Source organism: Desulfosporosinus sp. OT (assembly GCF_000224515.1).
In the GTDB taxonomy this organism is placed as follows: domain Bacteria; phylum Bacillota; class Desulfitobacteriia; order Desulfitobacteriales; family Desulfitobacteriaceae; genus Desulfosporosinus.
On the sequence record NZ_AGAF01000021.1, the window covers coordinates 1 to 42875 of the forward strand.

Genomic DNA, 42875 nt, shown 5'->3' on the forward strand with positions numbered 1-42875 from the left:
GGGATATCAAAACGTAAATCAAATAGCAAATAAGCAACAACTAACAACCTCAATACATATCATAAGTTGTTGGATGGTAATTGTCAACCCAAATTCTTGGAATTATGGCTTTCGCTTAGCAATAGTTTCTGAAAACCCTAATTCTATTGAGAGAGTTTACTGTTTTTCCCTAAGCTTATCAGAAGGGTATGGCGAGAATATCAAGATACAGAATTGACCTTATGTTATAAAATATGGTATAGTTCTATATGTAACAACTTAATATATAACTATAAGTTGTCAGATACATAGTGTTTGTTTTCGTTACATTCACTCATCGGGAGGTGGTTTAATTGTTTGTTATGGAGTCTTCAAGTTATGTAGTGTAAAAATACTTTTAGGTTCAGAGGAGGTAGAAAAGGTTAATGAAAAAGTTTAATGTACTTATCCTTGTCACCATAATTTTGCTGGTAGCGACCGGCTGTAGTGCATCAAAGAGTAATTCTGTCACAGCAACAACAAATAGTAATTCTAACGCCACAACAACCTTGGACCAGATTAAAGCTGATGGAAAGTTGACCTATGCCATGAGTGGACAGTACCCACCCTTTAATTATTTTAATGAGCAGAACCAACTTACTGGATTTGATGTGGAAATAGGTCAGGAGATTGCCAAGAGAATTGGTGTGAAACCAGCACCCATCGCTACCGAATGGGATGGACTCATCGCTGGGTTAAAAGCTAGCAAATTTGATCTGATCTTAGGAAGTATGGCTATTACGGATGAGAGACTGAAGGAAGTCTATTTTAGTACCCCTTATTATCGCTCGGGAGCCCAAGTAATTGTTTCCACTGACTCGAACATCAGCGGAGGGGATGATCTTAAAGACAAAACGGTTGGGGTTGTTCTGGGTACAACATTTGAAACGAAAGCACGAGAATTGGGGGCAACTGTAAAGACGTATAAAGGTGACCCTGATGCCTTTAATGATATGGTCAATGGCCGACTTGATGCCGTGGTTACTGATAAAATTGTCGGTTTAAATGCAATTAAGAAGAATAATTACCCCTTTAAACTGGCTGGTAATTTGCTTTATGAGGAGAAGATGGGGATCGCCATTCGTAAAGACAGTCCAAAATTACTGGAAGCCGTGAACAACGCTTTAGCCAAAATGATGGAAGACGGAACCTATAAAAAAATTAGCGAAAAATATTTCAGTGCAGATATTCGTTAACCAAAACAAATTAGCAAAGGGGTGTAGCTCTGATCAGACTGGAGGAGAATTACTTTGAATCTTGACTTTAGTAAAATCATTAAATATCTGCCTTATCTGTTGCAGGGGGCAGGTTTAACCATAGAACTTGCCATACTAGGAATTGCATTGGGCATCTTTATAGGTCTGGTCGCAGCTCTCCTGAAGATATCTCACACACCTCTACGGTTTATTGCTCATTTTTACATTTGGCTGGTCCGGGGAACTCCTTTGCTTGTTCAGCTATTTCTTATCTATTTCGGTTTACCACAGCTGGGCATTACCTTGGATGCTTTTCCTTCTTCTGTACTGGGACTGGGAATTAACAGCGGGGCGTATCTCGCCGAAGTATTTAGGGGAGGAATTGAAGCTATTCCCGTAGGGCAAACCGAAGCTTCTCTATCTCTTGGTATGGGGAAGTTCTTATCCATGCGTAGGATTATTTTCCCTCAAGCTTTGCGGATTTCGTTGCCGGCATTAGGCAATCAGTTTATCATCACTCTGAAAGATTCCTCGCTTTGTTCCGTCATAACAATGTCGGAGCTCCTGCAAACTTCTCAACGCTTTGCCAGTGTGACATTTGCCTCTATGGAATTCTACACGGCCGCCGCTGCATTTTATTTACTGATGACTACTGTGTTATCCGCTGTTTTAAGCAGTCTTGAATGGCGATTATCCACAGAAAATCGGACAAAGGGGTGCTGATCATGGAATTAGCTTACAAACCGGAAAAATCGATGATCGATGTCAATGGTCTAATCAAAGACTTTGGCAAGACACGTGTAATTGACGGGATCAATGCGACAGTATCCTCAGGCGAGGTCGTAGTACTGATCGGAGCAAGTGGTTCCGGAAAGAGCACTTTTTTGCGCTGTTTAAATGGACTGGAGACTATGACCGCTGGCGAAATCCTGATAGACAGAATGCCACTGGAAAGGAACTCAAGCAGTCTTAAGCAGATTCGGCGCCAGGTGGGAATGGTATTCCAGCAGTTCAATCTTTTCCCACACTTGACCGTGTTGGAGAATATTATCGAAGCCCCGATTCATGTACTTAAACAGGAAAAGGGCGCAGCAATTAAAGTTGCCCAGGATTTGCTCTCCAAGGTTGGCCTTTCCAATAAACAGGACTGCTATCCAGCAACGTTATCGGGAGGTCAAGGGCAAAGAGTAGCCATTGCTAGGGCGCTGGCAATGCAACCTAAAATCATGCTCTTTGATGAGCCAACATCAGCGCTTGATCCTGAGCTGGTTGGGGAAGTTCTCACTGTTATGAAACAGTTGGCTGAAGACGGTATGACCATGATTGTAGTAACCCATGAAATGGGCTTCGCCAGGGAAGTTGCTGATAGGGTGATCTTCATGGACAAAGGCCGTATTGTCGAAGAAGGCTCACCTTTTCAGATTTTTGGTAAACCACAGGAAAAACGAACCAAGGCCTTCCTCAGCAGGTTAAGTCATTAATTAGCTGTTAGAAACAGCTAATATTGCCCAGTAGAATGTTCGTAAAAAGCCGGAATTGTAGAGCAGTGTTTTTGCTTATGGCCAACTTTCCTTTAATGTTCTTGTGGAATATATTACCATTATGAACACACTAAAGGAGTTGCTGAAATGAGCGAGAAAAAATGCGAGTGCAAATGCAAAAGTAAATCTAGCTCTAAAGAATTGCCCGTCCTGATCGGGGGCATTGTGGTATACGAATTGGCGATCATCATTGGTTTATTAGTGCTAATCTTCCTTGATTGTGATGCTCCATGTGAAAAACCGCAGACCAGTACTTTTGAATCTGAGGAAACTTTTCCAACCGAAGAGTAGTAAAATGAACCCCCGCATCACGGTCTATGTGATGCGGGGGTTCATTTAGAGTTTAGTTTAACAGGTAAGAGTTGTTGCTCAAATTGTGGAAGTAGTTGTAGTGCTTTCTGCAGGAATATTCAAATCAGTGCTAATTTGCTGAAGGTCAGTCAATACTTTTTGCATAGCGGTAATTTTGGCTTGGATGTCAGTTTGGAGTTTCTGCAAATCCGCGGTGATTCCTTCGACATTGTTTGCCTGGCGATCAGTATAATATTGCTGCCAATCAGTTAGACATATTTTCTTAGCATTTGTAATCGCTGTGATGTCATCTTGCATTGAAATCATATCGTTAAGAGCTGCAGAAAGAGCGGTATAGTTTTTGGCCTGTTTGTCAGATTTCACTTGTTGTCGAACTTGGCTTTTTATAGAACGGAGCTGTTCGCGGATCTGGACCTCTTGTTTTTGAAGTTCGCGAATAGGTTCCATATATTGCTGGTACTGCTGTCGATTTTGATGACGCTCTTGAGCTTTCGTTGCCTTGTCTGTGGCGGAAGATTGAGTGGTCGGTGCTTGACTTGTATTCAAATCAGACGTGTTGTCGTCAGCAAGTACTGGAATGCTTAAACTAAGTACCAAAGTTAATGTCGCTGCCAAAGTTAATAATTTTTTCAAGGTAAACCCTCCTCGTAATTCAGGTTAATTTAGAGCTGTCGTAAGGCGTTGACGAGAGAATATAAAGCATTGTCCAAGATAGGTACTATTACCGGGTTGCTTAGCTTTAAGTCTGTAAATTAGGTTATAATAATAATTTTTCTCCTTTCATTTTCGTTTGCGATTTATTTTGTCTGACCATGGTTTGATTATAAGATTTCTCTGTAAAACAAAAACAGCTTTATTGTGAACGGAATGTAAACATTTATTGTTCCTTTGACTGTTATTGTTTAAAGGAACTTACGCCTAGCCAAAAAGGAAGAACAAGATATGCTTGCCGAATTTGGCAAAGAGTATGGAGAGTACATGAAATCGACAAAAATGCTAATCTCTTTGATTGTGTGATAAGAGAATTTCAACGCCCCCAATGCTGTCGGTGCGTTGGGGGCGTTTTATTACAAATTTCCTAAACTGTTGTCAAGTGAATCTAAAGTTTTGTCCAAAGAATTAAGTTGTTGGTCAATCTTCTGGTCGATTTCGGCTTGACCTTGAGCTGACCTACTGTTAATAATTGGAGCTTGCGCTTGTTTCTGTGCAGTACTGCTATTCGAGGACGGCAGTTTTGAGGTGCCTTGCTGATTAGAAGACTGGGCAACGGATGGATTCATAGTTTGGTTTGAGTTGGAAACGTTACCTTTAGTTCCACAGCCCGCAAGTATAACAACGAGGAACACAACCATTCCTACATAAATTAGACGTTTGATTCTAATCACTCCCTTACGTATTGTTGTTACAACGCTGCTGCCTCATTTAAATCCGCAATTATCCCTTGAAGGTCTTTAATTCTTGAATTTTGAATAGCGATAATACTGTTTAAAGAATTTTTGACTTCATCAAAATTCTTTTCCCGCTTAGCAACTCTTAAGTCGAGTGTTTCCTTTTGAATTTCGCCTATAGTACCTGCCAGAGATTGTTTATCTTGTTGGATAACTTTCAATTCCTCTTTAAGCGATTCGATTTGTTCTGGAGTCAAGTTGTCCTTGTTTTTAATATATTGTTTAATGTTGCTCTTGGCCTTATTATAGGCCTCTCTAGCTTCCGCTTTTAGGCTGAGAATTTGGGTGCGGTTAGTGCGTATCTCTTCCTGTAAAGGGGCTATTTCTGCAAGTTTAGCTCTATTTTCCGTCACAGTCTGTGAAACCCTACTTTTGACATTAGAAAGTGTTGATGCCTGAGCGAAGGCAATATTTCCGGTAAGTAATACCGTGGATAATAAAATGACCGAAACAATTTTCTTCACAATGAACCCTCCTTATTATTGATTCAAATCAAGATCCGCATCTTGAGCATCTTCAAGTTTATTAATGTTGCTGAACAGGGAGTCTAATTCTTTGTCAACTTGGTTAAGTAATTCTGCTTTTTCAGTGCTGGACATAATGTTTTCGGATTTGGCAACGATTGCGCCACTCCCGGGTGTTTGAGTTGAAGTTGAGGTATCAGTGGATTTTGCAGTCGAATCTTTAGCATTCTTACCAGCTTGTGATGCAGTATTTTGACTCGTTTCATTTTGCTTTGAGGCTGGGTTACCATTTCCGCATCCGGTAAGAACCAGTGTTAAAATAAGAATCAAGCCAACAAATAGTTTCTTCAATTAAATACTCCTTTCATTTTTGTTTTCAGCATGCTCGCGTTTTTGACTATGATTTGATTATAAGATTTCTCTGTAAAACAAAAACCTCATTATTGTGAACTGAATGTAAACATTATTTTTCGGGCAGCTCGAAGATTATTTCAGTTCCTGTTCCTACTTCGCTCACTGCCCAAATTTTCCCCTCATGAAGTTCAATTAGGCTTTTGGCAATATTTAGTCCAAGGCCTGTACCACCAGGTGATGATCGTGATTTATCGACTCGGTAAAATTTCTCAAAGATCAAGGGCAAGTCTTCGGGAGAAATCCCTATTCCTGTATCTCTAATCCTAAACTCTGTTATGGTTGATTTGCTTGTTACTTCGACCCATATTGCTCCTCCATTTTCGGTATATTTAACTGCATTGTCAATAATATTTATTAATATTTGCTTGAGTTTATCTATATCGGCATATACCGTGACGGCATGATCACATTCCAGAGTTAAACCAATGGATTTATTGTTCATAAAAACCCTGGTGCTGTTAATCACGGAGTCGAGAATGTCCTTAACAAGGTGTTTTTCTCGAAACAGCTTTATACTGCCTGACTGAATTTTGGCCAACTGGAGGATATCACTGGTCAACTTGGTCAGGCGTACGGTTTCATCTTTAATGATCGTTAGATATTTTTTATAGTCAGCGGGTTGAACAATACCGTCCAACATTCCGCTCACAAAACCATTGATTGATGTTAAAGGAGTCCTCATATCGTGGGAAACGCTGGCGATAAACTCACTGCGCATTTTTTCGGTACTGGCTAACTGATGCTTCATGTAGTTGAACGATTTGGCGAGTTTTGCAATCTCATCTTTTGTACTCACAACCAGGTCTTCAGAGGGTTCCCCTGAAGCTAGTTTGCCAGCGGCCATTTCTATTTGTTTAATGGGCTTAGATATCCTTTGCGAATTAAGATAGATCACGAGAGCACTTATTATAATGAAGATAAAGGCCATAATCCAAATAATAAGATTAAGTTTAGCTAAGTTGCCATTGATCTGGCTGATCGGTGAAAATAACAGGATTGCTCCTGAAATACCTGAATTTGTTTTCCAGGGGATTCCTGAAAAGACCACATACATGTCGAACTTCTCGGAATATTGCTTTTTGCGAAAAACCTTCTCTCCGTCCAAGATCTTTTGTAAATCACTCAGCAAGTAGCTTTCTTGAAGATCTTCATCCATTTGAAGGCTTTTGGGGTATTGAAGAGCTTTCTTATCGATTCTTAGGGCATAGATCGTCGAGTCTGAAATATAGCCCATCGAATCAAGCGAAGTTTTAAGTTCCTTTTGAGAGATCTCTTCATTCTCCAGCTTATTTAAGAGTTCATTGACGTAATAGCCTGCTTTTTCAAGTTCCTTCTGCTTTTGATCGAAAACATACCAGTTATAGACCATGCTGATCAATAACGACAAAACAGCAATTACAGAGATGATAATAGCCAGATAAGTTACAAGAAGTTTTCTAAAAATACTTTTAAACATCATTTTACCTCAAGTTTATAGCCTACACCACGGAGGGTTTTTATGCTCCATGATGGATTTTTGTCCCCAAAATTTTCTCTTAATCGTTTAATATGGACATCAACTGTTCGCGTATCCACTATAACATCGTAGTTCCAAACTTTTTCGAGCAGTTGATCTCTGGAAAAAACAATATTCTTGTTGTTTAGCAGAAAATAAAAAAGTTGGACTTCTTTAGGCTTTAAATCAATAAGCTGATCTCCTTGCCACACCTCATATTTGTGAATATCTACTATAATATCTCCTAACTTAAGAATCCCTTCGACTCGTTCCGGATCTGCCTTGTTCTCTTTGAGGCGGGCCTTTATCCGAGCTATGACTTCTTTGGGTTCAAATGGCTTAACGATATAGTCATCGGCCCCGATGTCAAAACCTTGTATTTTGTCTTCGAGCATATCCCGTGCTGTCAGCATAATGATGGGTATCGCGCTTGTACACCGGATGATCCTGCACACTTCCCATCCATTAATGACTGGCAACATGATGTCAAGCAAGATCAGATCGACTTTTTGTTCTTTGAGGATGCTAAGTGCCGAACTGCCATCATGGCAAAAAAGAAGCCTAAAGCCGGCATTAGTCAGGTAAAGATTTAATAGTTCGCAAATGTTTCTATCATCATCGACGACCAAGATAATTTTGTCTTTCAATTAGTTTACCTCCGATAAGATGTAATAATTACATCTTATCCTATTTGAGCTTGAACGATAAGAGGGAAGTGGAACGAACATTTGTCTCTAAATGGAGCGGGAATTGAAGTGAATTTAGGCACCTCTCAAAAAACCAGCAAACTTAAACACGCCTTCTTAATGTTTAAAATACGTTGGGAAGGTTATTTCAGTTTTCATTTTTCATTTAATGATAACTAAAGCCACGGCAAAAAGTAAATCAAGTTGGTTTAATCATTTAGAGTGCTATATTATCATCCCACAGCCGTGATTGCCGATTCTGGTGGACTTAATTCCACCACTCGAATGACCTGGGATGCAGCAGACCACCTAAGAACCATGACCACACCGCTTAATAACACCTACACCTATGAATATGATCCTTTGGGGAACAGACACAGACTATGAATACTATTACAACCGTCTGGCTTCTTGTTGGTACTATTATATTAAATGCTATAACTTTAGTTATACACTATGGCAAAACAGCTAAGTGACTGATAAATTCAAACTTAGCAGTGAAATTTAAGAGTATGGAGGTGGTCTGATGGCAAAGCATGAATTCGGAATCTTTGAAATAGATCCCGCACCTGAAACATCATATGATACTTATGAGCCTGAAAAATATAACTGTATTGCAGTCGATGATGATTATATTGAGCCGCTGCTCGGGAAATTGAGCACGCTCGATACATATTTTCACAGTGTTTCGCGCCCAGACAAAGGACTCGCATATACCGGAATAACTATAATACCACCACCATCGCTGTCCAAATTTAAGAAAATTATTGATTCAACCGACCTGACAGAACTGCAAGTCCTTTCTAAAAAGATAGACAAAGCGATACAGAAGCACAAATCTATGATCCATTACGGAATATAACTGATTCCTAAAAATCAGCGGGAACGACAATATATGACAGTCCATTAGTGTGTTTCGCCGAGTACTCGGGCAAAAATGAGCGGCCTGTTTAATCATATACGTATATGTCTATTGCTTCTGGCAGAGATGACAAGATTCCCTGCCGGTCCCATTTTGAAAGGCGCCTTTCAAAATGGGACCGGCATTTTAGATGATAATTATTTTTGGTTAGTACTTATGTCGAGAACCCCTTGAAAGAGAGGTTTCTGCAAAGGAACTCAAAAAACAGGGTAAGTTTATTCAGTCTTCATATTTTGACATATTAAAAAGCACTCAAACTTAAGTGCTTGTATGTTATAATTTATTAGTAACAGAAAAGGCTTGCAGGGCGGTCGGCATTCCTCCGAAGGGAGGTGATGCCATGGAAGTATACCAGACTTTGATGCTGATGATTTCATTTGCAACATTGGTGATTTTAATACTTTCATTCCATAAACGGAAATAGACTTGACGTTGAAGCGTTTATTAATGTCGTTCAGAGCTTGTTCGACAGCCATTTTTTTGCAGAAGGCACGGGGAAAGCATTTTGTAGAAAGAAATATGTTGGATTTTCTGGCTCCCACTGGCGGCGTTTGGTTTGGTAGGCATTCTATTTGTCACTGGGGGCATATTTTTTATAAATAGCAGAGGCTGTCCTTCCGCGAGGTACAAGGTATGTTGTTTAAGCCTGCCAGGAAATGGGCTTTGTTAACTGGTGCTTTTATCGGAATTGTTGTGCTAAAGGAGAGTGTAAGATTTGTCAAAGTTTTTCCATCGCTGCAATAGTGATCGGAGTATTGCTAATTAAAATAGGATGATCGCATAATTAATAATCGTTTTGTGTTGTGTTCTAAGTCTTCGAGTAGTGAAGACCTGTAATCCAACAATCTGTTTTAGATGCCCCTACAACTCAAATTCGGAATCGATTCCGAATTTGAACTGCCATGGCTGGGTTTTTATCCATAAGAGCGGCCCTTGGGCCGCAAAATCAACTGCCCTTGGCAGTCCGTGCATTTTCCCCTCTGGCGGGCTTTAAGACAGGGGCGGATCATACAAATCGGCTGTTGTTGTATCCGTTATTTTTATATCTCTTTTGCCGATCAATTCGCCGCCGGTGGTGAGAAACATATTTTTGGCAATAATCAGTTCCATAGCGGCCTCAGCTTCCGCGGCGGTCAGATCTTCCCGCGGTGCCGGCAGCGTAAGGGTAAATGTAGGTCCTCATCGGACACGTCCATCTTCAGCCCGGAAAAGCTTTTTTGCCGGAAAACCGGGGAACCGTTGACCATACCGATCTGATAGCGGACAACCATCTCGGTTTCCACCCCTGACGAAATGATAGCCATTGATAATTCCCCCTTATTCTGGATTTTGACTGGCCAAGCCTTGGTCTGTCTTTTTATCTTATGCATCTTGTCCCGCTCGCGGAGCTGAAAAAGCTGTTCCCGCCCGCAAAGGTGGAGTATGTTGAAAAGCAACCTACCTTGGAGGAGATATTCCTCGCCATCATCGGTAAAAAGGGGGAAAAGTAAATGGGAGCGATAAAGAAACATTTTTTCAGCGATATGAGCATTATGCTTGGACGTTCCATGCGCCATATTTTTCGCAGTATGGATACCATCATCACGGTCACTCTCATGCCTATTGCCTTTATGCTGCTTTTCGTCTATGTGTTCGGCGGCGCAATCCAAACCGGCACGGATAACTATGTGAATTACCTGTTGCCCGGCATCCTGCTGATTGCGATTGCCAGCGGTATTTCCTATACGGCTTACCGCCTGTTTATAGATATGCAACGGGGCATATTCGAGCGGTTCCACTCCATGCCGATCGCCCGTTCCACCGTGCTGTGGGGGCACGTGCTGACCTCGCTGGTATCCAACGCTATTTCGGTTGTCATCATTATTCTTGTTGCCTTGATTATTGGCTTTCGCTCGTCTGCAGGGGTAATGTCATGGCTCGCTGTAGCTGGTATACTCGCGCTGTTTACGCTGGCCTTGACCTGGATCGCAGCGATTGCCGGGCTGTCCGCAAAATCGGTGGACGGTGCAAGCGCATTTGCTTATCCGATTCTCTTCCTGCCGTTTATCAGCTCAGCTTTTGTGCCAACCAAATCGATGCCATCGGGCGTTCGCGCCTTTGCTGAAAACCAGCCGGTGACCTCGATAGTGGAGGCCATCCGTGCGCTACTGTCAGGTCAGCCGGTAGGCAATGACATATGGGTTGCTCTTGCATGGTGTTTGGTCATTCTTGTTGTTGCCTATGTATTTGCAATGCTGGCTTATAAACGTAAAACAGCATGAAACATTAGTCTACCTATAATTAAATCTAATTTTATTCCATGAACTCCAAGCTTCTCACCAAGGAACAAAAAGTATACCATTAATCCCCATATTTGCACCCCCTCAAAAAATGCCCCCCCTTTATAAAGAAAAATTATTCCTTTCGTTAAAACGATTCCTATTTTGCCACATAGATAGCATTCTTTACCAGGACTTTTGTTCTGGTAATTTTGTTTTTTATAAATGGCGGTAGTATCTATTTCAATCAAAATCTAGATGTGCAACCCTAGTGTTGTGGCCAAGGCTAATATAAAATTGTAAATTACACTTGATCTTTCTCGATACTATACCCCCGGAGCGTTGCTCGGGAGTTTAGCACAAGAAGAGAGTTCCAATCTTTCTCAGATAACTAAGATGGGATTAGTTACAGGTTCCAAGAGGGTAAGGTTCACTAACAGATTACTTAAATATATTCCGAAAGGTTCTCTTATACAAGGATATATACTCAGCCGTCTGAGTAGGATAAAGCGAATGCCGTGGTGAGACTGTCGTTAAGTCCATAAAAAGGTGTATTTCGTTCCAGCAAAAATTTGCATCGGATATACTTTGTTAATTAAGGACTGAAATGAAGAATATGTTTCCATGGACGGTGCACGTTGAGACCGTGGTAAGTTTAAGAAAACAGACACTCTGAAAGTCGCTTGTGGTGCGGGTTGTGGGGTTTGAGAATTTTCGGAATAAAATATACCCTAGAAAATGGACAGTAGTGGTTTTGAAAACCCTTAGTTTTGGACAGGTGGATTTTTGAAACCCTTAACCTCGGACAAATAGCGGTTTTGATTCCAGTTCAGACAGGTATTACAATAAAACTGGACTGAATTGGAGGAATGCCGTATGGCTAACAAGAAATTTACTAAAGAAGAAATGAATCATCTCCGAGCAAGTCCTTATGTTTTGGATGTAAGTCCTAGTATTGTGCATTTCTCAGCCAAATTTAAGGAACTGTTTTGGAATTCAATACAAGAAGGAAAGGAGCCGAGAGATATTGTTATCGAGCTCGGCATCGATCCGGATATTCTTGGCGAATATCGTGTAAATGGATTGAAGGGTGATCCGAAATGAAGTCCGAGCGGGAAAAGGGTTCAGAGACTTAAAAACATACGGGTCATATCTCAAAGACTACACAGATCCAGAAGCAAAAGTAAAATACCTTGAGCAGCAACTGGCATATAAAGATCAGGAAATAGAATATCGCTTATTTGGACACATGGAGTTATAATACGCAGTTGGTTTTAGCCAAAGATGACAGATCTACATTTATTTCAACTTATGATATGTTCAAAAACAATTTGAACCGGTTTATATCCAACGATAAGATACACCCAAATTCCACTGGATATCAGACAATTGCATATTTAATCAGCAAAGCGGTTGAAAACACTTTGCAGTGAACCGTAAAATTTCAGTTGTCCATTTTTACGCTAAAAAGGGGCTAGATCCTCTCGGATTCTGTCCCTTTTTAGTCAATCTCGGTTATTTAATAAAATAAATTCGGACTCTCAAATCTTTAATTTAAAAGGTATTTCATGAAGATGATTTTTTGCCTCATCGGATTGCTGCATAACTTTCCATATATGAAACCCGTGGATGTGAATAACATTAATATAAAAAGGCAACTGCCATGTCTATTAAAGGAACAGATAAAATCAGTCATTCGGGTACACCTTTCTTTTCGCAATCAGGCAACTATTACTGGTTAATTAATTCTGGTTCGAAAAATCTGGTTGTTAAAGGTTAATCTATTTTAGGTTGATGTTTCTACTCTAATGCATAACTTGTTTTTGCTTTGTGAGTTGTATAAATTACAAAAGCTATCAATATCGTCACAAGAATTACGGAAGACCCAATAGTTCCGGAATTAAGTCCGCCCTTTTGATGTGATTTCGTAAGAAAGTCTCCCATTATCGCACCAAATGGGCGAGTTAATACGAATGCAACCCAAAATAAGAAGACACGAGAAATTCTCGTAAAATATGTTGCCATGATGACGGCCAATAACAATCCGCCAATGAGAACAGCTCCTCTTGCAAATCCAAGACCAGAACTGTCAGCCAGAAAATCACCTAGGGCTGTTCCTAACGTATTTGAAAAAAGGATCGCTGTCCAATATAAGAATTCAACCCTAAATGTATTTATTTTATCAACTGAAAGCGAAAAACCACTAAAACGCCAAATACCAAAAATGCTCAATAATATTGCAATCAGGATGATAGAACCTTTAGCATAGCCTAAGCCTAGGGAACGATCCATGTAATCAGACATGGTTGTCCCGGCTGTACTCGTTGAAAGAATAACAAGCCAATAAAGCCACGGGTGGTACCTGCTAGAAGAAAGCTGAGAGATAACCGTGATAATAAAGAAACCAATCAAAATTAGTGAGCTAAAAGCGTAGCCGACATTAATGGTTTGAGAAAGTAAGTCACCACCGGTCTCCCCTAATGTGGTAGCACAGATTTTCATGATCCAAAAGTAAAGAGTAATTTCTGGTATTTTCTTCATATAAAATCCTTTCGAGATATATATTTCATTTTTGTAATGTCAAAAAATGATAAAATATTATTCCCGTTTTTCATAAGTTTATGTAGTTAATTGAGCTGGCCTTAGTTAATACATTTCAATAAAATGCTTATCCCCTAATACCAGATATGGCATTAGGGGATATCTTTTCACTATCTTATCGATTATGTTTTGTTCAGTGGCTTGCTGCTTTGTCTTTCTTATATGGTACCAGGTAGAGATTAATAATACGAGTGTGAAAAAGGTAACACTTGCTTCTTTCGTGACTAAGAATTCCGAGGTTTACCCCTCTTCAAAAGTGGTTGTAGTTCTAAAACTTATAAAAGGATTAGTCTGACTTTGAACGACGAATCTTTTCCAAAAGTTGATGTTTAAATATCCAATACCCAAATAAGACCAAAATTAAGATACCTGCAAGCAAATCGAGACGATGGAACAAGGGTTTTAGGGTGTTCCAATTTTCCCCTAACTTCTGACCCACAAAAATAAGCATCAAGCACCAGGGCAGAGCACCGGCAACTGTATAAATGGCCATTTTTATTGGCTTCATCTTAGCAATTCCGGCGGGCAGTGAGATGAACGTTCGGATGATCGGCAAAAGCCTGCCAATAAAGACTGTCAGCTCACCATGATGCTCAAAGGTTCGTTCTGTCCAGGATAACTCCTTTTCGTTAATAAATAAATACCTGCCGAAACGTTTTATGAAAGGACGTCCCCCCCATAGCCCAACGTAATAGGCAACTAAAGCGCCAAATAAATTACCCAAGGTTGCTGCAATGGTCGCTTGCCAGAGACTAAAGCGGCCTAGAAAGACCATATAGCCTGTAAAAGGAAGGATAATTTCACTTGGCAAGGGAATACAGGCACTTTCAATCGCCATAGCGAGAAAGACACCAACATAACCTAGGCTTGAAATGACATAAATAACAAATTGTGCAAGCTGAGTTAGAATTGTCTCCATGACAAAATAGTAATCCTCCTTCAAAGCTTTCAACTTGTTAATAGATGTCCTAAGTAATTATAAAATACAAATCTTAAATTAAACTTAGAATATTATTGGTAGCTTATGGAATTAAATAGGATTTCTAATCTTATTCTAATCTTATTCTAATCTAGTTCTAAGATAAAGTGTATATTATTGTTTTCGGAAACAAATATAAAAGGAGATGCTAAATGGAAACGATTAAAGCGAATGAAACAAATAGTATGTTAAGCAAAGTACCTCAAGTAACAATTTTCTTCTGGATAATCAAAATATTATGCACCACTGTAGGTGAAACATTTTCGGATTTCTTAAGTGTCAACATTGGCTTAGGTTTAACCCTCACAACAATTATAATGGGAATAGCATTTGTCATAGTATTGTATCTTCAATTTAAAACTACGAAATATGTATCCGGAATTTATTGGGTAACAGTAGTACTTATAAGCGTATTCGGAACATTAGTTACTGATAATCTGACCGACGGGATCGGGGTACCTCTTGAGTTAAGCACATTAGTTTTCAGTGTGCTATTAGGATTAACTTTTCTCTTTTGGTATCTAAGTGAAAAAACCCTATCTATCCACTCAATTTATACAAGAAAAAGAGAAACTTTCTATTGGCTCACTATTCTATTTACCTTCGCTCTCGGTACAGCGGTCGGCGACTTGTATTCAGAACAACTTGGTCTTGGTTATCTTCACACAGGAATAGCAGTCGCTGTCATAATAGCTTGTTCTTTTTTAGCATGGAAATTGCTAAACTTAGATTCAGTATTGTCATTTTGGGTTGCGTATATTTTTACTCGCCCCCTTGGAGCATCACTCGGAGATTTTCTGTCTCAACCTAAAGAATATGGTGGATTAGGTTTTGGTACCACTGTTACCAGTGTGATCTTTCTTGTACCTATCTTAGCGATAATAGTTTATCTTGCTGTTACAAAATGTGATACGAGCCCCAAAATTGAAACAGTATCACCAAAGCAAACAAGCGAAGATAAGAAAAAGGTTTTATTACAAACCATAACAGTATTGTGTACTTTCTTAATTGTTGGCATAGGTGGGTATGTCTGGTATAATAATAAAATTGTGTCCAAATCAAATTCATCACCAACATCACTTAAAGGTCAATTAACAGATTTCATTAAAATTGAGAATGATATGCTAAACTACGCAACCTTAAATAACTTTACTTCGGCAAAAACGAAAGCTGAAGAATTAGAGCACGATTGGGACACTTCTGAACCTAAATTAAGAAATATTGATAGTTCAACTTGGATACAAATAGACGGGACCATCGATAGCGTATTGTCGGCAGTGCGTTCAAAAAATCCTGACGTCAATAAATGCAAAACTGTACTCCAGGATTCGCTTAATGTATTAAACGAGTCAAACAATGTGGCATCACTAGCGAATTCTGCGCAAACAACATCTAAGGCAACAACGCAATTAAATCCACAAGCAACGTCCAATTCAACATCGCAATCAAACCTACAAACGACATCACAAGCTACATCAACAACAAAATTAAAAGGACGATTAACAGATTTTATTACAATTGAAAATGATATGCTGAATTTTATAAATTCCAATAATTTTACTTCGGCAAAAACGAAAGCCGATGAATTAGAGCACGATTGGGACACCTCTGAACCTAAATTGAGGAAAGTCGATAGTTCAACTTGGATACAAATAGACGGGACCATCGATAGCGTATTGTCTGCAGTGCGTTCAAATAATCCAAATTCTGAAAAATGTAAAGCCGCTATTCAAAACTCAACCAACATCTTAAACAGTGCAAATTAATAGAAGTAAAACGGTCGTTTATCTTAAACGACTGTTTTTGCTGCATATAGCCTCAATATTGCTCTTAAGTACCGATAAATATGAGTGTAGATAGGGGTAACATTAATATGCTTCCAAAAAAAATATTAATTATAGAAGATGAAAAACAGATAGCTAGATTTCTTGAGCTTGAGTTAAAGCATGAGGGTTATGCTGTGGATATTGCATACGATGGCTGGGCTGGCTTAAGAAAGGTTAAAGAATATGTTCCGGATTTGATTTTGCTAGATATTATGCTGCCTGAAATTGATGGCTTGGAAGTCTGCCAGAAGATAAGACAGTTTTCCAATGTGCCAATAATTATGCTTACTGCACGAGATGAAGCAACAGATATGGTCATGGGACTTGATATCGGAGCGGATGACTATATAACAAAACCATTTATAATAGAAGTACTTTTCGCCCGGATAAGAGTTGCACTTAGAAAAAGAAGCCTCTCAGCGCATAATTCCAAGGTCCTTGCGGCTGGCGATTTAAGAATGGATTTGTTAAAGCATCAGGTATTTAGAGGCAAAGAAGCGATTGAACTTACAAAGAAGGAGTACAACTTGTTGGAATATTTGCTGATGAACAAAGGAATTGTTCTGACTCGGGATCAGATACTGACAAAAGTATGGGGTTATGATTATGCGGGAGATACAAATGTTGTTGATGTTTATATAAGGTATTTAAGAAGCAAATTAGATGAGGCATTTGAAAACAAGTTGATACAAACTGTGCGAGGCATAGGGTACATCATCCGGGAGGAAAGGAATGAGAATTAAGTTATTTGAATCAAAAAAAATCTCTTGGAAGATAACGATTTATTATGCAATCATATTCTCACTTGTCCTGATGATGTTGAGCGCTTCGGTGCTATATGGCCTAAGAATATACCTTATTAATCAGGCGATTAATAAGGCGATGAATACAAGTAACTCGATCATAGAAAGAATAAATGGTTCTACCGGTGAGCAGATGTCTTTAGATGACCCTGAATTATTTGCAGGAGAGCAAGACTCAACTATTAGTGCTAGAATAGTAAATTCTAACAAAATCATGATTAATTCACTAAGCAAATTTAACTGGTCAAAATTGCAAATTTCAACAAATAATTCAGTAAAACCACTAGAAGTAGATGGCCTACATCTAGTGGTTGCAAATAGGCAAATCTTAAATGGCGATAATGGCATAGCATACCTGCAAGTTGTAGTTAACATGAATAAGGAATATGTATTCCTAGAAGCATTATTTGTCCTTATGGCAGGAGCTGACTTAGTCGGTATTGCGATTTCTCTATTTGCTGGTTATTTAATGAGCAGGAGGATGCTTTATCCAATTGATAGGATTACAAGGGCGGCTCAAAGTATAAGTGTTAATGATCTGAATCGAAGGATAGAAGTGAGCCAGACTGATGACGAGTTGTCAAGGCTTGCTAAGACATTTAATGAAATGATTGAGAGACTTCAGTTATCTTTTGAAAAGCAAAAACAATTTGTGTCAGATGCCTCCCATGAACTTAGAACCCCTATATCCGTTATATTGGGATATATAGGCTTGATAGATCGTTGGGGTAAGGAAGATGCAGATGTATTACATGAGTCAATAAATGCCATCAAAAATGAATCCATAGGAATGATGGAATTGATTAAAAAACTTCTATTTCTCGCTAAGGGGGACAGCAGAAATCAAAAGCTTAAAATAGATGAATTTAGCTTAAATGAGTTGATTGATGAAATTGGCAGAGAGAGCGAATTAATCAGTCAAAAACATACAATACAATATAGCTCAAGCGGAGAAATTTCATTATTGGCAGACCGAAAGATGATTAAACAGATGTTAAGAGCGTTAATCGATAATAGTGTTAAATACACACCGGAAAAAGGTTCTATTTCATTACTGGCCTATAAGAGAAATAATTTGATAAATATTAATATAAGAGATACTGGAATAGGAATTCCGTCCCATGAGATTAGCAAAATATTCGACCGGTTTTATAGGATAGATAAGGCTAGAGCGAAGGAAACTGGGGGAAGTGGACTAGGATTAGCAATTGTTAGATGGATAGTTGATGCGCATAAAGGAAAGATTACTGTTGAAAGTAATCTTGGTGACGGAACAAATATTACCGTTGAATTACCGGCTATTGCTGAATCATAAAGCCGAAACCGTAAACAAAAAGCATTTCTGGGGTGTGGTAAATAATATGGTTTATTGTTGGATGATAGACTATATTTAGAAAATGTGCTACTTGCCATGGATGTGTTTTCAAACCAGACAAATCAAGCACCCGAGGCACGTTGAGAGTATAGTTCCAGCTCGTTTTTTTTAGTGTAACGTATTTCGATTATTAAATTTGTGTTTTACTATATTTGTAATTATGGCAGGAATGTTTAGGAACAATGTGGAAAGTTAGATATAGATAGTTGTCGCATAAACTCACAGTGATCATTAATGATTTTGCTATATTAAAGATAGATTTCCCAGAGTTTATGAAAAGTAGTTTAAATCGTATCAGCAGTAAGGAGCAAAATACAAAAGATATTGAAGGCTATTATTATGAGACCATACTGATAAGTGTGATAAACCTCATATAAAATGCCTATCCCAAATTGGACAGCGCTGTCCAATTTGGGATAGGCATTAATCATTGAATGTGAGAAAGCCTGCCCACAGCACTTGAAGATAACCGATCACTTAAAAGATGTATCAGCGGCCTTTGATGTGACACCTCAGTTTCCCATCAGAAAAGTAAAATAGATCTCGCCAAAGATACCGATGGATTTATCTTTGGTTCTCCTGTGCATTACGCGGCCCCAAGGGGTGAGATGCCCATTATTGCTTCACGCTATTGGAACATGGTTCACGGTGCCAAGCCAGAAGATGTAAAAAATGATTTGGATCCACATTGTGGATATTTGATTACATGTAATCAATTCCATCGTCTCGACCCACTGAAAATAAGTACCGTCCTCGTATAAATATAATGGATTAAAAAGCCATCTGATGTGGTGGCTCTTTTTGTGTCTGTCAAAAGGGGATGATCTTAATGAATAAACAAATAAAAACTCTTCTGTTTCAGATCGGAAGTACTTTATTCAAGTGCGCTAAAGCCCTCTATATAAAAGTTGTCAAGCCTCTGGAGAAAATAAGTTTTGCTTTACTCAAAAAGAGAACTGCCCGAGTTCGTTCGACACATTTTTGGAAGAAGTCGAAGTTTTGGAAAAGGTTTGTCATCAGCCTCATAGCACTTCTTATCCTCTTTACAAGCGGATTCGCTATCTATGTTTCAACCTTAGATGTGAGTAAACTCCAAAGCCCCCTCGCCCAACCCACTTACATTTATGACCGATATGGTAATAAAGTTTCCGAACTTTCTTCTTCGAAAATCGACCCCGTACCAATTGAAAAGATACCTAAAACAATGCAGCAGGCAATTATTGCTACCGAGGACTGTCGCTTTTACGAACACCAAGGTGTCGATGTTTGGTCTATCTTTCGAGCTTTAGTCTACGACTTGCGTTCCGGGGGCTTTTCTGAAGGTGGCAGTACGATTACCCAGCAGTTAGCCAAAAATATGTTCTTGCCTGCGGATAAAACACTGAACCGAAAAATTAAGGAAGCAGCTTACGCTTTTAAGATCGAGTTGACGTTAAGCAAAGATCAGATCCTGGAAGAGTACCTCAATCAAATCTATTTTGGCGAGGGCCGATGGGGAATCCAGAATGCAGCTCAGTATTATTTTGGGAAGAACGTTCAAGATTTAAATTCAGCAGAATCTGCAACGCTTGCCGGTGTTCCTAAAGCACCAAGCCTCTTTAATCCGGTCAAAGACAAAGAGAAAGCCCTTGAACGCCGCAACGTGGTCCTTTCCTTAATGAAAGAACAAAACTATATTTCGGAAACAGAATTTGAAAGAGCGCGGTCTTTACCCATTACTCTTCGTAAAGGAGTGCTTGATACTCTAACAGGGAAATTCCAGCCTTATGTCAACTATGTCATAGATGAAGCAATTTCACGATACGGATTCACCGAAGACCAACTTATGACTAATGGCCTGCAGATTTACACAGAAATGGATCCCAAGGTGCAACAAGCAGCTGAAGATGTTTATAATGATAACCGGTATTTTCCACAGGGGAAACCCGATCAAATCGTTCAAAGCGGTATGGCGATTATAGACCAGCATAATGGTGGAATCCGTGGACTGATTGGCAATCGCGAACAAAGCGTCTTCCGATCCTTTGACCATGCGACCCAGCTGAAGCGGCAACCCGGTTCTTCCATTAAACCCTTAGCCGTTTACGGTCCCGCTCTCGAAAAAGGTTATTCACCAAACTCTCTTCTCTATGATGGCCCTCTCAATATTAATGGTTACTCGCCCAAGGACGATGACTATCAGTATCGGGGACAAGTAACCATGGAAAATGCTCTCCAAAACTCTTGGAATATCCCGGCGGTCTGGCTCCTTAATGAAATCGGCATAGATACCGGAATGTCCTTTGCCCAGCGGGCCGGCCTTCCATTAACGAAGAATGACCGTTTTTTAAGTCTCGCCCTCGGGGGACTTTCTACCGGTGTTTCCCCTCTCCAAATGGCTCAAGCTTACGGAGCATTTGCCAATCTTGGAACTATGAATAAGGCTTATGCAATTGACAAAATAACCTCGGCAACCGGATACGTTTTAGTCCAGGCTAAATCGGAGTCAGTGCAGGTGACAGACCCTCAAAATGCTTATACCATGACCAAACTACTTGAAAACGTCGTGAATAATGGGACTGGGAAGAATGCTTTTTTAGAACGTCCAACTGCGGGCAAAACTGGTTCAGTTGAACTCCCCCATACCCAAGAGTTTTCAGGTATCGCCAAAGGAGTAAAAGATGTGTGGTTCGTTGGCTACACCTCTGAGCTTACTGCCGCAATTTGGATGGGCTATGACAAAACTGACCGGAACCACTACTTAACGATTTATGGAGGTTCTGGACCAGCTGTTGTATTCCACGAAGTCCTCTCCAAGGCCTTAAAAGATACCCCGGTTCAAGAATTTATAATACCTCAGGGTTATCATGAGCCTTGGAATCCTAGCGCATTTGACATCTTTGGTAATAAAAGAGCCTCTGCCAAAAATCCAAATGTGCCAAGCTTAAGAAATCAAAATATAAAACAGAAGTCGGATCCGAAACCTAAAGGTAGAGGGAAAAAGGGGGATTGATAGGGAGCTATTTGCTTCCGGAGATGTCATAACATAACTAATTATTGGTTCTACTGACACTCCGCACGACTAAAGTCGGCGGGTTCTTAAGTACGAAGACTTCCGATATACTCTCGCCAGTAGGCATGATATTCCATCTACAGGGTACAACATATAAAGACTGGTCTATTTCCCTAAGACTTTACTACCAAGCAGCCTAACGACCACATTAGCGGTAGTATAACGTCCGTATCAAGACGCTTTTTGTTTTAACTAAATTCCCATACTGGCTATTTTGTGACTCGTCGCTCTTCTCAATCTTTCAATCTCTATATCATGAAATGTCTTGAATTTCTCGAACGTTTCAAGGCACTGTACTCGATTAATTGAACTTAGATCCGGATTAACATTCATAATCAAAAAACTGCTATATAAATCTCGTTGAATCACAATATCTCCATCAATTATAGCCCAACGTTCACTCAGTTCCTTTTTCACATAGGTATCATCCACATGATTGTACTGTGATGCTTTAACTTCAACTGTATTGATTCGATGAAGTTCTGCACCCTGATCAAAGTCTAGACTAATTCTCTTTCGACGCCCTCCGCCACTACAAATGTTGATTTCCATAAATGAAAGGGGATGCCACTCACCGTAGCGTTTTGGGCGTTTGCGGTGGGTATTTTTTTGCTGCTTTATGCAGGAAATAAAGGATAATGGTGGAATTAGAAGAAGGAAGGATCAACTTGAACTCAACGTAGGCTGGCTCGGCCTCATCGGCGATAGTAAATTCCCCGCTGCCCGGTCAAACCTTGCTTGTAACGCTTATGTCTTATTCAGAATAGGAGCTCTAACCATGCTAACAACTACGGCCGGTTAATCATACACTGCTGGAAGACTGTTCTCTAAAAAATGTTTATGGTGCTATAAGAATGATTTAGGCAAATCCGCATCAGAGGAGGGATAAAAGTGATATCATTATTCAGCAAATATTCCTATAGATGGTTTGCATTATTAATTGCACTCATTATTGTCTTTGGTTCTGTATTGCTAACAAATTTTAAGACATCGACAAATTCACCATACTCATCACAAGAAACAATAGTTAAGTCAAGCAATTTCAAACAGGATGTGGCCAAGGATATTGCTAATTCATTCAATCTTTCATTGGAAGATCTAAATAAGGTGGATGAAAAACAGCTATATGATCAACAAGAAGAACCATATGCTTCTTCTTTGTTGAATGTTTTGAATCAGGTCAGAGAAGACCAGGACTATGGGAGTATAGCTCCCAGCATCTATTTGAAACAGGATGGCAAGAGTGGCTATATTACTGCCAAAATGGGGGACGGAACGAATTATCTCTATACAATTGCTTACAATCAAGGCTGGGCAATCGTTAAAACCGACTCAGTGCAAGGCAAAGCTATTGCCTTAAATAATCCCGGGGGAAGCAATAAGACCTATTCTTCGCTCTCAGAGGCTCAACTCCAAAAATATCTGAAAGAAAACTCCATATCACCGCTGGCTGTTCAGAACATCGGCAAGTACACCGTAGTGCTATATAAGACTGCAAGAGAAGAACTAAGTGATCCGGAAAAAACACTTGTCCCGGAAAGCATACTTAAGCTAACAAAAGCAATCGAACTATCGTCTGATCAGGACGGGAATATCATCAATACAGGTGGCGGCAGTGGAGATGATAACTCAGATATTGTACCTGTATCCATCGCTTATCATAATCACGAATCAGAGCAGGGCTATATTGGGTTTTCTACAGTGATCATTAATAATTTTGATATATTAAAGAATGCTTACTCGGTGAAATGCTGTTACGAGAATAACATAACGACAACTACATTGGTTGATAATCATAATGCCTTTATTATTCCACTCCAACTAAAAAAAGTGAAGTTAATAAATGTAATAATAAGTGATAAAGACGGTAAAGTACTATTTGATAACAATGAATGGTCAAAAAAACACGGATTTGAATAGATTTAGAGTGGTAGTCCAAATTGTGAGCACACATTATCTTCCGCAGCATTTCTTATACTTTTTTCCACTACCACAGGGACATGGATCGTTCCTGCCGACCTTCTGGATATACTTAGTTTGAACTGAGGGAAGCAGTCGCAGGTTTGATTTTTCGCGAGAAGAAAGTTCATTGGGCGTATGGCCGTAATTGGTCCACAAACGGGTATTGTTGCGTACATCAACGATAAGTAGCATTATCGCACCAGCCTGCTCCAGATTATCAAATACAACGCCAGTAGAATCCAATAAATCAAAAAATTCCTGTGTCCGCGCTTCAGCAGCGCTCAGATCATGAATTTCGTCGATGATTTCCAGAACCACATCCGGATCGGCTATTAACTTTGAAAGATGCTGTTTTAGAGCGACAAGCTGTGGAGTGACCTCGTTATAGTCCCAGTCGGAATATTTAAGAAAATGCAAACGGTTCAAGAGCTCAAACGTCTATATTTACATAGTAAGGCAAATGACAACAATCACGGCCACGATAAGGGACAATTTTGTCGCCAGTCCTCCCATCAAAGAATTGATGGAACAAAAAGAACAATTCCGCCATACAAAGGTAAGTGATATGTCGCCAAACTTTGGTTCATAAACAAAAAAATACTAGGCGAGCAAAACTGTAGTTGTATTTAATTGAGGAGCAGAGTAAAGTAATGGAGGGAGACTGGAAGCTCACACCAAAAAATCTTGCAGAAATGAGATGGTTTAATGAATGATTTTATTAGCGCTATAATTTTGGGAATTGTCGAAGGAATTACCGAATTTCTTCCGATCTCTTCTACAGGACATCTAATTATAGTTAACCAGTTTATCGGGTTCACGGGGCAATTTGCGAAGATGTTTGATGTGGTAATCCAACTAGGTGCTATCCTCTCGGTGGTTGTCTACTTTTGGAAAAGGCTTATTCCTCTGGGGCATAACAACTCTTCTAAAAATCATAAAATTTTTGAGTTATGGAAAAAGACAATTGTGGGAGTAATCCCCGCTCTTGGTATTGGGTTCTTATTAGATAAATACATAGAAGAACATTTGTTTAATACGACAGTTGTGGCTATTTCTCTAATTGTTGGGGGATTAATTCTAGTGTACATAGAAAGCAGGAGGTCTACTGCTCGCATCAATTCAATCCAACATTTAGATTACAAGACTGCTTTTTTGATCGGTCTTATTCAATGTTTAGCAATGGTCCCTGGTACCTCGCGCTCCGCTGCGACCATAATCGGGGCCATGTTATTGGGTGCCTCTCGAGTCGTAGCTGCTGAATTTTCCTTCTTTTTGGCAATTCCTACGATGGTTGCAGCTTCTGGTTACACATTCTTGAAAAATGGAATGTTCTTGTCGGGGCATGAGATACTGGTCATAGCTGTTGGGTTCTTGGTATCGTTTATTGTGGCTTGGATGGTAATTTCAGCGTTTATGAATTACGTAAGCAAAAAGAATTTCAAGCCCTTTGCATACTACAGGATTGTGCTTGGAATTTTCGTGCTCACGTATTTTGGCTTTTTTCATTCCTAGTCGGGGCGATGAGTCAGTTAAAAGTTATGCAAAGTTCTTAAGAAAATTTGACATTGGCATTATCTGGTATAATAATGGACCTGTTGGATAATAAATAAACTAATACGTAATATGTCAATTTTATTTTAGGAATTTGGAGAGGAAAACTTTGAAGAAATTTATCGGGATTTTTCTAAAGGGCCTTTTAGTCCTAACACCTTTAGCAATTACGTTCTACATTGTGTATAAAATGTTTTTAATAACGGATGGATTGTTTAAAGGGTTACTGGAGCGTGCAGGCTTATATTTCCCTGGACTCGGATTGATTGTTACACTTGCTGTCATCTTCCTGGTTGGTTTATTAGCATCGAACTGGTTGACGAACCGATTACTGGATTATGTGGATAAGATCTTTATTAAAGTGCCACTTCTTGGGAGCATCTATGGAATTATTAAGGACACAGTGAATTCGTTTTCAGCAAATAAGAAGGGCTTCTCGCGTTTAGTCATGGTCAATATGTCCGATGAGCTCAAGCTGTTAGGATTTCTGACGAATGACGAAGAAAGCGTATTTATTCCCAAGGGATATGTGGCAGTCTACTTAATGCAGTCAATGCAATGGGCCGGAAATCTGATTCTTGTACCAGAAGAGAAAGTCCAACAGCTCGAAGCTTCTTCTGAAGATGCTTTGAAATTTATTGCTTCGGCCGGACTTTTAAGTAAGAAAGCACATAATGAGGAAATCATCAAATAAAATTTTTTCTAAGTTAATAAACCGTGAAGCATCTTCCTAAAAATTACCTTGTAATCCAATGTTGTTTGCCTTAAAATAAATATAATTAAATATTCAGTGTTACTGGTGCCCTTAAAAGGGAGAATAGGGAACTGGGTGAGAATCCCGGACGGACCCACCACTGTAAAGAGGAGACTTATGCATTGCCACTGGGAAACTGGGAAGGCGCAAAAAGTTGATGACTCTGAGTCAGGAGACCTGCCTGTAACCTAGTAAATCATGAATCAAGGTAAAGTTCATGGTCGGTTTTTATTTTCGATCTAATGTTGAAAATGAAGATTCGACTATGAGCTTTAATTTGTTTAAGGGGATGGGGTGAAAACGATTGGGATATCTGGGCCGGGATGTTGAGGTTGTTGCGATAAATAAAGATCAATATCTGGTAGCTTCCTGTGATTCCTGCGGTGGTATTGGGATGAAAGAGCTTGATGCGTTTAAGATTTCATGGTTCATTACAGGAAAGTTAACTACACGAGTTGCATTGTTGGAGGTCCTTTCCACTGGAGCTATGCCACAGATGTTGACTGTGGCGATTTCTAATGAGCCGTACCCAACGGGGGATGAGCTATTAAAGGGGGTGAACGATGAACTAGAATCCGTCGGCTTAAAAACTCTCCCTATGGCGATCAGTACGGAAAAAAACAAACCAACAAAACAAACTGGCCTCGGAATTAGTGCGATTGGTGTCGTCGAAAAAAACAAGTTGCGTGTAGGAACAGCTCAAATAGGAGATTTTGTCTACTGTTTAGGCATTCCTAAAGTCGGACCTGAGCTCAATGATCCTAATGATCCAGAAATTGTTCATGTGCAAGCTATTCAAGTTCTCTTAGGCATCTCAAGTATTCACGATATCATTCCTGTAGGGTCAAGAGGGATACGTTTTGAAGCTGACCAACTTGCCGCTACATCTAACGGTCATTTGCATATTGATCCTACCTGCACGCTTGATTGGGATAAATCCGGGGGACCGTCGACATGTCTTATTTTTGCCTTGTCATCTATATCAACCACGGTCTTAGATCAGGTATTTTCTAGTTTCCCTAATTTACCTTTAACTAAAATCGGTCGATTGTACTAAATTTTAAGGAGGAATAGTTTATGAGTAATTTAGGAACAGAACAACGGGACTTAAAACTCTCCGCTTGGAATATCAAAAGACTATCGATAATGGCCATTTTTATTGCCTTAAGTGCTGTTGGAGCGCTTATTAAGATCCCGAGTCCTGTTGGAACCATTGGTATGGATTCCGCACCCGGATTTTTTAGTGCTCTGGCCTTTGGGGGACCAACGGGTGCCATTGTCATTGCGTTTGGGCATTTGCTGACTTCTGCCGTTGTCGGATTTCCTATGACGATTCCGGTCCATCTTTATATTGCTTTCCAAATGGCTTTATGGGCTTTGTGTTACCGGTGGGTAAATGAGAAGCTCGGTTTGATTCCTGCGATCATCGTAGGAATTATCCTTAATGGTGTCGTATCATCCTTTGCTATGTACCCGCTGATGGGAATGGGCGGGGTTATTGGGCTAATGCCTTTTCTTGTCATTGGAGCAGCTCTGAACGTTATTATTTCGGCAATCGCCTACAAAGCAATTAAAGGAAGTCGGCTCATTTAGATGATGAGGTGAAAACCGTGGAGACATTGGAAACCGCAAAAATTATTCAACGCTTGGAAGATGCAATCGAACTCAGTAATATCTCCTATCGATATCCAAACGCAGTGGAAGCTAGTTTGAAAAACGTCAGCTTAACTGTAGAAAAAGGGAAATTTATTCTTTTGATGGGCTCTACAGGGGCAGGGAAAACAACTTTGAGTTTGTGTCTCAATGGCTTGATTCCACAGCTTATGGAGGGAATTCTAACAGGGCAGGTATATGTAGCTGGAAAGAACGTCGGTAAAACAGCCGTTCAGTCGTTGTCCAAAGTACTTGGGCTTGTCCTGCAAGACCCGGAAACACAAATTATTGGTCGCACGGTCGAAGAAGATACCGCATTTGGTCCGCGCAATTTCTTGGTTCCTCTCGACAAGATTAAAGAGAAGGTGAATCAAACCTTAGCAAAAGTTCGCCTTAAAGGCTATAACCAACGTTTAACTGAGGAACTCTCAGGTGGCGAAAAACAACGTTTGGCGATTGCGGGTGTCTTGGTGATGGAACCTGAAATTCTGGTACTGGACGAACCCACGTCTGAGCTCGATCCGATTGGACGATCAGAAATCTATCAAACCTTGGATGATTTACGACGCCAAAAGGATTTGACTATTTTGTTAGTCGAACACTCCAGCGAAGATCTGATTCATAAGGCCGATGAAGTCGTCGTTCTTAACGAAGGGAAAGTAGCTTGGAGAGGGCTTCCGGCTGAGCTTTTTCGCAATCTTCCCCTCTTGCGTCAGTGGGGGATTAAACCTTTGCCAGTCAGTCAGATTGGATGGAATTTCTATGAAAAAGGCTGGATTTCTTTTGGCCAAATCCCTCTAGACATCCCAGCCACAGAAAGCTTGATCAGAGGGTTGCTTCCTAAATACGGACATCGGCAGGGCGAAAGGCATAAAAAAGATCCTCTTAAGAAGCAGGAACCGAACTTGACAGACAAAGTGAAAGCAGTTCAGGTCAGCAATCTAATTTACCAGTACAACTCAGGTCAACCTGCCTTGCAGGGAATTAATTTGACGATTGAGGTTGGCGAGTTCGTAGCTTTAATTGGGCAAAACGGTGCTGGGAAAACAACCTTGGCCAAACATTTTAATGGACTTTTGAAACCAACCAGTGGAGAAGTTATCGTAGAAGGCATGAATACCCTACAGTATGAAACGTATGATTTGGCAAGAACTATTGGATATGTTTTTCAAAATCCTGATCACCAAATATTCTCCACTACTGTCGAGAAAGAATTAGAATTCGGACTCAAAAATGCGGGTTTTAAAGGCCAAGTAATCAGAGAACGAATCGACCAAGTCCTTCAGTATACTGGGTTGGAAAAATTTCGCAGTGTTCATCCGTTTAGTCTGGGCAAAGGAGAACGGCAAATGATTGCCGTGGCTTCAATTCTTGTATTAAAGCCTAAACTATTGATCATTGACGAACCGACCACTGGCTCAGACTGGACAGGAGTTCAGACAATGATGACCTTAATTCGTAACCTGAACGCTGCTGGGACCACAATTGTTATGATTAGCCATGATATGGACTTAGTTGCGCAATATGCTAAGCGAGTCATTGTCCTGAAAGACGGAGGGATTTTGTTAGATAGTACCCCTCAAGATGTTTTTTCCAACGAATCGCTTCTACTTAACTCTGCCATTGTCCCACCTCAACTCTGTAGGCTCTCTTCGCAGTTAAAGGACATTCTCTCTGAAGAAATATTGATTGAATCAAGTGAGTTTACGGCAATGTTTGAAAGCGGGGAGAGAACGGGATGTTTATAGAGTATTTACCAGGAAACACCTTACTTCACCGTCTTGATGTACGCACTAAAATGTTCGGCTTTATAGGATTCATCATTCTTTCCTTTCTATTTCAAGATCCAAAGTATCAACTTTTAATATTAACTTTGATAAGTCTCCTAGCCGTGTGGATAAAGATCCCGTTGCGGAAGATCTGGGGAATGTTACTTCCTTTGATTCCTATCGTTATATCGATTATTCTAATCACAGGATTCACATTTGCTCCTGAGCGTTTCGACCGGGTTTCTAGTCAAGTGATCCTTTTTTATGTTTTGCCTGGAAACAGATTAGGGGCAACTGTGGGTGGATTCCTGATGGGCACTACGTTTATCTTACGTCTTTTTAGTATGATGATCGTTTCGTCTGTGTTGACTTTGACCACCTCTATGGATGACTTCACTCAATTTTTTCATAAGATGAAAGTCCCTGCCGAGGTATCGATGATGTTGACAACGGCGATACGATTTATTCCAACCCTGGATAAAAAGCGCAAGCTAATTTTAGAAGCTCAAAAAGCGCGTGGGACAAATTTTAAAGAGAAGGGGATCGTTGGTCCCATTCGCTCGTACCTTCCAATTATGATTCCTATGTTTATTAATTCAATTTTGATGGCTAATTCACTATCGATGGCCATGCTTAATCGGGGGTACGGCTTAACGCGGGCTTGCACATCCATACGCGAAATTTCTTTTGCCTCAAGGGATTATTGGTCTATTTCTTTCATCTTTATGTTAATGACGTTGGCCATCTATGTTCGATTTAAATTGCACTTAGGCGTTTTATAGACTCTATTTTGACATAAGACTCGTTCATAACAGACCAATTTTTTACACTAACTCCGTTACTTTAGAACAAAAGTAGCGGATTTTCTTATTAAAGTATTAAGTTGTGATATAATGTTTCTAAAAAGCTGGAAAAGCAGTTACATAATTAACGTCCAAATACTTTGAGAATATCTTAATCAAGTAAAAAATGTATCTAGTAAACCATAAAGAAAGTTTAAAAAAAGGAGAGCAACAGATGGTCGCGTTTTTGCCAACAATTTCACAAGAGAAAAGAAAAGTCGTCTACGATTCCATCAAAATGGAATCCCCGATAGGAATCACCTATTTCCTGTTAGTAGTTTTAGCCGCCTTAGTTGCCACATTGGGACTACTCACCAATAGCACCGCGGTTATAATAGGAGCAATGCTCATTTCCCCGATTATGAGTCCGATTATAGGAATGTCGTTTTCGATGACCTTAGGCGATTCTGAGATGTTTAGCAAATCGATTAAGGCAATTATTTTAGGTACTATTGTGGCAATTATAGTGAGTGTCTTTACATCACTTTTTTTACCCTCCAGAAGTTTAACTGCTGAGATCTTATTAAGAACAAAACCTACCTTAATTGATTTGATTATAGCCTTTGCTTCTGGCGCAGCTGGTGCCTATACAATGTGCCATAAAAAAGAAAGTTCAGTACTTCCCGGAGTAGCTATTGCAACGGCTATTATGCCTCCGCTTTGTGTGGTTGGAACAGGCTTAGTTCAGAATGAATATAACGTTGCCTTTGGTGGTTTCCTTTTGTTCTTAACCAATCTAATAGCCATAAATCTAGCCAGCGCTATCGTCTTTAAACTTTCAGGCTTTACAACCAAAGATGAAATTGATCAATTAACCAAACAAACTATCTTAAAAATGAACCATCGCCGGCTTGTGATTTCTATAACGGCATTTGTGATCATTACAATTCCGTTATCGTATATAATGTATACGACCATAATTCAGGAGAAAACGAAAAAGTTAATTGATGATTCCTTAAATAAAACCACCGCTACATTTGAGGGTGTGGATTTAGTGAATTATTCCTATGCATTACAGGATAACAAATACTTAATTAGTACGGTAGTCAGATCCACTAATAAACTAGATGGAAGTAAAGTTAAACTTATGGAAAACAGCTTAGAGAAACAAATAGGAAAACCTACTGAAATTAAGATGAAGGTTATATTGGATCAAGAAATTGATGCTTTAACCAAGTCTGTAGACACCACGCCTCCAACTGATGAGCCAAAGAACGAACCAGTGCCAACAACTCCGCCTGTGCTCAATGCCGATAAAACAATTGAATATGCTATTAAGGATCAGTTAAACTTATCTAAGGCTCAATTAGTTGCTTTTAGTTTTTCCTATTCCAGCAGTTCTGCCAAATACATCATTGACGCAACAGCCCAAGGTGAGGAGAATTTAACGAAAGATACGGCCTCATCGATTGAGAGCGTCTTAGAGGCTGAGCTTAATAGAAAGATCATGGTTAATTTATCGTTTAAATTACTGCCGTCCATACCGGAAACCTCCAAGCCTTCCACGGTTCTGCCAGAGTCGGATATCTATAAGCCTTGATAAAATTAGAGAGCATCTGCCGATACAAGGATAAAAGCAGATGCTCTCTTTTAACTTTTTATTAAAATTCTCTTCTGATATAGAACCTCAAAGACAGACTGACTGAGCAAGCCATTAAGATAATGGCTAGGCTTAGGATATATCCAGCCACTTGCCAATCCGCCAGGGTTTGCAACCAGCTCACGAGTCGTTGCATAAAAGTGACAATATTTCGTAAAGTGGAGTTGTTCGTGCCCTCGAGCCCAAACACAAACAAGGTTCTCAATAAAGGGATCAAGAAAAAGCAGGAAAAAAGCATAATCATTCCAACCATTCTGGAGCGGAGATAGCCTAGCTTGAAGTAAAATGGGAAATAGAAGGAAATTAAGATCATCATAGCGACCATAGCCCCAGCAATTCCTTCCAGGGTAATTTGATGTTCGAGAATAGGGATACCGGTGAAGGATATCACGAGTTGAGCAAGTCCGAAAAACAAGATTGCGAGGACTGCATAGACGAAGCAAGAAAGATATTTGGCAAAGACAATGTCTTTGCGGTGCAGGGGGAGGCTATTGAGCATTAGTTCGGACTTATTTTTGTCATCTAATAAACAGGTTTGGATCACGAGCATGTAGGATACCCCAACGGTTACAGCACTGAGAGCACCATTTGTGATGTGGCTAAAGGCAAAGCACACCAAGAATCCATATATCGGAGCTATTATTAAATATCGCTTTAATATTACGAAATCTTTCCAAATAAGATTAACCATGCTGCTCACCCCTCACTGTATAGAGCATAATATCCTCCAAAGTCGGTTTTTCGACAATCGCTCGCTCCTTAAAATAACGAAGGGCCCTCTCTTTATCTCTTACCAGCCCTTCAAAACCAAATTGATTGGTCTTGATGCTTACAAATTGACTTTTTGTTTCTTCGTCAAGGACATCGTTAGCCCCCTTCACGATCCCATATTTATCTAAGATGTCATCCTTTGGGGCGCTCAAGACGATTTCACCGTGATGAAGGAAGGTAACGAAATCGGCAATTTTGTCAAGATCCGTAGTGATGTGGGTGGAGAAAAAGATGGATTTCTGCTCATCTTGAATCAAGGCAGCCAAGATCTCTAAAAATTCACTTCGGGCGATCGGATCCAGGCCAGCCGTTGGCTCATCCATGATTAGGAGCTCGGCCCCATGGGAAAGGGCAATGGCCAAAGAAAATTTCATTTTCATTCCTTTAGAAAGCTCTTTAATCTTTTGCTTAGGTTTGAGTTCAAAATCTTTTAAGAATTTCTCAAAGGTCTGAGGTTCCCAATGTTTATAGAAGGAAGCCACAATTGAGGCCATTGTTCGGATGGACAGTTCCTCATAATAATGGTTTTCATCAAAGACGAACGCAGTACGATTCTTTATAGTAAGTTCGTGTGCTAGGTTATCAAGACCAAACACCTTGATCTGGCCGCTGTCTTTAGGCAGCAGATTCATAATAAGTTTTATCGTAGTACTTTTCCCCGCTCCGTTCGGGCCGATAAAACCCATGATATAGCCGCGTGGTAATTGAAAACTAATATTTTTCAAGGAGAAATCCTTAAAATGCTTGGTCAATTTATTAACTTCTAAGATACTGTCCGTTGCCTTAGGTTGATTGAACATCCTGCTTCCCTCTCTTCGTCATTTTCTCAAATCCGTGTATTAATCGCAAGAATTAAGTCGAAGGACTAGATTTCATCATAGAGCAGCTTAAACATCTCGAAGAGTTCTTCACGCTTCAAACCTGCAACTCTGGCTGCAGCGATGGCAATAGCTATCTTTTCTTCCACAATGCGAAGTCGCTTTTCTCTTAACAAGTCTTTGTTTTGAGCAGCTACAAAGGAACCTTTGCCGGCCACGGTCTCAATGTAGCCGTCTCGTTCTAGCTCCTCATAGGCTCGCTTCGTGGTGATCACACTAATCTGCAGTTCCTTGGCAAGAGTGCGAATCGAGGGCAATGCCTCTTCTTCTGTGAGCTCGCCCCTCAGGATTAGATTTTTCAATTGCGTAACAATTTGTTGATAGATTGGTTCGGGTGAAGAGTTGGTAATAATAATGTTCATGGCCAGACGGCTTCCTCCTTTCTCAAAATAACTGATTTAGGCTACTAAGGGCAGATTGTAGTTTTAGTAAAGGCCCTGTTACTAACCCAGAGTTTGAAATTGTTCTGAATGATTGTTCACCATCATTGCATATTCTGTATATATACAATATATACAGAATATGCAATGATGTCAACGATTAATTCCTAGTTTGTGACGTTATGAGTTATGACGTTGTTAAGGATTATTCTGTATGGCTGTATTTCCCTGAGAATATCTCTGTGATAGAATACTTGCTGGAGGTATGAATATGGAACAAGTCTCTGCGCCCGGTTGTGCGCTTTTTGAATATGGCCAAAAGGAAATAGACCACCTGAAGCGCAAGGATAAAAAGCTCGCTGTGGCTATTGACAAAATTGGGATCATTAAACGGGAAATTACGCCTGATCCATTTAGGGCACTTATCTCCAGTGTTGTTAGTCAACAGATTTCCAATAAAGCTGCAGCAACTGTATGGAATAGATTGTGTACTCTGTTGGAAGACATTACACCAGAGAGTATTGCCCAAGTAAGTCTGCCTGAAATTCAAGCTTGCGGTATGTCTGAGCGAAAAGCCGGATATATCAAAGGCATTGCCAATGCTGCTAATTTAGGAATTGTAGATTTCAAAAGCCTTCATACACTGACTGACGAAGAGATCATAAAAAAACTCTCCTCACTTCATGGCGTAGGAGTTTGGACCGCCGAAATGCTGCTGATTTTTTCATTCTGCCGACCGGATGTTGTAAGCTACAAAGATTTAGCAATCTGCAGAGGAATGATGAATTTATATGGCCTCAAGGAACTCTCGAAGGAAAAATTCGAAAGATATCGGAAAAGGTATACTCCTTATGGGACAGTCGCCTCATTGTATCTTTGGGCTTTGTCAGTAATGTAGTTTTTATCAATCATTGCAAATGAGGTGGAGCATAGGCAATGCCGCTAGGAGGGTCTATGAACTTTATCTATCACAGCAAGTTGTATATACCCCATCAAAAGGAGATTTATTGTTTTGAAAAGAATTTTATGGACCTTGCTATTATTGCCTTTTTTAATAACCGCCGGATGTTCAACAAAAACTACAACTAACTCACCAACTGATCCTCCTCAAACATCCACCCCGTCATCTCAGTTGCCACCCACCACAAAAACTCAAAGCACCGATGCAACACCCCCGACTCTGAATTTTAGTTGGATTGCTTTAAAAGACGATATGCTGAATCCTAAAGCCCTAACGAGAGATGGCAAACCGGATGGTCATTTTCATGTCCTATTGCCTTTTACCGAAACGGCAAAGATCAAATACATAATCATGAGAAATACAGAATTTGGAGCACATATTCAATGGGCTTGGGACTACAACCCGACGGTAGCTATAGTTGGTTCTCCGATGGCTGTCTTTGTTAATGGCGAGATGGTCGCACAGGGGACGGATATAGGTTTACCCAGTTCAGGCAATACCGACTTAGATTTATATGTTTCAGAGTTAAACAATGAAAATGGCAGGGATACCTTTAAATTTGCGAAGGGGCAAACTATTAGTATCCAAATCAAGTACATTACTAAGTCGGGCGCGGAGAAAGAATTTGATGCAACGACAGTGGTGAATATGTAAGATAAGTCGCTCCCTCTTTTAATTCCAGCAAAATCATGATATTATGCAAACTAAGAGTTTTGTACCTAATTTTGCGCGCCGAGGCCATAGACAAGTGCTATGGCCTTATACATATTTAACACGCGAAACAACCAATGCAGCTTTAAAAATTATTAACTGATGGAGGATTGTGGATTTTATGGGATCACAAGTAAAACGGATTTATGTTGAAAAAAAGCCGGGCTATGATATTGAAGCTCAGGGTCTCTATAACGATTTATTGGAGAATCTAGGAATTGCAGGACTGGCAGGCTTAAGAATTATTAATCGCTATGATATTTCCGGTATTACGGATGAGGAGTATTTAAAGTCTCGTCCGATTATTTTTGCTGAACCTCCGCTGGATTTGGTGTTTGACGAGGAACTGGAGATTTTCCCTGAGGATCTGGTTTTTGCCATGGAATACTTACCCGGCCAATATGATCAACGAGCGGATTCTGCTGCCCAATGTGTCCAGATTTTGACGCAGAAAGAGCGACCCCATATTGCTTCGGCTAAAGTGATTGTTTTAAAAGGCCAATTATCAGAGGAAGATTTCAGTAAAATCAAGGACTATTGTATTAACCCTGTTGAATCACGGGAAGCTTCTTTAGAAAAACCCATAAGTCTTGAATTTGAAGCCGTTATTCCACCAAATGTAGAGACCATCGATCATTTTACGGAAAAGACGCCTGCTGAGTTGAGATCATTCTTTCAAGAAACCGGCTTAGCGATGAGTTTTGAGGATTTAACTTTCTGTCAGGAGTATTTCCGGGATACAGAGCAAAGAAACCCGACCATTACAGAGATTCGAGTAATTGACACTTACTGGTCCGATCATTGTCGCCATACTACTTTTTTTACCAAAATAGAAGAGGTTTCTTTTGCTGAAGGGGATTTTGCAACCCCTTTGACAACAGCCTATCAGGAATACCTTAAATCTCGGGATTATGTGTATGGTGAAAATCCACCGAACAGAGATATTTGCCTCATGGACCTTGGTATCTTAGGCATGAAAGAACTGAAGAAAAAAGGGCTGTTACCAGACCTTGATGAATCGGATGAGATCAATGCTTGTAGTATTGTGGTGAATGTCGATATCGACGGTCGAAATGAAGAATGGTTAGTTATGTTTAAGAATGAAACCCATAACCATCCCACAGAAATCGAACCGTTTGGCGGGGCTGCTACTTGTTTGGGTGGTGCTATTCGGGACCCCTTGTCTGGTCGTACGTATGTCTATCAAGCAATGCGGGTGACAGGAAGCGGCGATCCCAGGGCGAAAATTGCGGATACCTTAACAGGAAAGTTACCCCAAAGAAAGATAACTCGCGGCGCGGCTTCCGGTTATAGTTCTTATGGCAATCAAATCGGGCTGGCCACAGGGCAAGTCGTCGAGGTCTATGATGAAGGCTTTGTGGCCAAACGGATGGAAATCGGGGCTGTGATTGCGGCGGCCCCTCGCGGAAACGTAGTCCGTCAAGCCCCTGAACCAGGGGATGTTGTCGTACTGGTCGGTGGGAGAACAGGTCGGGATGGCTGTGGCGGTGCTACGGGTTCTTCTAAAGAACACACCGCGGAGTCTTTACTGACTTGTGGAGCGGAAGTGCAAAAGGGAAATCCGCCAACCGAACGGAAGATTCAAAGACTCTTCCGTAATGCTCAGGTTAGTACCCTGATTAAACGATGTAACGATTTTGGAGCGGGTGGCGTAGCTGTAGCCATTGGAGAATTAACGGATGGCTTAGAAATTAACCTGGATGCTGTTCCGAAAAAATACGAGGGTCTTGATGGAACTGAGTTAGCTATATCTGAATCTCAGGAGCGTATGGCAGTCGTTATTCGAGCTGAGGATTTTGAGTCGTTTGCCCTGTATGCTCAGGAGGAAAACCTTGAGGCCACCTTAGTGGCCCGGGTTAGTGATAACCCTAGACTTAAGATGCTTTGGCGGGGACAGGCCATTGTCGATATCAGCAGAGAGTTTCTTAATACCAATGGTGTTAAGCAAAAAACGAAGGTTCAAGTAACCACTCCTGAGGCAAGTATTAACTATTTTAATAGGTTGCCGGAAACAGTCACCAAGGCTTTAGTTGCCGAAAACAAGAATCTCGCTTGGCAAGAAGCTTGGTTGGCTAATTTAGCTGATTTAAACGTCTGCAGCCAAAAAGGACTGGTGGAAAGGTTTGACAGCAGCATCGGAATGTCTTCAGTCCTGATGCCGTTGGGTGGTAAGTATCAAGTAACTCCGACAGAAGGTATGGTGGCTAAACTTCCTGTGCTCACTGGAGAAACGAATACTGCGACGATGATGACCTATGGCTATAATCCACAGCTGGCTAAATGGAGTCCTTTTCACGGTGCCTTATATGCCGTCATTGAGGCGGTGACTAAGATCGTTGCCCTGGGTGGAGATTATCGTAACGTACGTCTTACCCTGCAGGAGTATTTTGAACGGCTTGGGACAGATCCGGAAAAGTGGGGAAAACCGTTTAGTGCTTTACTCGGGGCATTTTATGCGCAGAAAAAACTGGAGATCCCCGCCATCGGAGGAAAAGACAGTATGTCTGGGACCTTCATGGATCTGCATGTACCTCCGACATTAGTTGCCTTTGCCGTCAATGTCACCCGTGCAGATAAGGTTGTGTCTCAAGAATTTAAACAGGTCGGTAGTCAAGTCGTTTTGGTTGCTGCCACCCGAGATGAACATGAAATTCCGGATTTTGAACGGCTGGTTAAAAACTATCAGAAGATTACTGAGTTAATAAATTCTGGAGTTGTTATGGCAACACATACCGTAACAATGGGAGGGCTGGCCGCTGCTCTCAGCAAAATGTCTTTCGGCAATCGAATCGGGATGGTCTTTAATCGTCCGATAGATATTAAACGCTTGTTTTCGGCGGACTATGGTTCACTAGTCTTAGAAATCGGAGAAACGGTCAATCTAGCGGATGTTTTTGGCGAGGTAGCGTACCAACTAATTGGCAATACTCAAGAAAAGCCTGTGATCACGGTTAATGAAGTGGATCTTGAGCTGAATGTTGCTTTACAGGCCTGGGAAAAGCCTTTGGAAAAAATCTTTCCAACGCAAACCGAGCAAGTCTCCCAACCACAAAAAATAAGTTATCGCTTGCGGAATACTCAAAAAGCTTCTACTAAAATCGCCAAACCAAAAATCTTAATTCCTGTATTTCCAGGTACTAACTGTGAATACGATGCGACTAAGGCTTTTGAGAAAGCTGGAGGCTTGGTTGAAACTCTGGTGATCAGAAACCTAACGGCTTCAGATGTGGAGCAATCCATTGAGGAGATGGTTAAAAAGATTAAGCAGGCGCAAATCGTCATGCTTCCGGGAGGGTTCAGTGCCGGAGATGAACCGGATGGTTCTGGCAAGTTTATCGCGACCATGTTCAGAAATCCTCGGATTAACGAAGCGGTGCTGGAATTGATCAAGCACCGTGATGGTTTAATGCTCGGGATTTGTAATGGCTTCCAAGCTTTAATAAAGCTTGGGCTCGTTCCATACGGTGAAGTCATCGATTTGATGGAGGAATCTCCAACCCTAACGTATAATAAAATCGGGCGTCACGTTTCCTGTATGGTCCAAACGAAGGTTGTTTCCGTCTTGTCCCCTTGGTTTAGCGGGGTAAACCTGGGAGATATTCATACCGTGCCCGTCTCACATGGAGAAGGACGATTTGTGGCCAGTACTGATATGATTGAGACGTTGATTGCTAATGGGCAGGTTGCAACTCAATATGTCGATTTCGCTGGTAACCCTAGCAATGATATTATTTATACACCGAATGGCTCCTACGAAGCAATTGAAGGGATCACCAGCCCCGATGGACGGATTCTAGGCAAAATGGCCCATTCGGAAAGAACCGGAAGTCAGATAGCGATTAATGTTCCTGGTAATAAGTATCAACCCATTTTCGCCGGTGGAGTGAATTACTTCCGAGGATAGATTAGAGATTTTATCAAAAAATTGACAGCTCTCGCTGAAAGTCATTTAGGCTGTTTAGCGAGGGCTGTTTTGCTGAAGAAGTCACCCAACAATATGAGTCAATATGAAAAAAGTAGAAATAAGTCAATAAATTCTCTGTCAGAAAGCTCAGGTTAGCTCCGTCTATTATATTAGGGAACTGGAGGGGGAGAGAAACTCTCAAGTCTAAGATGGAGGGGACAAGCAAAATTTTATATGATGTAAAGAGGTGACAGGGTATAAGAGGTATAAAAGGTATAAGAGATATAAGAGGTTAGGTATAAGGTGTTAAACAGTGATCATTATTATATTCAAGAAAGAAAAAAGAGAGGTGGCTAACCTATGCAAAAAAATTGGCGGCATGCCCTAGCTGTTATGGGGGTTACCCTGATGTTGGGACAAATGATTCCTGGGCCAGTCGCCCTGGCGGGAGAAATCAGTAGCTCATCGGCTATGCAAACCTTAGCTATGCCTGAAATTTCCTTGGAAAAAGCAATTCTTATCGTTAAAACGAACTTTGATGTACCTAGTGATTACACTGACTTTAATTCTACATACAATACCTACGATGATCGCCAGGTCTGGTCTTTGCACTGGAATGGCTCGGCAAAACAACCGGGATCGTTTACGGCTGAAGTTAGTGCTTCGAATGGCGATATTCTAAGCATGAACTATTGGAAAAACGATGACCAAGCGAGCAATAACGGGGCACTTCCAGCGATAACCAAAACCAAAGCGCAAGAAATCAGTAATCATTTGCTGAGTCAGCTGTTGGGCGACCGTGCTAAACAATTGCGCTTGATCCCAAGCGATCAAGAGATAATGCCACTCGGCAATAACAGCCCGGTCTACTACGCTTTTCAATACCAACGGCTTATCAACAACTTGCCTTTTCTTAGTAATGGAGCAAATGTGCAGGTCTCTGGCAGCGATGGACACATCACTTCCTTTAATCTCAATTGGAGTGAGGTGCAAGCGCCCGAGGTAAAGGGCGTAATTAGCGTCACTCAGGCCCAACAGGCCTTTACAAAGGCTCCCTTTTTTAAACTCCAATATTGGGCTTCTGCTCCCTATAAACCTTTGATTGTGGGACAAAAGACAGCAGCTAAGCTGGTTTACCAATTAACGGGCCAAAACGGGGGAGCAATCGATGCCTTAACCGGCGAACCTCTTGAGCTTGGAGCGGGAGATTGGCTGGCAACTGATTCGGCTATAAGTGGCGGGATGGGGGCCTATGACAAAGGAGTGAATCAGAGTGCCAATGGGATACCTGTGCTGACCCCTCAGGAACAACAAGAGATAGATCGGACTGCTCTGCTTCTTAAACGGGATGAGGCAATTGCTGCAGTGCAGCGCTGGGTTACAATTGCCAATAACTTAACCTTACGCAGTGCGAATCTGGGTACAGATTGGCGCAATCCGGATCAGCGCATCTGGAGCTTTGACTGGAACAATACAGGACCGGAAACCGAGGAAGGGAAGCCGCAATCTCTAAGCGCCAGGGTCAGTGCCACAACGGGCGAATTACTAGGGTTTAACCTCTCTTTTGCCCAGACAGGGAAGACTGAGACGAAACTCGACCGAATTGCAGCGCAAAAGTTGGGCGAAGAATTCCTTAAAAAAGTTCAAACCAAACGATTTAGCCAAGTCACTATAGACCCCGATAATAACTCGAATGGTAAAATAGGTCCGGAATCTTGGAATACCCAATCTTTTTCGTATCATCGAGTAGCCAATGGCGTGGATTTCCCGGACAATGGTATGACCGTCAATGTGGATCCAGTGGCAGGCGTGGTCACTGGTTTTGACCTAAACTGGTCCGAACTCGATTTACCTGGTGTTTCCGGGATTCTCAGTAAAGACAAGGCTGCAGAATCATTTCTCAAGGCTCGCCCCTTGACTCTAGCTTATGTCCGGATTTATTCCAATGGGTTGCCAGGAAATTTGCGGTTAGTTTATCTTCCATTTAACCCAGACCGCAGCACGCCACTCTCCAATACGATGGACGCTAAAAGTGGAGAACTGCTTGATTACCAAGGACAGCCGTTGGAGAAAGGGGCAAAACCCTATACTTTTACCGATCTGACTGGAGTCAATGGAGCTCAGGAAATCGCAGCTCTTGGGCAAGCCGGGTTATTCGGTGATTTTGCCAGCAGTTTTAAACCTCAGGAGAAAATGAGTATTGCTTCGTTGTTGCGAGCCATGTATCTTAGCCGGTTTGGGTTGTGGGGAAATAATGGCCTTTCTGACATTGAAGTCATGACCAAGGCTAAAGAAGAGGGCTGGTTAAAAGAAGATCTTCAGCCTGGAGATTATGTAAACCGTGAACTCTTAGCCAAAGTTTTAATTCGCTATATTCAGTTAGCTAAGGTAGCGGAACTAAAAGATATTTATCAAGTCAATTTCCAAGATGCTGCTCAAATTAACCCAGATGCCTTAGGCTATATTGCCCTGGCCAGTAGTTCGGGTATCCTAAAGGTAGAAGGACAGGTACTGGCCCCGCGTGACGAAGTAAGCCGCGCTGAGGCCGCTGTTGCGCTCTTTAGAGCTTTAGGTTGGCATAGCTGATGATGAACATCAAAAAACACTTCAATATTTAAAAAACGAGTATCATTTAAGGCACTTCTGGTAACTATAATCGGGAAAATAAAGGAGGTGCTCTTAATGGAAGCAGGGGTACGAAACAAGCTTTTGGGAGTTATCGATGAGATCAAGAGAGATGACATTATGGCTTTAGTTAAAATAAGTGTTGCGGATTGAAACAATGCACCGGAAGTCGCGTCCGTGATGACGCGGGAAAGCCTCGAAGACGCTGGATTTAAAGAAGGAGATACCGTAGAAGCTCTTATCAAGGCCGTTAACGTTGTCTTTGTAAAACACTAAAAGACGAGCCACCCAGGCGATAAACGATACTTAAAATAAGGGTAGGTAATTCATAATACTAAGGATTACCTACCCCTTGTTTTATATTAAGTCCGAAAGATTCCTATTGGGTGGGTTCCTTCTGACCATCAATTAGGTGGGGTGTGTTCACTTGTAATTTATCTTTACCACCTATTTTTTGCAGGGTTTCTAGGATGCCTGTCGAACTCTAATCTATAGCATGTCGATTATAACAAATAGGAGATGAATTTCGTGAAAAGTAAATTTGAAGGAGCTGTTATAACTGAACAGGGCAAAACCTGTGCAGTTGTTTCTGTCCAGCCGGCTATGTTCCAAAATGCAATTAACGCAACGATGATTATCAAAGCATTATTACCTGTCTTTAAGGGAATTCCGGTCGTTCTCATGACCATAGATGCCAAGGGGGTTCCGGGTTATTTCGGAAGAGGAGACCTTATCGATCTACTTGAGAATGTCAACATTAAAGAAGCTGCTTGGAGTCAAATAGAAGCTGATATTGAATTAAATAATTCCTCTTGCCCGATGAAAGAAGAGTAAAGGCGTCAATTACGACATTTTTCCTTTCAGCTTAGCTGTATTTATTCGTCATATTATCTTTTGTTACTAGCTATAGTAGTTGACTCACCAATAATATGGGTTTCTGAATTGGAATCAAAAATAATTTAAAACCCAAAAAATTTGAGGAGGGAATTACATTGGAAAAATTTCTATTTGTGCTAAATCGTGGGCTGGAGGACCCTGTCCGCGCCACCCGAGCTTTGCAGCTTGCGAAGTTTGCCAAAGAGAAAGGGCATGAAGTCAATATC

The 42875-nt window shown here is 40.7% G+C and carries 40 protein-coding genes, 2 pseudogenes and 1 riboswitch; of the genes and pseudogenes, 26 read left to right on the forward strand and 16 right to left on the reverse strand.

From position 1 onward, the window contains the following. The 5 genes from DOT_RS31325 to DOT_RS01675 form a co-directional block, all read left to right on the forward strand. Positions 1–217, forward strand: a 217-nt coding sequence (locus DOT_RS31325; protein WP_040410929.1) for a hypothetical protein, incomplete at its 5' end; no start/stop codon positions are given. Positions 218–404: 187 nt separating this feature from the next. Beyond that, positions 405–1214: an ABC transporter substrate-binding protein gene (locus tag DOT_RS01660; protein WP_009613283.1), complete on the forward strand. Its 810-nt coding sequence runs from the start codon at positions 405–407 to the stop codon at positions 1212–1214. Between the two features lie 54 nt (positions 1215–1268). After that, positions 1269–1937, forward strand: coding sequence for an amino acid ABC transporter permease (locus DOT_RS01665; RefSeq protein ID WP_009613285.1), 669 nt, complete (start codon positions 1269–1271; stop codon positions 1935–1937). Between the two features lie 32 nt (positions 1938–1969). Then, complete coding sequence (locus tag DOT_RS01670) at positions 1970–2695, forward strand: amino acid ABC transporter ATP-binding protein (protein WP_009613287.1); 726 nt, start codon at positions 1970–1972, stop codon at positions 2693–2695. Positions 2696–2842: 147 nt separating this feature from the next. Continuing rightward, complete coding sequence (locus tag DOT_RS01675) at positions 2843–3046, forward strand: hypothetical protein (RefSeq protein WP_009613288.1); 204 nt, start codon at positions 2843–2845, stop codon at positions 3044–3046. A 78-nt stretch (positions 3047–3124) separates the two neighbouring features. Here DOT_RS01675 and DOT_RS01680 read toward each other — a convergent pair whose 3' ends face one another. The 6 genes from DOT_RS01680 to DOT_RS01705 all read right to left on the reverse strand — a co-directional run bounded on the left by DOT_RS01680 (position 3125) and on the right by DOT_RS01705 (position 7535). After that, positions 3125–3700, reverse strand: a complete 576-nt coding sequence (locus DOT_RS01680) for a hypothetical protein (RefSeq protein ID WP_009613291.1) — start codon at positions 3698–3700, stop codon at positions 3125–3127. 434 nt (positions 3701–4134) lie between these two features. Then, a complete protein-coding gene (locus tag DOT_RS01685; RefSeq protein WP_040410930.1) occupies positions 4135–4452 on the reverse strand; it encodes a hypothetical protein in 318 nt (105 codons plus the stop codon). A gap of 17 nt (positions 4453–4469) precedes the next feature. After that, positions 4470–4979 carry a hypothetical protein gene (locus DOT_RS01690; protein WP_009613295.1) on the reverse strand — a complete coding sequence of 170 codons (510 nt, stop codon included), beginning with the start codon at positions 4977–4979 and terminating at the stop codon, positions 4470–4472. A 15-nt stretch (positions 4980–4994) separates the two neighbouring features. Continuing rightward, positions 4995–5330 carry a hypothetical protein gene (locus tag DOT_RS01695; RefSeq protein ID WP_009613298.1) on the reverse strand — a complete coding sequence of 112 codons (336 nt, stop codon included), beginning with the start codon at positions 5328–5330 and terminating at the stop codon, positions 4995–4997. 112 nt (positions 5331–5442) lie between these two features. After that, the gene (locus tag DOT_RS01700; RefSeq protein ID WP_009613300.1) at positions 5443–6849 is read right to left on the reverse strand and encodes a HAMP domain-containing sensor histidine kinase; all 1407 of its coding nucleotides are present in this window, start codon (positions 6847–6849) and stop codon (positions 5443–5445) included. Continuing rightward, positions 6849–7535: a response regulator transcription factor gene (locus DOT_RS01705; protein WP_009613303.1), complete on the reverse strand. Its 687-nt coding sequence runs from the start codon at positions 7533–7535 to the stop codon at positions 6849–6851. The genes DOT_RS01700 and DOT_RS01705 overlap by 1 nt, the downstream gene beginning before the upstream one ends. Positions 7536–8100: 565 nt before the next feature. On the opposite strand from DOT_RS01705, the gene DOT_RS01710 reads away from it, so the two are divergent. After that, positions 8101–8436, forward strand: a complete 336-nt coding sequence (locus tag DOT_RS01710) for a hypothetical protein (RefSeq protein WP_009613309.1) — start codon at positions 8101–8103, stop codon at positions 8434–8436. Positions 8437–9486: 1050 nt separating this feature from the next. Here the strand turns inward: DOT_RS01710 and DOT_RS28195 are convergent. Both DOT_RS28195 and DOT_RS32620 read right to left on the reverse strand, forming a co-directional pair. After that, positions 9487–9654 carry a DUF2922 domain-containing protein gene (locus tag DOT_RS28195; protein ID WP_083823895.1) on the reverse strand — a complete coding sequence of 56 codons (168 nt, stop codon included), beginning with the start codon at positions 9652–9654 and terminating at the stop codon, positions 9487–9489. Beyond that, positions 9630–9866: a DUF1659 domain-containing protein gene (locus DOT_RS32620; protein ID WP_009613315.1), complete on the reverse strand. Its 237-nt coding sequence runs from the start codon at positions 9864–9866 to the stop codon at positions 9630–9632. Before DOT_RS32620 ends, DOT_RS28195 begins: the two co-directional genes overlap by 25 nt. 9 nt (positions 9867–9875) lie before the next feature. On the opposite strand from DOT_RS32620, the pseudogene DOT_RS29480 reads away from it, so the two are divergent. Together DOT_RS29480 and DOT_RS01720 are read left to right on the forward strand one after the other, a co-directional pair. Then, positions 9876–9986 (forward strand): annotated as a pseudogene (locus tag DOT_RS29480) (ABC transporter ATP-binding protein); the annotation flags it as partial. Beyond that, positions 9987–10757, forward strand: a complete 771-nt coding sequence (locus DOT_RS01720; protein ID WP_009613319.1) for an ABC transporter permease — start codon at positions 9987–9989, stop codon at positions 10755–10757. On the opposite strand, the gene DOT_RS01725 is transcribed toward DOT_RS01720, so the two are convergent. Beyond that, the gene (locus tag DOT_RS01725; protein WP_040410933.1) at positions 10736–11005 is read right to left on the reverse strand and encodes a hypothetical protein; all 270 of its coding nucleotides are present in this window, start codon (positions 11003–11005) and stop codon (positions 10736–10738) included. The two genes, DOT_RS01720 and DOT_RS01725, sit on opposite strands and share 22 nt — an antisense overlap. Before the next feature lie 655 nt (positions 11006–11660). Between DOT_RS01725 and DOT_RS32625 the strand changes: the two are divergent. Next, positions 11661–12015: pseudogene (locus tag DOT_RS32625) on the forward strand (HTH domain-containing protein). A 539-nt stretch (positions 12016–12554) separates the two neighbouring features. Here DOT_RS32625 and DOT_RS01735 read toward each other — a convergent pair. Further along, positions 12555–13295 carry a membrane protein gene (locus DOT_RS01735; RefSeq protein ID WP_009613327.1) on the reverse strand — a complete coding sequence of 247 codons (741 nt, stop codon included), beginning with the start codon at positions 13293–13295 and terminating at the stop codon, positions 12555–12557. Positions 13296–13641: 346 nt separating this feature from the next. Beyond that, on the reverse strand, positions 13642–14274 hold the full coding sequence (locus tag DOT_RS01740) for a DedA family protein (RefSeq protein ID WP_009613329.1): 633 nt from the start codon (positions 14272–14274) through the stop codon (positions 13642–13644). Between the two features lie 212 nt (positions 14275–14486). On the opposite strand from DOT_RS01740, the gene DOT_RS01745 reads away from it, so the two are divergent. The 4 genes from DOT_RS01745 to DOT_RS01760 all read left to right on the forward strand — a co-directional run bounded on the left by DOT_RS01745 (position 14487) and on the right by DOT_RS01760 (position 21330). Then, entirely contained in the window at positions 14487–16100 is a 1614-nt protein-coding gene (locus DOT_RS01745) for a hypothetical protein (RefSeq protein WP_009613331.1), read from the forward strand. Between the two features lie 107 nt (positions 16101–16207). Then, on the forward strand, positions 16208–16903 hold the full coding sequence (locus DOT_RS01750) for a response regulator transcription factor (protein ID WP_009613333.1): 696 nt from the start codon (positions 16208–16210) through the stop codon (positions 16901–16903). Beyond that, positions 16893–18278, forward strand: a complete 1386-nt coding sequence (locus DOT_RS01755) for an ATP-binding protein (RefSeq protein ID WP_009613334.1) — start codon at positions 16893–16895, stop codon at positions 18276–18278. Before DOT_RS01750 ends, DOT_RS01755 begins: the two co-directional genes overlap by 11 nt. 889 nt (positions 18279–19167) lie before the next feature. Continuing rightward, the gene (locus DOT_RS01760) at positions 19168–21330 is read left to right on the forward strand and encodes a PBP1A family penicillin-binding protein (RefSeq protein ID WP_009613338.1); all 2163 of its coding nucleotides are present in this window, start codon (positions 19168–19170) and stop codon (positions 21328–21330) included. Positions 21331–21582: 252 nt separating this feature from the next. On the opposite strand, the gene DOT_RS01765 is transcribed toward DOT_RS01760, so the two are convergent. Continuing rightward, complete coding sequence (locus DOT_RS01765; RefSeq protein WP_009613340.1) at positions 21583–21942, reverse strand: hypothetical protein; 360 nt, start codon at positions 21940–21942, stop codon at positions 21583–21585. Positions 21943–22281: 339 nt separating this feature from the next. On the opposite strand from DOT_RS01765, the gene DOT_RS01775 reads away from it, so the two are divergent. Next, a complete protein-coding gene (locus tag DOT_RS01775; protein WP_009613344.1) occupies positions 22282–23310 on the forward strand; it encodes a hypothetical protein in 1029 nt (342 codons plus the stop codon). 33 nt (positions 23311–23343) lie between these two features. Here the strand turns inward: DOT_RS01775 and DOT_RS31560 are convergent, their stop codons facing one another. Beyond that, positions 23344–23778, reverse strand: coding sequence for an SEC-C metal-binding domain-containing protein (locus DOT_RS31560; RefSeq protein ID WP_242833746.1), 435 nt, complete (start codon positions 23776–23778; stop codon positions 23344–23346). A gap of 279 nt (positions 23779–24057) precedes the next feature. Here DOT_RS31560 and DOT_RS01785 point away from each other — a divergent pair, with 279 nt between their 5' ends. From DOT_RS01785 to DOT_RS01815, 7 genes are all read left to right on the forward strand, one after another. Then, the gene (locus DOT_RS01785; RefSeq protein WP_009613349.1) at positions 24058–24864 is read left to right on the forward strand and encodes an undecaprenyl-diphosphate phosphatase; all 807 of its coding nucleotides are present in this window, start codon (positions 24058–24060) and stop codon (positions 24862–24864) included. Between the two features lie 148 nt (positions 24865–25012). Next, positions 25013–25597 (forward strand): DUF502 domain-containing protein, encoded by a 585-nt coding sequence (locus DOT_RS01790; protein WP_009613352.1) that lies wholly within the window; start codon positions 25013–25015, stop codon positions 25595–25597. Between the two features lie 86 nt (positions 25598–25683). Next, a riboswitch (cobalamin riboswitch) is annotated at positions 25684–25857 on the forward strand. A gap of 104 nt (positions 25858–25961) precedes the next feature. Then, positions 25962–26714, forward strand: a complete 753-nt coding sequence (locus DOT_RS01795) for a hypothetical protein (protein WP_040410939.1) — start codon at positions 25962–25964, stop codon at positions 26712–26714. A 20-nt stretch (positions 26715–26734) separates the two neighbouring features. After that, positions 26735–27250 (forward strand): ECF transporter S component, encoded by a 516-nt coding sequence (locus DOT_RS01800; RefSeq protein ID WP_009613358.1) that lies wholly within the window; start codon positions 26735–26737, stop codon positions 27248–27250. Between the two features lie 17 nt (positions 27251–27267). After that, complete coding sequence (locus tag DOT_RS01805; protein ID WP_009613360.1) at positions 27268–29058, forward strand: energy-coupling factor transporter ATPase; 1791 nt, start codon at positions 27268–27270, stop codon at positions 29056–29058. Then, the gene (locus DOT_RS01810) at positions 29049–29861 is read left to right on the forward strand and encodes an energy-coupling factor transporter transmembrane component T (protein ID WP_009613361.1); all 813 of its coding nucleotides are present in this window, start codon (positions 29049–29051) and stop codon (positions 29859–29861) included. Before DOT_RS01805 ends, DOT_RS01810 begins: the two co-directional genes overlap by 10 nt. 235 nt (positions 29862–30096) lie before the next feature. Then, on the forward strand, positions 30097–31461 hold the full coding sequence (locus tag DOT_RS01815) for a TIGR00341 family protein (RefSeq protein ID WP_009613364.1): 1365 nt from the start codon (positions 30097–30099) through the stop codon (positions 31459–31461). A 61-nt stretch (positions 31462–31522) separates the two neighbouring features. Here the strand turns inward: DOT_RS01815 and DOT_RS01820 are convergent, their stop codons facing one another. From DOT_RS01820 to DOT_RS01830, 3 genes are all read right to left on the reverse strand, one after another. Beyond that, positions 31523–32212, reverse strand: coding sequence for an ABC-2 transporter permease (locus DOT_RS01820; protein ID WP_009613366.1), 690 nt, complete (start codon positions 32210–32212; stop codon positions 31523–31525). Further along, positions 32205–33092, reverse strand: a complete 888-nt coding sequence (locus DOT_RS01825) for an ABC transporter ATP-binding protein (RefSeq protein ID WP_009613368.1) — start codon at positions 33090–33092, stop codon at positions 32205–32207. The genes DOT_RS01820 and DOT_RS01825 overlap by 8 nt, the downstream gene beginning before the upstream one ends. Positions 33093–33157: 65 nt before the next feature. Further along, positions 33158–33532, reverse strand: coding sequence for a GntR family transcriptional regulator (locus DOT_RS01830; protein ID WP_009613370.1), 375 nt, complete (start codon positions 33530–33532; stop codon positions 33158–33160). A 289-nt stretch (positions 33533–33821) separates the two neighbouring features. Here DOT_RS01830 and DOT_RS01835 point away from each other — a divergent pair, with 289 nt between their 5' ends. The 5 genes from DOT_RS01835 to DOT_RS01855 all read left to right on the forward strand — a co-directional run bounded on the left by DOT_RS01835 (position 33822) and on the right by DOT_RS01855 (position 42606). Then, on the forward strand, positions 33822–34448 hold the full coding sequence (locus DOT_RS01835) for a DNA-3-methyladenine glycosylase (protein ID WP_009613371.1): 627 nt from the start codon (positions 33822–33824) through the stop codon (positions 34446–34448). A 114-nt stretch (positions 34449–34562) separates the two neighbouring features. Beyond that, on the forward strand, positions 34563–35165 hold the full coding sequence (locus tag DOT_RS01840) for a hypothetical protein (protein ID WP_009613373.1): 603 nt from the start codon (positions 34563–34565) through the stop codon (positions 35163–35165). 178 nt (positions 35166–35343) lie between these two features. Continuing rightward, the gene (locus DOT_RS01845) at positions 35344–39147 is read left to right on the forward strand and encodes a phosphoribosylformylglycinamidine synthase (protein WP_009613375.1); all 3804 of its coding nucleotides are present in this window, start codon (positions 35344–35346) and stop codon (positions 39145–39147) included. 360 nt (positions 39148–39507) lie between these two features. Next, positions 39508–41733, forward strand: coding sequence for a YcdB/YcdC domain-containing protein (locus DOT_RS01850; RefSeq protein WP_009613377.1), 2226 nt, complete (start codon positions 39508–39510; stop codon positions 41731–41733). Between the two features lie 567 nt (positions 41734–42300). Beyond that, positions 42301–42606 (forward strand): hypothetical protein, encoded by a 306-nt coding sequence (locus tag DOT_RS01855; protein ID WP_009613378.1) that lies wholly within the window; start codon positions 42301–42303, stop codon positions 42604–42606. Positions 42607–42875: the final 269 nt, after the last annotated feature.

Excerpts from the sequence above, each read along its gene's own strand:
- DOT_RS01660 (WP_009613283.1), top strand. The coding sequence starts at position 405 with ATGAAAAAGTTTAATGTACTTATCCTTGTCACCATAATTTTGCTGGTA.
- DOT_RS01670 (WP_009613287.1), top strand. The coding sequence starts at position 1,970 with ATGATCGATGTCAATGGTCTAATCAAAGACTTTGGCAAGACACGTGTA.
- DOT_RS01675 (WP_009613288.1), top strand. The coding sequence starts at position 2,843 with ATGAGCGAGAAAAAATGCGAGTGCAAATGCAAAAGTAAATCTAGCTCT.
- DOT_RS01700 (WP_009613300.1), bottom strand. The coding sequence starts at position 6,849 with ATGTTTAAAAGTATTTTTAGAAAACTTCTTGTAACTTATCTGGCTATT.
- DOT_RS01710 (WP_009613309.1), top strand. The coding sequence starts at position 8,101 with ATGGCAAAGCATGAATTCGGAATCTTTGAAATAGATCCCGCACCTGAA.
- DOT_RS32620 (WP_009613315.1), bottom strand. The coding sequence starts at position 9,866 with ATGCATAAGATAAAAAGACAGACCAAGGCTTGGCCAGTCAAAATCCAG.
- DOT_RS01720 (WP_009613319.1), top strand. The coding sequence starts at position 9,987 with ATGGGAGCGATAAAGAAACATTTTTTCAGCGATATGAGCATTATGCTT.
- DOT_RS01735 (WP_009613327.1), bottom strand. The coding sequence starts at position 13,295 with ATGAAGAAAATACCAGAAATTACTCTTTACTTTTGGATCATGAAAATC.
- DOT_RS01740 (WP_009613329.1), bottom strand. The coding sequence starts at position 14,274 with ATGGAGACAATTCTAACTCAGCTTGCACAATTTGTTATTTATGTCATT.
- DOT_RS01745 (WP_009613331.1), top strand. The coding sequence starts at position 14,487 with ATGGAAACGATTAAAGCGAATGAAACAAATAGTATGTTAAGCAAAGTA.
- DOT_RS01750 (WP_009613333.1), top strand. The coding sequence starts at position 16,208 with ATGCTTCCAAAAAAAATATTAATTATAGAAGATGAAAAACAGATAGCT.
- DOT_RS01755 (WP_009613334.1), top strand. The coding sequence starts at position 16,893 with ATGAGAATTAAGTTATTTGAATCAAAAAAAATCTCTTGGAAGATAACG.
- DOT_RS01760 (WP_009613338.1), top strand. The coding sequence starts at position 19,168 with ATGAATAAACAAATAAAAACTCTTCTGTTTCAGATCGGAAGTACTTTA.
- DOT_RS01765 (WP_009613340.1), bottom strand. The coding sequence starts at position 21,942 with ATGGAAATCAACATTTGTAGTGGCGGAGGGCGTCGAAAGAGAATTAGT.
- DOT_RS01785 (WP_009613349.1), top strand. The coding sequence starts at position 24,058 with ATGAATGATTTTATTAGCGCTATAATTTTGGGAATTGTCGAAGGAATT.
- DOT_RS01800 (WP_009613358.1), top strand. The coding sequence starts at position 26,735 with ATGAGTAATTTAGGAACAGAACAACGGGACTTAAAACTCTCCGCTTGG.
- DOT_RS01810 (WP_009613361.1), top strand. The coding sequence starts at position 29,049 with ATGTTTATAGAGTATTTACCAGGAAACACCTTACTTCACCGTCTTGAT.
- DOT_RS01815 (WP_009613364.1), top strand. The coding sequence starts at position 30,097 with ATGGTCGCGTTTTTGCCAACAATTTCACAAGAGAAAAGAAAAGTCGTC.
- DOT_RS01820 (WP_009613366.1), bottom strand. The coding sequence starts at position 32,212 with ATGGTTAATCTTATTTGGAAAGATTTCGTAATATTAAAGCGATATTTA.
- DOT_RS01825 (WP_009613368.1), bottom strand. The coding sequence starts at position 33,092 with ATGTTCAATCAACCTAAGGCAACGGACAGTATCTTAGAAGTTAATAAA.
- DOT_RS01830 (WP_009613370.1), bottom strand. The coding sequence starts at position 33,532 with ATGAACATTATTATTACCAACTCTTCACCCGAACCAATCTATCAACAA.
- DOT_RS01835 (WP_009613371.1), top strand. The coding sequence starts at position 33,822 with ATGGAACAAGTCTCTGCGCCCGGTTGTGCGCTTTTTGAATATGGCCAA.
- DOT_RS01845 (WP_009613375.1), top strand. The coding sequence starts at position 35,344 with ATGGGATCACAAGTAAAACGGATTTATGTTGAAAAAAAGCCGGGCTAT.
- DOT_RS01850 (WP_009613377.1), top strand. The coding sequence starts at position 39,508 with ATGCAAAAAAATTGGCGGCATGCCCTAGCTGTTATGGGGGTTACCCTG.